General features: G+C 65.7%; 57 protein-coding genes and 2 pseudogenes (2 of these 59 only partly in view). 40 read left to right on the top strand and 19 right to left on the bottom strand.

Annotated elements, in window-relative coordinates:
• From HD883_RS17090 to HD883_RS17060, 7 genes are all read left to right on the top strand, one after another.
• On the top strand, positions 1-804 hold the final stretch of the coding sequence (locus HD883_RS17090; RefSeq protein WP_179583344.1) for a potassium transporter Kup. The gene continues 1,077 nt to the left of window position 1, outside the view; the window shows 804 of its 1,881 coding nt (coding positions 1,078-1,881); its start codon lies off the left edge, out of view; its stop codon occupies positions 802-804.
• 191 nt (positions 805-995) lie between these two features.
• Positions 996-1,436, top strand: coding sequence for an LEA type 2 family protein (locus HD883_RS17085; protein WP_179588501.1), 441 nt, complete (start codon positions 996-998; stop codon positions 1,434-1,436).
• 88 nt (positions 1,437-1,524) lie between these two features.
• Positions 1,525-2,382, top strand: a complete 858-nt coding sequence (locus tag HD883_RS17080; RefSeq protein ID WP_179583346.1) for a tellurite resistance TerB family protein — start codon at positions 1,525-1,527, stop codon at positions 2,380-2,382.
• Positions 2,383-2,469: 87 nt separating this feature from the next.
• Positions 2,470-3,105 carry a CDP-alcohol phosphatidyltransferase family protein gene (locus HD883_RS17075; RefSeq protein WP_179583348.1) on the top strand — a complete coding sequence of 212 codons (636 nt, stop codon included), beginning with the start codon at positions 2,470-2,472 and terminating at the stop codon, positions 3,103-3,105.
• Between the two features lie 29 nt (positions 3,106-3,134).
• Positions 3,135-4,157, top strand: coding sequence for a hypothetical protein (locus HD883_RS17070; RefSeq protein ID WP_179583350.1), 1,023 nt, complete (start codon positions 3,135-3,137; stop codon positions 4,155-4,157).
• Positions 4,158-4,222: 65 nt separating this feature from the next.
• Positions 4,223-4,438, top strand: a complete 216-nt coding sequence (locus HD883_RS17065) for a VF530 family protein (protein WP_179583352.1) — start codon at positions 4,223-4,225, stop codon at positions 4,436-4,438.
• 50 nt (positions 4,439-4,488) lie between these two features.
• Entirely contained in the window at positions 4,489-6,048 is a 1,560-nt protein-coding gene (locus HD883_RS17060; protein WP_179583354.1) for a CoA transferase, read from the top strand.
• A gap of 92 nt (positions 6,049-6,140) precedes the next feature.
• Here HD883_RS17060 and HD883_RS17055 read toward each other — a convergent pair whose 3' ends face one another.
• A complete protein-coding gene (locus tag HD883_RS17055; RefSeq protein WP_179583356.1) occupies positions 6,141-6,890 on the bottom strand; it encodes an SDR family oxidoreductase in 750 nt (249 codons plus the stop codon).
• A 98-nt stretch (positions 6,891-6,988) separates the two neighbouring features.
• On the opposite strand from HD883_RS17055, the gene HD883_RS17050 reads away from it, so the two are divergent.
• The 6 genes from HD883_RS17050 to HD883_RS17025 all read left to right on the top strand — a co-directional run bounded on the left by HD883_RS17050 (position 6,989) and on the right by HD883_RS17025 (position 12,081).
• Positions 6,989-7,927 (top strand): AraC family transcriptional regulator, encoded by a 939-nt coding sequence (locus HD883_RS17050; RefSeq protein WP_179583358.1) that lies wholly within the window; start codon positions 6,989-6,991, stop codon positions 7,925-7,927.
• Between the two features lie 111 nt (positions 7,928-8,038).
• Positions 8,039-8,416, top strand: coding sequence for a COG4315 family predicted lipoprotein (locus tag HD883_RS17045; protein ID WP_179583359.1), 378 nt, complete (start codon positions 8,039-8,041; stop codon positions 8,414-8,416).
• A gap of 41 nt (positions 8,417-8,457) precedes the next feature.
• Positions 8,458-8,970, top strand: coding sequence for an RNA polymerase sigma factor (locus HD883_RS17040; protein ID WP_179583361.1), 513 nt, complete (start codon positions 8,458-8,460; stop codon positions 8,968-8,970).
• Between the two features lie 2 nt (positions 8,971-8,972).
• Complete coding sequence (locus tag HD883_RS17035; RefSeq protein WP_257022266.1) at positions 8,973-9,920, top strand: anti-sigma factor; 948 nt, start codon at positions 8,973-8,975, stop codon at positions 9,918-9,920.
• Positions 9,921-10,068: 148 nt separating this feature from the next.
• Entirely contained in the window at positions 10,069-11,172 is a 1,104-nt protein-coding gene (locus tag HD883_RS17030) for an NADH:flavin oxidoreductase/NADH oxidase (RefSeq protein ID WP_179583363.1), read from the top strand.
• 39 nt (positions 11,173-11,211) lie between these two features.
• On the top strand, positions 11,212-12,081 hold the full coding sequence (locus HD883_RS17025; RefSeq protein WP_179583365.1) for an oxygenase MpaB family protein: 870 nt from the start codon (positions 11,212-11,214) through the stop codon (positions 12,079-12,081).
• Here the strand turns inward: HD883_RS17025 and HD883_RS17020 are convergent.
• The 7 genes from HD883_RS17020 to HD883_RS16990 form a co-directional block, all read right to left on the bottom strand.
• Positions 12,078-12,986 carry a DUF2145 domain-containing protein gene (locus HD883_RS17020; RefSeq protein ID WP_179588502.1) on the bottom strand — a complete coding sequence of 303 codons (909 nt, stop codon included), beginning with the start codon at positions 12,984-12,986 and terminating at the stop codon, positions 12,078-12,080. The genes HD883_RS17025 and HD883_RS17020 overlap by 4 nt on opposite strands.
• Before the next feature lie 98 nt (positions 12,987-13,084).
• A complete protein-coding gene (locus tag HD883_RS17015) occupies positions 13,085-13,546 on the bottom strand; it encodes a hypothetical protein (protein WP_179583367.1) in 462 nt (153 codons plus the stop codon).
• Positions 13,547-13,686: 140 nt separating this feature from the next.
• Positions 13,687-14,625, bottom strand: coding sequence for a Bug family tripartite tricarboxylate transporter substrate binding protein (locus tag HD883_RS17010; protein ID WP_179583369.1), 939 nt, complete (start codon positions 14,623-14,625; stop codon positions 13,687-13,689).
• 148 nt (positions 14,626-14,773) lie between these two features.
• Positions 14,774-15,544 (bottom strand): SDR family NAD(P)-dependent oxidoreductase, encoded by a 771-nt coding sequence (locus HD883_RS17005; protein ID WP_373563393.1) that lies wholly within the window; start codon positions 15,542-15,544, stop codon positions 14,774-14,776.
• 13 nt (positions 15,545-15,557) lie between these two features.
• Entirely contained in the window at positions 15,558-16,277 is a 720-nt protein-coding gene (locus HD883_RS17000; RefSeq protein WP_179583374.1) for an SDR family NAD(P)-dependent oxidoreductase, read from the bottom strand.
• A gap of 7 nt (positions 16,278-16,284) precedes the next feature.
• On the bottom strand, positions 16,285-17,190 hold the full coding sequence (locus HD883_RS16995) for an isocitrate lyase/PEP mutase family protein (protein ID WP_179583376.1): 906 nt from the start codon (positions 17,188-17,190) through the stop codon (positions 16,285-16,287).
• 35 nt (positions 17,191-17,225) lie between these two features.
• A complete protein-coding gene (locus tag HD883_RS16990; RefSeq protein WP_179583378.1) occupies positions 17,226-17,942 on the bottom strand; it encodes a GntR family transcriptional regulator in 717 nt (238 codons plus the stop codon).
• Between the two features lie 268 nt (positions 17,943-18,210).
• Between HD883_RS16990 and acnA the strand changes: the two genes are divergently transcribed.
• The 6 genes from acnA to HD883_RS16960 all read left to right on the top strand — a co-directional run bounded on the left by acnA (position 18,211) and on the right by HD883_RS16960 (position 26,006).
• Positions 18,211-20,913 (top strand): aconitate hydratase AcnA, encoded by a 2,703-nt coding sequence (gene acnA, locus HD883_RS16985; protein WP_179583380.1) that lies wholly within the window; start codon positions 18,211-18,213, stop codon positions 20,911-20,913.
• Between the two features lie 35 nt (positions 20,914-20,948).
• Positions 20,949-22,277 carry a dihydroorotase gene (locus tag HD883_RS16980; RefSeq protein WP_179588503.1) on the top strand — a complete coding sequence of 443 codons (1,329 nt, stop codon included), beginning with the start codon at positions 20,949-20,951 and terminating at the stop codon, positions 22,275-22,277.
• Between the two features lie 35 nt (positions 22,278-22,312).
• Positions 22,313-23,044 carry an isochorismatase family protein gene (locus HD883_RS16975; protein ID WP_179583382.1) on the top strand — a complete coding sequence of 244 codons (732 nt, stop codon included), beginning with the start codon at positions 22,313-22,315 and terminating at the stop codon, positions 23,042-23,044.
• Positions 23,045-23,062: 18 nt separating this feature from the next.
• On the top strand, positions 23,063-24,073 hold the full coding sequence (locus tag HD883_RS16970; RefSeq protein WP_179583384.1) for a CobW family GTP-binding protein: 1,011 nt from the start codon (positions 23,063-23,065) through the stop codon (positions 24,071-24,073).
• A gap of 121 nt (positions 24,074-24,194) precedes the next feature.
• The gene (locus tag HD883_RS16965; RefSeq protein ID WP_179583386.1) at positions 24,195-25,166 is read left to right on the top strand and encodes a Bug family tripartite tricarboxylate transporter substrate binding protein; all 972 of its coding nucleotides are present in this window, start codon (positions 24,195-24,197) and stop codon (positions 25,164-25,166) included.
• A 12-nt stretch (positions 25,167-25,178) separates the two neighbouring features.
• Positions 25,179-26,006, top strand: a complete 828-nt coding sequence (locus tag HD883_RS16960; RefSeq protein ID WP_218863114.1) for an alpha/beta fold hydrolase — start codon at positions 25,179-25,181, stop codon at positions 26,004-26,006.
• Positions 26,007-26,087: 81 nt separating this feature from the next.
• Here HD883_RS16960 and HD883_RS16955 read toward each other — a convergent pair whose 3' ends face one another.
• Positions 26,088-27,032, bottom strand: coding sequence for a pirin family protein (locus HD883_RS16955; protein WP_218863115.1), 945 nt, complete (start codon positions 27,030-27,032; stop codon positions 26,088-26,090).
• 142 nt (positions 27,033-27,174) lie between these two features.
• On the opposite strand from HD883_RS16955, the gene HD883_RS16950 reads away from it, so the two are divergent.
• Complete coding sequence (locus HD883_RS16950; protein ID WP_179583388.1) at positions 27,175-28,074, top strand: LysR family transcriptional regulator; 900 nt, start codon at positions 27,175-27,177, stop codon at positions 28,072-28,074.
• On the opposite strand, the gene HD883_RS16945 is transcribed toward HD883_RS16950, so the two are convergent.
• Positions 28,031-28,438, bottom strand: a complete 408-nt coding sequence (locus HD883_RS16945) for a RidA family protein (RefSeq protein ID WP_179583389.1) — start codon at positions 28,436-28,438, stop codon at positions 28,031-28,033. The two genes, HD883_RS16950 and HD883_RS16945, sit on opposite strands and share 44 nt — an antisense overlap.
• 142 nt (positions 28,439-28,580) lie before the next feature.
• Here HD883_RS16945 and HD883_RS16940 point away from each other — a divergent pair, with 142 nt between their 5' ends.
• Positions 28,581-29,513: a LysR family transcriptional regulator gene (locus tag HD883_RS16940; RefSeq protein ID WP_179583391.1), complete on the top strand. Its 933-nt coding sequence runs from the start codon at positions 28,581-28,583 to the stop codon at positions 29,511-29,513.
• 63 nt (positions 29,514-29,576) lie between these two features.
• On the opposite strand, the pseudogene HD883_RS27730 reads toward HD883_RS16940, so the two are convergent.
• From HD883_RS27730 to mdtD, 4 genes and pseudogenes are all read right to left on the bottom strand, one after another.
• Positions 29,577-29,702, bottom strand: a pseudogene (locus tag HD883_RS27730) (short-chain dehydrogenase); the annotation flags it as partial.
• Between the two features lie 580 nt (positions 29,703-30,282).
• Complete coding sequence (locus tag HD883_RS16935; protein ID WP_179583393.1) at positions 30,283-30,564, bottom strand: helix-turn-helix domain-containing protein; 282 nt, start codon at positions 30,562-30,564, stop codon at positions 30,283-30,285.
• A pseudogene (locus tag HD883_RS16930) lies at positions 30,561-30,899 on the bottom strand (type II toxin-antitoxin system RelE/ParE family toxin). The gene HD883_RS16935 and the pseudogene HD883_RS16930 overlap by 4 nt, the downstream one beginning before the upstream one ends.
• Positions 30,900-31,018: 119 nt before the next feature.
• Positions 31,019-32,416, bottom strand: a complete 1,398-nt coding sequence (gene mdtD / locus HD883_RS16925; protein ID WP_179583395.1) for a multidrug transporter subunit MdtD — start codon at positions 32,414-32,416, stop codon at positions 31,019-31,021.
• A gap of 125 nt (positions 32,417-32,541) precedes the next feature.
• Between mdtD and HD883_RS16920 the strand changes: the two genes are divergently transcribed.
• The 9 genes from HD883_RS16920 to HD883_RS16880 all read left to right on the top strand — a co-directional run bounded on the left by HD883_RS16920 (position 32,542) and on the right by HD883_RS16880 (position 42,093).
• Positions 32,542-33,987: a M81 family metallopeptidase gene (locus tag HD883_RS16920; protein WP_179583397.1), complete on the top strand. Its 1,446-nt coding sequence runs from the start codon at positions 32,542-32,544 to the stop codon at positions 33,985-33,987.
• A 258-nt stretch (positions 33,988-34,245) separates the two neighbouring features.
• Positions 34,246-35,472 (top strand): LysR family transcriptional regulator, encoded by a 1,227-nt coding sequence (locus tag HD883_RS16915; protein WP_179583398.1) that lies wholly within the window; start codon positions 34,246-34,248, stop codon positions 35,470-35,472.
• A gap of 167 nt (positions 35,473-35,639) precedes the next feature.
• On the top strand, positions 35,640-36,839 hold the full coding sequence (locus HD883_RS16910; RefSeq protein ID WP_179583400.1) for an ABC transporter substrate-binding protein: 1,200 nt from the start codon (positions 35,640-35,642) through the stop codon (positions 36,837-36,839).
• Between the two features lie 9 nt (positions 36,840-36,848).
• Positions 36,849-37,721, top strand: a complete 873-nt coding sequence (locus HD883_RS16905) for a branched-chain amino acid ABC transporter permease (protein WP_179583402.1) — start codon at positions 36,849-36,851, stop codon at positions 37,719-37,721.
• A gap of 44 nt (positions 37,722-37,765) precedes the next feature.
• Positions 37,766-38,731, top strand: coding sequence for a branched-chain amino acid ABC transporter permease (locus tag HD883_RS16900; protein ID WP_179583404.1), 966 nt, complete (start codon positions 37,766-37,768; stop codon positions 38,729-38,731).
• Positions 38,728-39,480 (top strand): ABC transporter ATP-binding protein, encoded by a 753-nt coding sequence (locus HD883_RS16895; RefSeq protein ID WP_179583406.1) that lies wholly within the window; start codon positions 38,728-38,730, stop codon positions 39,478-39,480. Before HD883_RS16900 ends, HD883_RS16895 begins: the two co-directional genes overlap by 4 nt.
• Positions 39,477-40,190, top strand: coding sequence for an ABC transporter ATP-binding protein (locus HD883_RS16890; RefSeq protein WP_179583408.1), 714 nt, complete (start codon positions 39,477-39,479; stop codon positions 40,188-40,190). The genes HD883_RS16895 and HD883_RS16890 overlap by 4 nt, the downstream gene beginning before the upstream one ends.
• Positions 40,191-40,242: 52 nt before the next feature.
• On the top strand, positions 40,243-40,956 hold the full coding sequence (locus HD883_RS16885; protein ID WP_179583410.1) for an alpha/beta fold hydrolase: 714 nt from the start codon (positions 40,243-40,245) through the stop codon (positions 40,954-40,956).
• Positions 40,957-41,085: 129 nt separating this feature from the next.
• Positions 41,086-42,093 (top strand): 2-hydroxyacid dehydrogenase, encoded by a 1,008-nt coding sequence (locus tag HD883_RS16880; protein WP_179583411.1) that lies wholly within the window; start codon positions 41,086-41,088, stop codon positions 42,091-42,093.
• Positions 42,094-42,104: 11 nt separating this feature from the next.
• On the opposite strand, the gene HD883_RS16875 is transcribed toward HD883_RS16880, so the two are convergent.
• A complete protein-coding gene (locus HD883_RS16875) occupies positions 42,105-43,661 on the bottom strand; it encodes a tannase/feruloyl esterase family alpha/beta hydrolase (protein WP_179583413.1) in 1,557 nt (518 codons plus the stop codon).
• 166 nt (positions 43,662-43,827) lie between these two features.
• On the opposite strand from HD883_RS16875, the gene HD883_RS16870 reads away from it, so the two are divergent.
• Entirely contained in the window at positions 43,828-44,628 is an 801-nt protein-coding gene (locus tag HD883_RS16870; RefSeq protein WP_179583415.1) for an SDR family NAD(P)-dependent oxidoreductase, read from the top strand.
• A gap of 155 nt (positions 44,629-44,783) precedes the next feature.
• On the opposite strand, the gene fdhA is transcribed toward HD883_RS16870, so the two are convergent.
• From fdhA to HD883_RS16855, 3 genes are all read right to left on the bottom strand, one after another.
• The gene (gene fdhA, locus HD883_RS16865) at positions 44,784-45,977 is read right to left on the bottom strand and encodes a formaldehyde dehydrogenase, glutathione-independent (protein ID WP_179583417.1); all 1,194 of its coding nucleotides are present in this window, start codon (positions 45,975-45,977) and stop codon (positions 44,784-44,786) included.
• 91 nt (positions 45,978-46,068) lie between these two features.
• Entirely contained in the window at positions 46,069-47,163 is a 1,095-nt protein-coding gene (locus HD883_RS16860; RefSeq protein WP_179583425.1) for an aromatic ring-hydroxylating dioxygenase subunit alpha, read from the bottom strand.
• 22 nt (positions 47,164-47,185) lie between these two features.
• Positions 47,186-48,163, bottom strand: coding sequence for a PDR/VanB family oxidoreductase (locus tag HD883_RS16855; RefSeq protein ID WP_179583427.1), 978 nt, complete (start codon positions 48,161-48,163; stop codon positions 47,186-47,188).
• Between the two features lie 247 nt (positions 48,164-48,410).
• Between HD883_RS16855 and HD883_RS16850 the strand changes: the two genes are divergently transcribed.
• From HD883_RS16850 to HD883_RS16815, 8 genes are all read left to right on the top strand, one after another.
• Positions 48,411-49,139: a GntR family transcriptional regulator gene (locus tag HD883_RS16850; RefSeq protein WP_179583429.1), complete on the top strand. Its 729-nt coding sequence runs from the start codon at positions 48,411-48,413 to the stop codon at positions 49,137-49,139.
• 31 nt (positions 49,140-49,170) lie between these two features.
• A complete protein-coding gene (locus HD883_RS16845; protein WP_179583431.1) occupies positions 49,171-50,055 on the top strand; it encodes a gallate dioxygenase in 885 nt (294 codons plus the stop codon).
• A complete protein-coding gene (locus HD883_RS16840; RefSeq protein ID WP_179583439.1) occupies positions 50,052-50,444 on the top strand; it encodes a protocatechuate 3,4-dioxygenase in 393 nt (130 codons plus the stop codon). The genes HD883_RS16845 and HD883_RS16840 overlap by 4 nt, the downstream gene beginning before the upstream one ends.
• Positions 50,445-50,561: 117 nt before the next feature.
• Positions 50,562-51,227, top strand: a complete 666-nt coding sequence (locus HD883_RS16835; protein ID WP_179583441.1) for a response regulator — start codon at positions 50,562-50,564, stop codon at positions 51,225-51,227.
• Positions 51,208-52,638, top strand: a complete 1,431-nt coding sequence (locus HD883_RS16830) for a sensor histidine kinase (protein ID WP_179583443.1) — start codon at positions 51,208-51,210, stop codon at positions 52,636-52,638. Before HD883_RS16835 ends, HD883_RS16830 begins: the two co-directional genes overlap by 20 nt.
• 8 nt (positions 52,639-52,646) lie before the next feature.
• Positions 52,647-53,753, top strand: coding sequence for a tripartite tricarboxylate transporter substrate binding protein (locus HD883_RS16825; protein WP_179583445.1), 1,107 nt, complete (start codon positions 52,647-52,649; stop codon positions 53,751-53,753).
• A 141-nt stretch (positions 53,754-53,894) separates the two neighbouring features.
• Positions 53,895-54,905 (top strand): Bug family tripartite tricarboxylate transporter substrate binding protein, encoded by a 1,011-nt coding sequence (locus HD883_RS16820; RefSeq protein WP_179583447.1) that lies wholly within the window; start codon positions 53,895-53,897, stop codon positions 54,903-54,905.
• A 95-nt stretch (positions 54,906-55,000) separates the two neighbouring features.
• Positions 55,001-55,363 carry a hypothetical protein gene (locus tag HD883_RS16815; protein WP_179583449.1) on the top strand — a complete coding sequence of 121 codons (363 nt, stop codon included), beginning with the start codon at positions 55,001-55,003 and terminating at the stop codon, positions 55,361-55,363.
• 3 nt (positions 55,364-55,366) lie between these two features.
• Here the strand turns inward: HD883_RS16815 and HD883_RS16810 are convergent, their stop codons facing one another.
• The gene (locus HD883_RS16810; protein ID WP_179583451.1) at positions 55,367-56,074 is read right to left on the bottom strand and encodes a GntR family transcriptional regulator; all 708 of its coding nucleotides are present in this window, start codon (positions 56,072-56,074) and stop codon (positions 55,367-55,369) included.
• A gap of 60 nt (positions 56,075-56,134) precedes the next feature.
• Here HD883_RS16810 and HD883_RS16805 point away from each other — a divergent pair, with 60 nt between their 5' ends.
• Positions 56,135-56,161, top strand: the beginning of a protein-coding gene (locus tag HD883_RS16805) for a fumarylacetoacetate hydrolase family protein (RefSeq protein ID WP_179583453.1). 831 nt of this gene lie beyond the right edge of the window; 27 of the gene's 858 nt are visible here — the first part of the coding sequence; the start codon lies at positions 56,135-56,137; its stop codon lies off the right edge, out of view.

The raw sequence follows: 56,161 nt of genomic DNA, 5'->3' as shown, positions 1-56,161 counted from the left end.
TTCGGCAGTTCGTCGGCGCTGGCCTCGGCCTATGGCATTGCGGTGACGGTCACCATGCTGATGACGACCATCCTGACCTATTTCGTGGTGCGTCATGGCTGGGGCTATCCGCCTATCGTGGCCTTCGGGGCGACAGGGCTGTTCCTGATCATCGACGTGGTGCTGGTCACCTCGTGCAGCCTGAAACTGATGGACGGCGGGTGGTTCCCGCTGGTGCTGGGCGCGGCCATCTTCACCATGATGGCGACCTGGAAGCAGGGCCGCGAACTGCTGCTGGCGCGCATCCGCAAGGACGATCCGGAACTGATCCCCTTCGTGCAGATGCTGTGCCAGGACAGCTGCCTGCAGCGCGTGCCCCGCACGGCCGTCTATACCGTCGCCAATCCCGACACGGTGCCGCAGGCCCTGACCCACAACCTGAAGCACAACCGCGTGCTGCATGAACAGAACATCATCCTGACCGTGGTGTTCGACGAAGTGCCCTGGGTGGCCGAAGAGAACCGCGTCGACCTGGAAATGCTGGACCACGGCTTCTGGCGGGTGCGGGTGAATTACGGCTTCAAGGACGCACCCGATATCCCGTACGCCCTGGAGCTGTGCAAGGCCAAGGGACTGGAAATCAACCAGTTCGAGACCAGCTACTTCCTGAGCCGCGAAACCGTGGTGCCCACGTCCGGCAATGCGATGCCCGACTGGCAGGAACACTTGTTCGCCGCCATGTCGCGCAACGCGGGCAGCGTGATCGAGTTCTTCGGCCTGCCGAACAACTCGGTGATCGAGCTGGGGACGCGGGTGCAGATCTAGGCCGCGGGTTGCAGCGAGCCCGCCCGCGCAAGAAGACGTGACAACGCTTGCCGGGCTCGGTCCGCCGGTTGCACCATGATCGGCCACGCCGATTTGTGAGTGCCATCTTGCCGCTGCTTCCTTCTTCCTTCCGAACCGGGCTGGCCTTGCTGCTGGCCGCATCCACGCTTGCCCTGGCGGGCTGCGCGGGCATGCGGGGCGGTGATCCGGTCCGGCTGAACGTGGTGGGCATCGAGCCCATCGACGGCGAAGGACTGGAGATGCGCATGGCCGTGCGCCTGCGCGTGCAGAACCCCAACGACACGTCGATCGACTACGACGGCATCAGCGTCGAACTCGACCTGAACAATCGGCCATTTGCGACTGGCGTCAGTCCGGCCCGCGGCAGCATCCCGCGTTTTGGTGAAACCGTGTTGAACGTGCCCGTGTCGGTGTCGGCCTTTTCCGTGATGCGCCAGGCGTGGGGCATCGTGGGCGGAATGTCGGGGGGTTCCCTGGGGGGCTCGCCGGGCACGTCGGCCGGCGCCGCCATGGAACCGATCCCGTATGTGCTGCGCGGCAAGCTGGGCGGCAGCTTCGGCAGCACCCGTTTCCTGGACCGCGGCACCTTGAGCCTGCCGGAACTTCGGTAGCGCCCGGTCACCACTCGCCTGACAGCAAGCTGAACTTGTGCCGTCCGCCCCCGTCTGACTCCCTATCTTGTATGAACTGGAGGATGCCGTGAGCGCTCGTCAATTGCTGGACCAACTGTTGCAGTCAGGCCAAAGCCTGGTCAAGGAAGCCTCTGGCCATCTGCAGGGATCAAACGGCGGCCAGCCTGCCCGCGTGCAGGATAGTGGCGCCGGCGGCGCACTGGGCGGCCTGGGCAATTTGCTCGGCTCAGGTTCAAAATCGGGTGGCGGGCTGGGCTCGTTGCTGTCGGGTTTTGGCGGCGGCGCCCTGAGTGGCAGCGCGCTGACGATGCTGCTGAGTAACAAAAAGATGCGGAAGATGGGCGGGTCGGTCGCCATGATGGGTGGCATGGCGGCGCTGGGTGCGGTCGCCTACCGCGCGTATTCGGACTGGCAGCGCAATCAGCAGAGCGCGGCGGCGGGATCGACCGCCGCGGCGGGCGCGCCGATTCATGGCACGGCGACGATCGAACCGCAAGCCGCACCCGCCGGCCAGGCGGCTTCCCTGAGCCTGCCCGAGCCCCAAACGCTGGACCGGGTGACCGGTGCGCAGGCCGAAGAGCACAGCAATGCGGTCCTGGTCGCGATGATCGGCGCGTCCAAGGCGGACGGGCATATCGGCGCGGAGGAACGGCAGCTGCTCGAAGGCGAACTCAACAAGCTGTCCACCGACCCGGCGGACCGCGCCTGGCTGGAAGCGGAACTGGCCAAGCCCCTGGATCCGGCGGCAGTCGCCAGGTCCGCCACCACACCGGAAATCGCGGCCGAGATGTACCTGGCCAGCCTTCTGATCGTGGACGAGGAAAGCTATATGGAACGGGCCTATCTGGACGAACTGGCCCGCCAGATGAAGCTGGATCCGGGCCTGAAAGCCACGCTGGAAGCGCAGTTGCAGCAGGCGGCGTAAGCAGGGTCGGATGACAATCGTTACAGTGCAGGGGTCGTGTCAATGCGACACTCCCCCTCCGCCCCGACGTGCATCGCAAGGATTTTCATGAGTTCCGTCCCGCCCCGTCCTCGCAAGCATTTTTCGATGATCCGCGACTTCCGCCTGGCGGATTTCTTTACCCTGGGCAACGCGGCCTGCGGTGTGGCGGGCGTGCTGCTGGCCATGGCCTACGTGGGCCGCGCCGACATGCTGCACTTCTATGTGGCCGCGCTGATGGCGCCGTTCGCGTTCGCCTTCGATGTGGCCGATGGCCGCATTGCACGGTGGCAGCAGACCCATTCGGCATTCGGCCGCGAACTCGATTCGCTGGCCGACGTGATCTCGTTCGGCGTGGCCCCGGCTGCCTTGGGCTATGCCGCCGGCATGACGGGCGGCTGGGACGCGGCTGCGCTGATCTACTTCGTGTGCTGCGGCGTGGGACGCCTTGCCCGCTATAACGTCACCGCCGAAACGCTGTCCGAAGGCGCCGATAAGGTCCCGTATTTCGAAGGCACGCCGATCCCGACCAGCGTCGTGTTGACCGCGGTGCTGGCCTTCGCCGCGTGGCAAGGCCGCATCGGCGACCAGCTGTACTTGGGCGCGTGGACCATCGGTCCGTGGCAGTTCCATCCCCTGGCATTGCTGTTCGTGCTGTCGGGTTCGCTGATGATCAGCAAGACGCTCCGCATCCCGAAGTTGTGATTCGCAACCTGTTTGCGCTCCGGAATGTCGTGGCCGGAACCGTGGCCGGCACGCTGCTGCGCGGCCTCGGGCTGACCGCCGCGGCAGGTGTGGTGCTGGCTCTTGCGGCCTGTGGCCGGGGCCCGGAAGGCACCGCCGATGTGAAAGCGGACAGCACTGCCGCGGCGGGCACGCCTGCCAATGCATCCTCGTTGGCCGCATCGTCTGCCAGGAAACCCGCCAGCAAACCCGCGCCGGCCGAGCGCCAGACACCGTTGCAACTCACAACCATCGCTCCGCCTGTCGTAATGAAGGGCGAAGTCTTTCCGCTCGATTTCATACTGAACGCGCTGCCCGATGCGGGCACCTTCGTGCCGCCCACGGTGGACGGACTGGAGATCACCACGGGCCTTGGCGAGTTTGCCACGCAGACCGATGCCCAAGGCGACCACGCGTCGCTTCGCACGCATGCCCGCTTCATGAAGACCGGCGTGATCACCTTGCCCCGCGCGAAGATCGACGTGCAGGGCACGCCGGTCTATGCGGGCGAGATCAAGCTGGAAGTGATCGACAAGGTGACGGTGGCCCCCGGCGACATCCGCCTGGAATGGAAAGCGGACCGTACCCGCGTCAAGCCGGGCGATCCCGTCACGTTGCGGCTGATGCTGTATTCCCGCCACAGCGTGCGTCCGGTCAACAAGCCGGCGCCACGGGCGGAAGGCCAGTCCGACGCGCTGGCGGGCGGCGCGGATATCGACACCGCGTCAGGCGTACCGGGTCTGGCCAAGGCGCTGTCGGCGCACTTCGATATCGTTGACAGTGACATCGATCCGATGGCCGACAAGACCCTGACGCAGGTCGCCGGCAAGCGTTACTACGAGCGCACGATGCTGGTCCTGTCGCTCAAGGCCGCGCGCAAAGGCAAGGCGGTCGTCACGCCGGGCCAGATGCCGCTGATGGTGGTGACCGCGCAAAGCGGGTATTTCGCGGCACTGCGTGGCGATCCCCAGGCCATGGCGCGCTTTCCCACTGTCAACGTCAAGACCGCCGGGCTGACGCTGCGGGTCGAATGATCCGACCGCCTCGTTGTCAGGTGCGTGGTGCTAGCATGCCGGCTTGACGTTCTTCAGATCCGACCATGAGCTTGCAACCCAAGAATCCTTTGCATGGCGTGACCCTTGAAGCCATGCTGGTCGCGCTGCAGGCCCACCATGGTTGGGAGGGCCTTGCCGAGCGCGTCGACATTCGTTGCTTTCGCAACGATCCCAGCATCAAGTCCAGCCTGACCTTTCTGCGCCGCACGCCCTGGGCGCGCGAAAAGGTCGAAGGCCTGTATCTCGACCTGATGCGCTGAACTGCCCCGTTCAATCTGCGCCGTACGTTTCCGACAAGGACTGCCTCGCCATGTCTCGCCCGACTCTGCCCAACGCTGCCCCCTTCGACCACTTCCTGTCGCAGTTGTGGACGGGGGCAGGGGGAGACGCGGCATGGCTTGCCAAGGTCCAGGCCACTGGCGACCAACGGATGCCCTCGGCGTTTCACGCCACCGACTTTGCGGCGGCCGCGGTGGGGACGGCGGGCCTGGCGCTTGCGGAATGGCAGGCGGCGCGGTCAGGCAGGTCAATGGACGCCGCGTCGTCCGTCACGGTGGATCGTCGTCTTGCTTCCTTGTGGTTCACCGTGTCCGTCGATCCGATCGGCTGGGACTTGCCGCCGTCATGGGATGCCGTCGCGGGGGATTACCGCACGAACGATGGCTGGATCCGCCTGCACACCAACGCCGCGCATCATCGCGCGGCCGCCATGGCCGTGCTTGGCGTGACCGATACGGCAGGCGATCCCGCAGACCGCGCGAAGGTCGCGGCTGCTGTGGCGACGTGGTCGGCGGATGATCTGGAAACCGCCGTGGTCGAACGCGGCGGATGCGCCGCCACCCTGCGGTCGGTGGCGCAATGGGCCGCGCATCCCCAAGGTCAGGCCGTGGCAAAGGAGCCCTTGCTGCATTGGCATGAGCACGCGCGGCAAGACCTCATGCAGCAAGACGCTGCCCGATCCCATGCTGCGGAACCGGGCCACGCGCACGGTGGCGCCACCCGGTCCTTGCCTGAACACGATCCTGCCCGCCCGCTTGCAGGCGTCCGCGTCCTGGACCTGACCCGCGTGCTGGCTGGCCCGATCGCGACGCGCTTCCTGGCCGCCTATGGCGCCGAGGTCTTGCGGCTCGACCCGCCCTGGTGGAAGGAGCCAACGCACGAGCCCGACGTCACGCCCGGCAAACGCTGCGCGCGCCTGGACCTGTCCGATCCGGCAGGCCGTGAACGCTTCAAGGAACTGCTGTCCCAGGCCGATGTGCTGGTGCACGGCTACCGGTCCGATGCGCTGACCCACCTGGGCTTCGACGCCGCCACGCGCGCGCGCCTGTGCCCCGGGCTGATCGACGTGTCGCTCGATGCCTATGGATGGACCGGCCCGTGGCAGCACCGCCGCGGCTTTGACAGCCTGGTGCAAATGAGCAGCGGTATTGCCCACGCCGGCATGATCGCGGCCGGCGCCGAGAAGCCCGTGCCGCTGCCCATGCAGGCCCTGGACCACGGCACCGGCTACCTGATGGCCGCCGCTGTCTTGCGTGGCCTGACAACGCGGTTGCAGACCGGGCACGGCGCAGAGATCCACGCGTCGCTGGCACGCACCGCCAAGCTGCTGGTGGATGCGACGGTGGCAAATGACGTGTTGGATGGCGTATCGGACGGCGTATCGCATGCCGTATCGGGCGGGGTTGCGGCCCCGGCGGCCTCGGCCGCCTTTGCCGAACGCAGCACGGCCGACCTCAACCCCGCTCATATCGACACCGTATGGGGTCCATTGCAGCGCCTGCATGCACCCGTGGTGGTCGATGGTGCGCCCATGGCGTGGGATACCGCGCCGGTGCCTTTAGGTAGCTCGGACGCTGTCTGGCGCGAGTAAGCCAACAGGCGTGAGTAAGCAAACAGGCGCGCTGTCGCCTTCAGCGCGCCTGCTCAGTCGGCTTGCGCAACCCGCATCTTCCGCCGCGTTTTTCAGCCCACCTCCGCCGCCCACTGCACCGCGTCAGCCCCTGCCGGAATCCGCAGCGGGGCGGCCGGATCCGTCGCGGCCAGCCATACCGCCTCGGCCACATCGCGGGCCTGCGTGCCGGGGCCCGTGGAAGCCATCATGCGTGCAATCGTCTGCTTCATGAAGTCGCCATATACCGGATCGTCCGTGCCCTTCAGATATTCGTAAGCGGTCTCACGAAATCGCGTCTCGCCCGACGATCCCGGCAACACCAGGTGCACCCGGACGCCGAACTGCGCGACTTCACTTGCCAGCGATTCGGTCACTGCGTTGACCGCTGCCTTCGCAGCCCGATACATGCTGACCAGGGGCAGGGGCTTGAGCGTCACGCTCGACGTCACGTTCACGATCACCCCCGACCCGCGTTGCCGCATCTGTGGCAGCACCGCCTGCGTGACCGCGATCGTCCCGAAGGTGTTGGTCTCGAACAGCTGGCGCGCAGTTTCCATCGAAGTCAGCTCGAACGGCGCCGGTGCGCCGAAGCCCGCATTGTTGACAAGTACATCTATCGGCCCGGCCGCAGCAACTGCGCGCTGCACGCTTGCCGGATCGGTTACATCAAGCGGGATCACGTGCAACGCGTCAGACGCGGGCAGCAGGTCGTGGCGCGGCGTGCGCATCGTCGCGATGACGCGCCAGTCGCGATCCAGGAAAAGACGGGCGGTTTCCAGGCCAAAGCCCGAGGAGCAGCCGGTAATCAGAACGGTCTTCATGTGTTTGCCTTCGTCATGGTGGTGTGACATCACGATAGGCTGCCCGAGCCGTACTCGCTACAATCAAAAGTCCGTTAAACATTTGCAGGAGTCCGGCCATGGTGGATCCGCTGGCCGAGGTCGTCACCTTGCTGCAGCCCGCGGCGCGGTTCTCCAAGCATGTGCTCGGCGCGGGCGCCTGGCGGATTCGGCGCTCGGACGCCGGCCAGCCGTTCTACTGCGTCGTGCTCGAAGGCGGATGCTGGCTTGCGCTGGACACGCTTGCACCCATCGAACTGCAGGCCGGCGATTTCGTGCTGGTGCCGGCGGCATTCGGCATCACCCTGTCGAGTCGCGTGCCACCGACCGATCGCGGCGATACCCTGCCGGTCGCTGTCGGCAACGGGCAATTTCGTATCGGTGAACAGGCCGGCCCACCGGACCTGCGCATGCTTGCGGGCCATTGCAGCTTCGGTTCGCCCGACGCGGCATTGCTGGTCGCGCTCTTGCCGCACTGCGTGCACGTTCGCGGCGAAGCCCGCCTGGCCACCCTGGTGCAACTGGTGGGCGATGAAACGCGTGCGCAACGGCCCGCGCGCGACGTCGTGCTGTCGCGTCTGCTCGAAGTGCTGCTGATCGAAGCGCTGCGGTCGGCAGCCGGCACGGCCGCGTCGCCGGGCCTGGTGCGCGGGTTGGCGGACGTACGCCTGTCCGCCGCACTCCGCGCCATGCATGCCCAGCCCGCGCGGGAATGGACGGTGGCGGAGCTTGCGAACGAGGCCGCGCTGTCGCGGTCCGCTTTTTTCGACCGTTTCAACAAGACGGTCGGCGTCGCCCCCATGGCATACCTGCTTGCCTGGCGCATGGCGCTCGCCAAGGACCTGCTGCGCCGCAAGCCGGCTGGCGGCATCGCCGAGGTCGCGGAGCGCGTGGGCTATAGTTCCGCGAGCACGTTCAGCGTGGCGTTTGCCCGCCATGCCGGACAACCCCCCAGCCATTACGCGCGTGAGCAGTATGCTGACGAAGATCAGGGATCCGACGCCGCCTTGCTGCCCTGATGTTTTTTTTCGAGTGAAGGGAATAAGCGGGCATCGGCATCCGTCCATGCCCCGTACTCCCCGGTTTTCAAGCGCACTTCCACGCACGAACCACTTCATAAAGAGACCATCATGCGTATCCGTCTGCTCCCCGCCCTGACGCTGGCCATCGCGTCGTCGTTTGTCTCGCTTGCCCATGCCCAGGTGCCTGTCAAAATGGCCGATGGCGTCCTCGTGACGTCGGCCGGCATGACGCTCTACACGTTCGACAAGGACGTTGCCAACAGTGGCAAGAGCACGTGCAACGGCCCGTGCGCCACCTTGTGGCCGCCGGCAATGGCTGCTGCCAATGCCAAGCCGGAAGGCGACATGACCATCATCACGCGTGACGATGGCGCCAAGCAGTGGGCCGTCAAGGGCATGCCGCTCTACACCTATGCCAACGACAAGAAGGCCGGTGACAAGACGGGCGACAACTTCAAGGAAGTCTGGCACGTCGTCAAGAAGTAAGCGCCGCAAGCCCAGGGTCGCGGCTCCGGTTGCGCCTTCCCATGCGTGCTCAAGACGAGGCGAACCTTGTCGCGTGCATCCCCAGCCTGCGCCGCTATGCGCGCGGGCTGACGGCTGACCGCGACCGGGCCGACGACCTCGTCCAGGACACGCTCGAACGCGCCTGGACCCGCTTTCCGCTCTGGCAGAAACGCGGCGAACTGCGCGCCTGGATCTTCGGCATCATGCATAACCAGTTCATCGACCAGTTACGCGCGCAGCGCAGCCGGCCCGATGAAGTGGCCCGGGATGACCTGCCCGAACAGGCCGCGCGCGCAACGCAAAGCGATGGCCTGGAAGTGCGCGACCTGGACCGCCTGTTGCAGCGTCTGCCGCCCGACCAGCGCGAAGTGCTGCTGCTGGTGGGGGTCGAGGCGCTCAGTTACCAGGAAGTCGCGCAGGTACTCGGCGTGCCGATCGGCACGGTCATGTCGCGGTTGTCCCGCGCGCGAGAGCGCCTGGGGGCCGCTTTGGAAGACCGCGATGCGCCAAGCCGGCTGCACCGGATCAAATAACGATGAAGCACGTTCCTCCTCCTTCTTCTTCTGAACACGTGGCGCCCGCAGCTGGCGTCACGTCGGGTCACGCATCGGGTGCGTCTGTCGCGCCGATCACCGAAGCCGATCTGCACGCATGGGTCGACGGTCAGCTGCCGCCTGCGCGGCGCGCCGAGGTCGATGCGTGGCTGGCCGACCAGCCCGACGCGCGCGCACGGGTCGAAGGCTGGCAGCGGCAGAACGCCTTGCTGTGCGACCTGCTCAATCCGGTCCTGAATGAGCCGCTGCCCTTGCGGCTGCCGCTGCGGCGCAATGCGTCGACCTTTGCGTGGCGCGGCCTGGCTGCGGGGGTCGCCATTGCAGTGGCCAGCGCCAGCATGGCCTGGTTCGCGCGCGGATGGTTGGACGCCGCGCCGGCCGCGGATCGTGTGGCTGCTGCGGCCCCGGCGCCCTTGGCCGGCTTCGCCCACCGGGCCGCGATTGCGCATGCGGTGTATAGCCCCGATGCACGCCGCCCGGTTGAAATCGGCGGCGACCAGGAACAGGCGCTGGTCACCTGGCTGACCAAACGGATGGGAGCCGAGGTCAAGGCGCCCGCATTGAGCACGCTCGGTTATTCGCTGGTCGGCGGGCGCCTGTTGCCCGGGGGCAGCGGACCGGTCGCGCAGTTCATGTATTCATCTGAAGCCGGGCAGCGGCTGACCTTGTATGTGACGCCAGAAGGTGCGGGCGAGACCTCGTCCTTCCGTTTCGGGCGCGAAGGCAACGTCAACCAGTTCTACTGGGTCGATGCCCATTTCGGGTACGCGCTGTCGGGCGCGGCGGACCGCGCGGAATTGATGCGGGTGTCGCAAGAGGTGTATCGGCAGCTGGATCGCGGAGGTGCTGCCCATGGTGCTGCTGCTCAAGGGGCTGCCACCAGTCCTGCGGGCCAGCAGCAGGCCAGTCCTTCATCGCAGGCCCGCTAGCCCGTAGCACTCGGTCGCATTCCGATGCAGCCCGTCTTGCGGGAAATCCCTGTCTTTGACGTATGCTTTTTGGCATGAGGGCCGCCGCATCAGCGCCAGCCCGACGTCCCCGCCGGTGCCCGCTGCCGGCCGCCCACAGGAACCCCGCATGAGCCAACTCTTCTCGCCCCACGACCTGGGCCGACTGCCCCTGAAGAACCGCATCATCGTCTCCCCCATGTGCCAATACTCGTCCGTTGATGGCCTGGCCAACGACTGGCACATGATCCACCTGGGCCATCTCGCCCTGTCGGGCGCGGCCGCCATGTTCACCGAAGCCGCGGCCGTCGAGCCCGAAGGCCGCATCACCCCGGGCGACCTCGGCCTGTACGACGACGCCACGCAAGCCGCGCTGGGCCGTGTCATCGAGGCGTTGCGCCGCCAGACCGACATGCGTCTGGGCGTGCAACTGAACCATGCCGGCCGCAAGGCATCGACGGCCGCGCCGTGGGACGGCGGCAAACGCATCGGCGCCGATCAGGGCGGCTGGCTGCCCAGCGCGCCGTCTGCCGAATCATTCACGCATGGCGACCCGGTGCCGGCCGAACTCGACGACGTGGGCATGTTGCGCATCAAGGAAGCCTTCGCGGCTTCGGCCCGGCGCGCGCACGCGCTTGGCCTCGACATGGTCGAAGTCCACGCAGCGCACGGCTACCTGCTGCATCAATTCCTGTCGCCCCTGTCCAACCATCGCACGGACCACTACGGCGGGTCGCTGGCCAACCGCCTGCGCTATCCGCTGGAAGTCTTTGCTGCCGTGCGTGAGGCTTTCCCGCAAGACAAGGCCGTCGGCGTACGCGTGTCGGCCACCGACTGGGTCGATGGCGGGTGGGACCTGACGCAGACACTGGTCTTTGCCGAACAGCTGCGCAAGCTGGGCTGCGACTTCATCGACGTATCCAGCGGCGGGCTGACACCCCATCAGCAGATCGTTGCCGGTCCCAACTATCAGGTGCCCTTCGCGGCCCGGATCAAGGAAACAACGGGTCTGCCCACCATCGCCGTGGGCCTGATCACCGAGCCCGAGCAGGCCGAAGCCATCATCGCCACCGGCCAGGCCGACGCCGTCGCGCTGGCCCGCGCCATGCTCTACGATCCGCGCTGGCCGTGGCACGCCGCCGCCAAGCTCGGCGCGCAGGTCGATGCGCCCAAGCAATATCACCGCTCGCAGCCGCGCCAATACAAGCATCTGTTCAAGGATCTGCCGGAGTGACCACCGCGTTGCGCACGTACTGGAGCGACCTGCACTGATATGGAGTTCGTGCGCCAGCGTATCGAAGCGGCAGTGCTGGGCATCACCATGCCCGGCCAGACCATCGACTACCTCCACCCGCCCGGGGACCCCGGCCTGTTCGGCCCGCACTCCATGGCCTGGCAGGTGCATGGCGACTTCACCGCCATGCTCGCCGGGGGCGTCTCCGCATTGATGTTGCAGATGCTCCATCCGGCCGCGCTGGCTGGCGTCTGGGATCATTCGAACTTTCGGGTGGACATGCTGGGCCGCCTGCGCCGCACCGCCCGCTTCGTCGCCGCCACCACGTATGCCAGCCGGCAGGACGCCGAGCACCTGATCGACCACGTCCGCCGCATTCACGCGTCGGTTAGCGGCACGACGCCCGCCGGCAAGCCTTACGCCGCGTCCGACCCGCATCTGCTGACGTGGGTCCATGTGGCCGAGGTGTCCTCGTTTCTGGAGTCGTTCCTGGTGTACCGGCAGCCGGACTTTCCGCTAGCCGCACAGAACCAGTATCTGGACGAGATCGCCTTGGTGGCAGAACGGCTTGGTGCGCAGAACGTGCCCCGCACGGTCGTGGACATGCGCAACTATCTGGAAGGCATGAAGGGCGAATTGGTCAATGACGCGCGCACGCAGGAAACCTTGCGGCGGGTGTTGACCGCGCCCGCACCGGGGCCTTTAGCGGTGCCGTTTGTCAGGCTGATGATGCGAGCGGGGATCGATCTGCTGCCGGGGTTCGCGCAAGAAATGCTCGGTGTGCGGCAGTTGGGGCCGGTGCGTCAGGCAGCGCTACGGCAGTCGGTCCGGTTGGCGGCAAAGCCCTTGCGATGGGCAGTGCGCAATGGGACAGTGCATCGGGCGAAGCGACGGGTGGGCGTGGACTAGAGGGCGCCGTCACCCCCACCCGCCACGCACCCCTCTGCCATCGGCGTCCACCCCGCATGCGTCACCACCTTCCCGCCGCGGTGGCACAGCTCCACCCGCTTCGCATCCGGATACCGCTCTCGCACAAACCCCTCGATGCTCGCCGGCAGGCTGATCTTCAAATGCAGCGCCTGCCGGTCTTCCATCGGGTGATCGTCCAGATGCAGAAGCGGCACGAAACCGGATGCAAACATCAACCAGTGCGATCCAACGTTGACGGGCTCGGGCGCATATCCCGCCGCAAGCAACCAGTCTTGCGTACGCTCGCGCAATCCTTGCCCCCACGCCAGTCCACCCCACGTCGCGCCCAGCATCTCGATCACCCATTGATTGCAGTTCTGATATCGCGTGCTGTACGCGTAGGCGTTGGCGCTGTACTGCGCGGCCAGTAGCTGCAAGGCCAAGGGTGTGTTGCGGGACGCGTCGCGCAGGGTGTCGGCGGCGCCTTTGGGCAGGCTGACGATGGAGATGTAGCCGACCGCCGGGTCATCGGTGCCCATCACAAAGCCGGCGATGCCCTGGTCAAAAATCCGCGGGAAGCCTTCGTTGCACGCGTAGTACAGCTGGCGCGCGGACCACACGCCGGTGTCGCTGCGCCAGGCGATGGCGGAGTGGGAATAGCGGATGCCGAAGCCTGACAGGTCGAGGCCGGACCGGCTGATCAGGACGGCGTCGTCGCCGGTGGCGGCCAGGGCTTCGCGGACCACGGCGGAAAAACGCAGCAGCTTGTCTTGTTCGGACGCGGTCAATTCATGACCGCGGTCGCAGAAGGCCGATGCGCCGAACAGGGCGTCGGTGGGGCCGGCCACTGCCAGACCGCTCCACCCGCTGCCCGCGAGCAACAACACAGTCAGCAGCGACGACAGCCTGCACTGCAAAGCACGCGTCAAAAGATGCAGCAATGACGTCACAGGCTGCGAAGCACGCAGCACCGCGGCGCGCGCCGCGATACGACGCGCCACGTTCACAGAATGACGACGGGGCGCGGGGCCAGTTCGTCGAACCAGTCGTCGGCCAGCACCAGGTAGAACGCTTCCTGGGTGTCGCCGCGCGCAAATTCGTAGCCATACACGCGCTTGTGCGCGCTGACCACGTCGCCCTGGCCAAGGTTCTGTCTGGCGAACGTGTCGGCGGGCAGCTCCAGCGTCAGGCGCTTGGTGGGCTCGTCGGCCTGCATCGTGATGCGGACGTAGTCGGGGCGGGCAGGGGCCTGCGCGACGTCGACAATGCGGTAGTCACCTTCGGCGGATTTCTTCTTGTCGTCGGACGAACTGTCGCTCGACCCTTCGGACGAATCGGAGATGCTGCCGCTCGACGCCGACCCGGCGCTCGATGCGGAGGACGCGAAGCTTTCGGCGTGAGCATGGAAGGTGGCCGCAAGGCCGACCGTCAGCGCGGCAAGGCGCAGGGCAAAAAGCAATGTCATGGGGAGTGTCTACGGTGAGGGCATCGATGGGCAACGAAAGGATGAGTCCGTTGCGGCCCTTGGCATTATGCCCGGCGAAATGCGGGCAATGCGAGGCCGGCGTTGCGCCGGCCCCAAAAGCGACACCCTTTCAGTGCAGGTCAGTCGACCTTGGCGCCCGAGATGCGGACGGCTTCTGCCCACTTTTCCATTTCCTTGCCCACAAAGGCGCGGAAGGCTTCCGGTGTGCCGGGCGTGAATTCGCTGCCCGCGGCAATCATTTTGGTCTTGGCGGTCGGGTCGGACATGACGGCATTCATGTCGGCCGAGATCTTCCGGACGATGTCATCCGGCGTGCCCTTGGGCGCAAAGAATCCCGACCAGGGTGGGGCCGAAAAGCCTGGAAAGCCTTGCTCCGCCACGGTCGGATAGTCGGGCGCGGACGAAAAGCGCTCGCCGGTCGTCAAGGCAATCATCTTCAGCTTGCCGGCTTTGACGTACGCCTGGACCGCCGGCAATCCCGTGATGCCGATCTGGATCTGTCCGCCGAGCAGGTCGGAAAGCATCGGCGTGCTGCCCCGGTAGGGTACATGCGTGACGTCGAACGCGCCCTTGTTCTTCAGCATTTCCATGCCCAGGTGCGAAGCGGTGCCGTTGCCGTCCGACCCATACGAATACGCGGCCGAATTGGTTTTCAGCAACGCGATCAGCTGTTGCAGGTTGTCGGCCTTGACGTTCGGATTCACGACGATCGCGTTCGGATACAGCGTGGCCAGCGTGATCGGCTCAAAGTCTTTCAGCGGGTGGTACCGCATGTTCTGGTAGACGGACGAATTGATGCTGTGCGACCCGGTCACGCCGAGCACCAGGGTGTAGCCGTCGGCCGTGGCGCGCGCCACGTATTCGGATCCCACGTTGCCGCCGGCGCCCGGACGATTTTCCACGACGACCGTCTGGCCCCACTTCTTGGTCAGGCCTTCCGCGACCAGGCGCGCGGTAATGTCGGTGGCGCCGCCTGCCGGGAACGGAACCACGATCGTGACCGCGCGGGTCGGGAAGGTGGCTGCCGTCTGCGCAAGCGCGGGTAACTGAATGGTCATACCGATGGCGGCGGCCGCAGCGGGAACCAGTAAAGCCTGGACGAAACTGCGTCGGGCCGGGCTGGTAGCGCCCGCCTGATTGGATGCTGCGTGCTTGTTCATGAGCTCCGATCCCTTCGTGGTTGTGATGCGTGATAGGTAAGGCGAATCAGACCGCGGTGTAGCCGCCGTCCACCAACAAATCGGTTCCGGTAATGAACGCGGCGCCATCGCCGACCATGAACAGGGCGGCGTCCGCGACGTCGTCCACGGTGCCCAGGCGCTGCACGGGATAGCGGCCGGCCAGCGCGTCATTCGCTTCCTGCGTGCCGCCGTAACGGGTCGCCACCCGGCTGGTCATGACGGCGCCCGGCGACAGGCTGACCGCGCGGATGCCGTCCATTGCGTGATCGACCGCAATCGATCGTGTCAGCGCAAGCATGCCGGCCTTGCTGACGCCATAGGCGCCGCGGCCCCGGGACGTGACGTGTCCCAGTTGCGATGCGATGTTCAGCACGACCCCGCCGCCGGCCTGCGTCATGTGGGGAATGGCCCACTTGGCCATCAGCCACGCGCCGGTCAGATTGACGGCCAGCGTGGTGTCCCAGTCGTCCAGGGACAGGTCGGCGATCGTGGCGGTCGGCGTGACGGTGGCGGCGTTGTTCACGACGATATGCAAGGCGCCCCAGCGGGCGATCACCTGGGCGACTGCCGCCTCGGTCGCGCGCGCATCGGCCACATCACAGGCCATCGACAGCACGCCGGCATGGGCTTCGGCGCCCCCCGTTTCCGGATAGCGCGCATGCAGCGCATCCAGGTCGCGATCCAGCGCGGCCACCTTGCAGCCCGCAGCCACAAAGCGCTGCACGATGGCCGCGCCAATGTCTCCGGCCGCGCCAGTGACGATTGCAATACGTCCGTTCAAAGAGTTGTCGGCCACGCGATGTCCCGCTTCAGAAAGGCGCTGTGTCGAGCGACGCGCCGCCGCACACATACAAGGTTTGGCCGGTGATCGCACCCGCTTCGGGGCCGATCAGGAACGCGATCGTGGCGGCCACTTCGTCGGCCCGGATGAGGCGGCCCAGCGGCACCGTCACGCGCGCGGGCGCGCCGCGCAGCGGATCGTTCAGCATGGGCGTATCCACAGCGCCAGGGGCGACCACATTGACGGTGACGCCGCGCCCGATCAGCTCCGCGGCCCAACTGCGGGCCAGCCCGATCTGGGCGGCCTTGCTGGCCGCATACGCGGCACGTCCGGGCCGGCCCAGGACCGCACGGCTCGACACCAGGACGACCCGGCCAGACTGATCGGGAAGGGTGGCGGCAAGGGTCTTCATCAATGCGGCCGGCGCATCGACATGAATGCGCCAGAGCAGCGCGGCGTCAGTGGCGTCCGTGTCGGCAATGCCGCCGGTGCGCACGATGCCCGCGCCGTGCACGACGGCGGTGTAGCGATCCGTTGCCAGCCGTTCCGCCAGCAAGGCCAGCGCCTCGGCATCCGCCAGATCGCAGGTGTGTCCGGTGTAGCCGGGGCTGAAATCGTCCGGGCCTGTTGCCGTCCTGTCCACGCCCGTCACCCGCCAGCCCTGCGCCAGCAGACGCCGCGTCAGCGCATGTCCGATGCCGGAAGCGGCGCCGGTGATCAGGCAGTGGGGCGTGTGGGTCAGGGACATGGTGGCGTCAGGCGTCCAGGGTTTCGTCCAGCGTGGTCAGGCGCTTTTCCATCTCGCGCATCTGCGCATAGCCCATCAGGGCCATGATGTCTTCGATGCCCACCAGCAGATCGGGGCGGTCGGCGGGTTCACCGGTTTCCATGACCTGCTTCATGATGTTCAAGGCCTGGCCCATGCCATGAATGGCGGCGGCCGGCAGCATGCGCGGCAGGCTGATGCGGCGCACGCCCAGGGCCTTGAGCCGTGGCAGCGGAATCAGCGGTGTCGTCGGCCGCGCACGAATGCCGAATCCCATGTTGATAGTGACCGGGATGCCCGCGGCATCGACGATGCGGGCAATGTCGTCCTCGGTCCGCACGGCGTCCGGGAACAGCATGTCGGCGCCTGCCGCGGCGTAGGCCCGCGCACGCTTGATCGCGCCTTCGATCCCTTCGGTCGCAATGGCATCGGTGCGCGCAACGACCACGAAGGCATCGTCGCGGCGCGCTTCGCACGCGGCTTCGATCTTCTTGACCATCTCGGCCAGGCTGATCACGTCCTTGCCAGGCATGTGGCCGCAACGCTTGGGGCTGACCTGGTCTTCGATATTCACGCCGGCCACGCCCGCTTCTTCGAACATGCGCACGGTATGGAAGACATTGACCGGATTGCCGTAGCCCGTGTCGGCATCGGCCGTCAGCGGGATCGACACCGAGCGCGCCAGGTGACGGCAGTGATTCACGTTTTCGCTCAGGCCCATCACGCCGATGTCGGCGATGCCCAACAGCGCATTCGATACCGCGGCGCCGCTGGTGCATGCGGTCTTGAAGCCCGCGGCTTCGACCAGGCGGATGCTGTAGCCGTCATAGACGCCCGGCGACACGATGAATTCGTCGCTGTTCAGCAAGGCTCTCAGCTTGTGGGTATTGGTCATTCCTCGACTCCAAAGAAATTCGACACGCCAACGTGTCAGGCGCGTTGTGCGGCAGGCGCCCCGGCGGGGGCGTCGATCAGATGCTTGAAAAGGTGTTGCGCGGCGCGTTCGATGTGCGAGCGCATCAGCGATTCGGCCAGGTCCGCGTCGCGGGTCTGCATCGCGCGCAGGATCTGCCAATGTTCGTTGTAGGCGTCGTGCTTGCGTTCCAGCACGGTGCCCGAGTGGCGGCGATACACGCGCAGCAGGTGATACAGATCGCCGCACAGCGCATGGATGATCCGCTGGTTGCCGCAGGCCTTCACGACACGTTCATGAAAGTCGAACACGCGTGGCGCCTTGATGCCCGATTGTTTGGCCTGCCGTTCGCGCTCGCGCTCTTCCTGCAGTTCCGTCAGCAGTTGCGCGATGTCCGCATCGCTCATGCGCCGGGTGGCAAGGCTGCATGCCATGCCTTCGAGCGCCATGCGCATCTGGAACAGCTCAAGCGCGGTCTCGGCCGACAAGGACACGACTCGTGCCTTGACGTAGGGCTCGCGGGTGAGCAGTTGAATGCCCTGCAGGCGGCGCACGGCCTCCCGCACCGGCCCGCGGCTGACGCCGAATTTCTGGGCAAGCGCGACTTCGTTCACCACGCTGCCGGGGGCAAGTTCACCGTCGTAGATGGCGTCGAGGACGTAGCCGAACACCATGTCGGCCAGGGGTTCCTGGCGTTCATCGGCAACGGCGGACAGGGGAGGGTGCGTAGTCATAGTGTCAGCATATTGGCGGCGCGAATGCAAAGTGTCAACTCTTTTGCTGGCGCCGCGTGGGTTGAAGGGTGTTCGTAATTCGTCTGGTTAACGCAGGCGAGCCTCGTCACGACGAGACGTGATGCGATTTGATCGGACTTGTTCGAAGAGGACGTCGTGACTGAATAGGGATGGTAAGGAAGGACCGCGTTCAGTGCGCCAAGTCAATGTGTTGACACTTCATCTCATCAACATTACAGTGGACCGACTTCCTTCCAGCGTACCCGCCATGACGCACGTGTTCTCCTACGACTCGCACCCGGTGCACTATGCCGACATCGCCTCCGCCGCGCGGACCGGCGGCCGGCACGTCACGGAGCTGCCCTACGTCATCCGTGTCCTGCTGGAAAACCTGACGCGTCACCGCAGCTGGGGCGGGCCCGTGTCCGAGTCCGAGGTTCAGGCCGTTCTCGACTGGCAGCACCGCAGTGGAGCGGACCTGCCTCTGCATGTGACGCGCGTCATCCTGCCGGATTCCAGCGGCTTGCCGGTCCTGCAAGACCTGGCCGCGCTGCGCGATGCCGTCGCGCTTCAAGGGGGCGACGTCGCCGCGGTCAACACGCGCATTCCGGTGGATGTGATCGTCGACCACTCGCTGCAGGTCGATCATTGGGGCGATGCGTCCGCACTCGGGCGCAACCTGGCCCGCGAATTCGAACGCAACGATGAACGCTATCGTTTCCTGAAGTGGGCGCAGCAGGCCTTTGACGGGCTGCGCGTCTTCCCGCCCGGCACGGGCATCATCCACCAGGTCAATCTGGAACACATTGCACCGGTGGTGGTGCGCGCAGAGCGCCCCGACGGCGCGTGGGCCTATCCCGATTTCGTGATCGGTGGGGATTCGCACACACCGATGGTGAACGCGCTGGGCGTGCTCGGATGGGGCGTGGGCGGGATCGACGCCGAGGCCGCCCTGCTCGGGCATGCGTACACCTTTCCCGTGCCGGTGGTCGTGGGGGTGCGGCTGTCCGGAAGGATCGTTGCGCCGGCGACCACCACCGACGCGGCCCTCTTGATCACGCAGGCGCTCCGCGAAGCCGGCGTGGCGGGCTGCATGGTCGAATTTTTCGGGCCCGCGGTCGAACAGCTGGGCGTTGCCGAACGCGCGACTATCGCCAACATGTCGCCCGAGTATGGCGCCACGTGCGGCTTCTTTCCGGTCGACGCCAATACGCTCGCCTACCTGCGCACGACCGATCGCGACGCCGCGCATGTCGACTTCGTCGAGGCCTACTGCCGGGCGAACCATCTGTTCCGGGCGCCAGGCGCTGCCGCGCCCACGTACAGCCGGTTGGTCGACATCGACCTGAGCCAGGCGGTGCCCAGCATGGCCGGCCCGCGCCGGCCGCAGGACCGTCTGCCCATCGCCGACATTCCCGCCGACTTCCGCTCACGGCTGGCGGCCCCGATGTCCGACGGCGGATTCGGCGTCAAGCCGGATGCCGCAACGCCGGCCGCGCCTCAGGATGCCCCCGGGCTGCGGCACGGATCCATCGTTCTTGCCGCCATCACGTCGTGCACCAACACATCGAATCCCGCGGTCATGCTGGCGGCAGGACTGGTCGCCCGCAAGGCAGTGGCGCTGGGCCTGACGGTGCCGCCTTGGGTCAAGACGTCGCTTGCGCCGGGATCACGCGCGGTCACGCAATACCTGATCGACGCGGGCCTGCTTTCGTCTCTCGAAGCGCTGGGCTTCTTCCTGATCGGTTACGGGTGCACCACCTGTGGCGGCAAGTCCGGCCCGCTCGCGCCCGAGGTCGTCGCCGCGATCACCGAAGGCGAACTCGTCGCTGCCGCCGTCCTGTCGGGCAATCGCAACTTCGAAGGCCGGATCCACAAGATGATCCGCGCGAACTACATCGGCGCGCCGCCGTTGGTGGTGGCGTATGCGCTCGCAGGCCGGATCGATATCGACTTCGAACACGAAGCGCTGGGCACGTCGGCCGATGGCTCGCCGGTATTCCTGCGCGACGTGTGGCCCACGCCGGAAGACGTTGCGGCCCTGCTGCCACTGGCGCACGACCGCAACCTGCTGGCCCGGACGTACGACCCTGCCAACGCCAACGCCAACGCGGCCATGTGGGATGACCTGCCCGCGCCGACGGGCCTGCGCTTTCCGTGGGATCCGGCGTCGCACTATCTGGTCGAGCCGCCCTTCTTCAAAGGACCGCTGGACGATGACGCATTGACGCGGCTGGAGCAGGACCTTGCCCGCACGCATGTGCTCGCGGCGTTTGGCGACTCGCTCACCACCGACCACATTTCGCCTGGCGGCGAGATCCCGACCGATACGCCTGCGGGGCGCTATCTGCTGGATGCCGGCATCGCGCAGCGCGACTTCAACAGCTATGTGGGCCGTCGCTGCAACTTTGAAGTGATGACCCGCGCGACCTTCGCCAACATCCGCGTCAAGAATCTGTTGATGCCCGAAACCGAAGGCGGCGTGACCCGCCATTTTCCCGACGACGTTCCCATGTCGGTCTTCGACGCGGCGCAGGCCTATGCCCGCGCGGGCCAGTCGGTCATCATTCTTGGCGGCAAGGAATACGGCACGGGCAGCAGCCGCGATTGGGCCGCCAAGGGGTCGGCCCTGCTGGGCGTGAAGGCAGTTATCGCGGAATCGTTCGAACGCATCCATCGCGCCAATCTGGTCGGCATGGGCGTGCTGCCGCTGGCGTTCCTGCCGGGCGAAGGCTGGCGCCAGCTCGGGCTCGATGGCACCGAGGTCTTTGCTTTCCACCATGTCGCCCAAGCCTTGCTCGATGGGTCCCCCATCGACGTGCAGGCGCAGGGCGCGCGGGGACTCACCCGCTTCCAGGTGCTGCCGCAGGTGCTGACGGCGGCCGAACGCAAGCTGATGGCCGAAGGCGGCATTCCCAAAAGCGTATTGCGTACGTTTTTGCCTACCTCCATTTCCGAAGGATCACTGTGATCACACTCGACCTCGTCCTGACCAATGCGCAGCTGATGTTGCCGCAGGGGGGACTCACCCGCGGCACGCTAGGCGTCAAGGACGGACGCATTGCCGTCATTGCCGGTCCCGACGCACAGCTTGCCGGCACCGAGACGCTGGACTGCGGCGGCCTCTGGGTGCTGCCGGGCGTCATCGATCCGCACGTGCACTTCGGCTTCGGATCGCCCGAAACGGACTTTGAAACCGAATCGCGCAACGCCGCGCTGGGCGGCACGACCACCGTGCTGTCCTTCCATCGTTCACGCGATATTCGCGAGTCCTTCGAAGCCGCGCGCGACCGGGCGGAAAGCCAGAGCTGCATCGACTTCGGCTTTCACTTCGGCATCACCAGCAATCTGCATGTCGAGACGCTGGACGACATCTCGCACCGCTTCGGGGTGTCTTCCTACAAGCTGTACATGATGTACAAGGGCGCGGCTGGACTGTCGAAAGGCTTCACGGACATCGATGATGGCCTGCTGTATTCGGCCCTGCAGGAAACGGCAAAGATCCCGGGCGCGGTCCTGGGCGTGCATTGCGAAAACGTCGAAGTGATCCCGGTGCTGCGCGACCCGCTGCGGGCGGCCGGCCGTGACGACCTCAAGGCCTGGAACGAACAGAGCCCGGATTTCCTTGAAGCCGAGAACGTGCACCGCGTCTGCTATTTCGCGTCCAAGACCCGGACCCCCGTCAACATCGTGCACCTCAGTTCGCGCGAGGCGCTGGACGAGGTGCGGCGCCACCGCCTGCGCCGCGACGGCCCGCCCATCTACGTGGAAAGCTGCCCGCATTATCTTTTCCTGAACGACGAAACGCCGGCCGGTCCCTATGCCAAGGTCAATCCGCCGGTGCGCGGGCAGGACGATGTCGAAGCGATGTGGGAAGGCGTGCTCGATGGCGCCATCACCACGCTGGGGTCCGATCATGTGCCAAGAAAACGCGAAACCAAGGACAAGGACATCTGGGCGGCAAGCAACGGCTTTCCGGGTACGGGCATGATCCTGCCGATCATGCTGCACGAGGGCTACCACCGCCGCGGCGTGCCGCTCGACAAGATCGTGGCGCTGACCAGCAGCAATGCCGCGCGCATCTACAACCTGCCGGCCAAGGGCAGCATCGAGATCGGCAAGGACGCCGATCTGGTGATCGTCGATCCGGATCTGGAACGGACGGTGGACCCGGCCACGCTGGAATCCTTTGCCGACTACTCGCCCTACGAGGGCATGACGCTGAAGGGCTGGCCGGTTCGCACGTTGGTGCGGGGCCGCACCGTTGCGCTGGACAGCCGCATCGTCGACGCGGCCCGCACCGAACCGGGCGGGCGCTTCCTGCGCCGCCTTTGAACTCCACCATTACTCTTACTTGAACGGGCAGCCTCATGACCGAACGTAAACGAATCTGGGACGATTTCCTCACGCCCCGCGACAAGCAGGTGCTGGAAGTGGCGGGCTATGGCAAACGCGGCGGCTTTGGCAAGCGGCCGGCGCTGTTCATCATCGACGTCCAGTACAACTTTTGCGGCGATACCCCGCAGGACATCCTTGAAGGCCTGAAGCAGTACCGCACCCACTGCGGGACCGAGGCCTGGGATGCCGTTGCGCACATGGTGCCTCTGCTTGAGCTGGCCCGCGAAAAGAACATTCCGGTCTTCTACACCGAAAGCGGACGGCGGGCCGATCTGCTGGACAGCGGCGTGCAAGTCGGCAAGAACCATCGCGGCGGCGAAAAGACCGTGGTGGCCAACACCCACGCCACCAGCACGGTCGAACCGCTTGCCCCTCGTCCGCAAGACATCCGGATCAGCAAGCAAAAGCCGTCGTGCTTCTTTGGCACCATCTTCATGAGCCATCTGAATTTCCTGGATGTCGATACGCTGATCCTGGTCGGCTGCACGTCGTCGGGCTGCCTGCGTGCAACCGCTGTCGATGCGTACTCGTACAACTTCAAGGTCATCATTCCTGAAGAGGCCGCGTTCGATCGCTTCCAGGCCAGCCATGCGGTCAACCTGTTCGACCTGAACTGCAAATACGCCGACGTGATCCCCACGCAAGACGTGGCCGACTACCTGTCGGCGCTGCCTGCGCCGCAGCCTGCGGACGCGCCTGCCTGAACCCGGCCGCATCGTCGCATGGCGTCCAACTCGTCACCGCCTGATGAAGCGATTCCCGTCTACCTGCTGACGGGATTCCTTGGCAGCGGCAAGACCACGCTGCTGTCACGGCTCGTGCGCAGCGCGGCGTTTGCCGATACGGCCGTCATCATCAATGAATTCGGCCAGGTCGGGCTGGATCACGTCCTGGTCGGGCAGGCGCGGGACGATGACGTCGTGCTGATGGACTCCGGGTGCCTGTGCTGCGCGATGAGCACGTCCCTCCAGGACAGCCTGGAGACGCTGTATTACCGGCGGCTGCGCGGCGAGATCCCGCGATTCGCGCGCGTGGTCATCGAAACGTCGGGCCTTGCCGATCCGGCGCCCTTGATCACCACCCTGGGCGCCGACGTATCGGTGGCGCGGCATTACCGCTTTGCGGGTGCGGTCACCACGGTGGACGCGGTGCATGGCTTGCAGACCATCGATCGCTACCGCGAAGCGGCGACCCAGGTCGCCATTGCCGACAGATTGATCCTGACCAAGACGGACCTGTGCGATACCGTCAGCCTGCTGAACATCCAGCAAGCCCTGCCGGCCTACAACCCCACGGCCGCGTTGCGGCTGGCCACCCTGACGGCATCGCAGGGCGAAGCCGATTTCTTCGCGGACTGGACGACGCCTTCCTCGGTGGCGCCGGACAGCGCGGGCGTGCCGGCGTCCGCATCCGCCCTGCGCCTGGGCCATGTGCTCAGGTATGGCATCACCTCATTTACGTTCCATGTGGACACGCCCGTGTCCTGGACCCGCTACGCCAAGTGGGTCCGGCACCTGCAGCAGCACGGCGATGCCTTGTTGCGCCTCAAGGCCATTCTTGCCATGGACGACGGCGAGGTCTACGCCATCCATGCCGTGCGGCACCTGTTCAGCCCACCGCAGCGCCTGACCCAGCCGATCGCCGCGCCGCAGCTTGGTGCGATCGTGATCATTGCGCAAGACCTGTCGCGCGAAGAGGCCGAGGCGGCAATCGAGATCCTGTCGCCGTCCTGAGTGCGCATCAGGGCGGCACCCGGCACATATCAGCGTTGTCATCCGCCGCATGGTTCCGGCGGGTGTCGTCTTCTAGACTCGGGACACCACTAGAAGAACACCCTCTGCCGGAGACACAACCATGATCATCCAACGCCTGCTTGTTGCGGCGGGCTGCCTGTTGGCAGCCACCGCGGGCCACGCCCAGACCGCCGCCTATCCCACCAAGCCGATACGCCTCGTCAACCCGTACGGGGCGGGCGGCCCGGTCGATACCATCGCGCGGGAAGTGTCGGCCGCGCTGTCGGCCGAACTGGGGCAGCAGGTGATCGTGGACGTAAAGTCGGGCGGGGGCACCGTCATTGGCGCCAACGTCGTCGCCAAGTCGCCGGCCGATGGCTACACCCTGCTGCTGGGCACGCAGGCGCCGCTGATCGTGCAGCCGGCCATCAACTCGCAATTGCCTTACGACGCGGTCAAGGACTTCGTGCCCGTGGCCATGTTCGTGACGGTGCCGGGCATCATCAGCGTGCCGGCCGACAGTCCGCTCAAGTCATTGAAGGACCTGGTCGATGAAGGCAAGCGCCAGCCGGGCGCGATCAACTATGCGTCGGCAGGCAACGGCACGGGCTCGCATCTGGGCGGCGAACTGTTCAATCAATTGACGGGCGCCAAGCTGGCGCATGTGCCGTATCGCGGCGCGGCGCCGGGCACCATTGCGCTGCTGGGCCATGAAGTGCAGGTGGGCTTCGTCAACATCACGCCGCAACTGGCGCACCTGGAAGCCGGCCGCCTGCGTGCGCTGGCCGTGACCGGATCCGCGCGATCCACGGCCTTGCCCAATGTCCCGACGGCGGCAGAAGCGGGCGTGCCGGGACTCGTCGCCGAATCCTGGTACGGGCTGTTTGCCCCAGCCGGGACACCGCCCGCCGCACTGGCAAAGCTGGCCAGCGCCATGGAAAAAGTCATGGCGCAACCTGCGCTGAAGGCCAAGCTGGGCGAGCAGGGCGCCGAGATCACCTATATGGGCACCGACGCTTTCACGACCTACCTGAGCGACGACCGCAAGCGGCTGTTGCCGCTGATCAAGGCCATCGGCCTGAAGCAGGGGTAAGGGATGACTGCCATGAATGCGAGGACCCGACTTGTTGTCGAACGCAACGAAATGCATGACGGCGTCAACCATCCGGTGCGCATCGACGTCGTGGCGCAGGGCCAGGGTCCGCGGGTCGTGATCCTGCCGTCGCTGGGCCGCGCGAGTGATGAGTTCGACGAGATCGCGGCTTCGCTGGTCGAGGCGGGCTATCGCGTGCTGCGGCCGGCACCCCGGGGTATCGGCGGCAGTGATGGGCCCCGCGAGGGCGTGTCGCTGCATGACCTGGCGGCCGATGTGCTGGCGGTGATCGCGTCCGATGGCGCCGGCCCGGCGGTCATTGCCGGGCATGCGTTTGGCAACTGGATCGCACGGGTGGCGGCGGGTGACCGGCCGGATCTGGTCCGCGCCGTCATGATCCTTGCGGCCGGGCCGCGCAAGGTCGCGCCCCTGGCGATCCAGGGTCTGGAGCAGTGCCTGGACCTGAGCCTGCCCGACAGTCAACGCCTGCCCTGGTTGCAGGCCACCTTCTTTGCGAAGGACAACGATGCGTCGGTCTGGCTCGATGGCTGGTACCCCGACGCGGCGCGGCTGCAACGCGCGGCCAAGGCGGTCACACCCATCGAAGGCTGGTGGGCGGCGGGGGGCGTTCCCTTGCTGGATGTGTGGGCGGCAGAAGACGCGTTTGCGCCGGAAGGCACCGGGTGGCGGCTGGCCGATGACCTGGGCGATCAGGTCACCAGCGTGCGCATCGCCAATGCCGGCCACGCCCTGATTCCGGAACAGCCCGAGAAGGTCGCGCGGGCGATGGTGGACTTTCTCAATCAGTTGCCGCACACGACGTCCGGGCCGGCCGCCTGAATCCGATGCCTGGATCAAGTCCCTGGATCCGCAGCTTGATGCGGCTGCCTTATCTGGCAGCCGCCCAGCCATCGCTGCGGTTTACCGCAGCACCGGCACCGTCCCCGAGGCCGTGCGCCGGTCGCCCAGCGCCTTGAGCGTGCGGCCGAGTTCCTTGATGCGGTTCTCGCCGATCTCCAGTGCCTTGGCCGAGGTGTGCACCGAGTAATTGCCCAGGTGCAGCGGGTGCGGATGGGGCACCGCCGAACCCAGCACGAACACTGCAGGCGTGTCGCCGCTTGCCTGCAAGTGCAGCGTTGCGCCGCTGTTGTCGAACACCACCATGTCACCTGCTACGGCGCTCGGCTGGGTCGCCCCGGTGCTCAGCTTGCCTTGCGACACCGCCAGCCAGCCGACCGTGTGCCCGGCCGGCGGCTGGTAGGTAAAGGTCTCGCCCGCGGCCAAGGTCACCAGCAGATAGTTGATGCCATCGGGCGCCGGCACCGGACTGCGCACGCCGTTGTACTCGCCCACGATCACACGCGCCGGCCCGTCTTGCGGCATGTCCGCCGCTTCGATGTAGCGGCTTTCGGACGGACCGTTTTCCAGTGCATCGGGCAGCGCCAGCCACAGCTGGAAACCTTCGATCAGCGGGACGTCATCGGTCGTCATTTCCTTGCCGTGCCAGACCCCGCCGCCCGCGCGCATCCATTCCACGCCGCCGTAGCCGATGGTGCCTTTGCCGGCGTCCGGGTCGTCAAACCGCATGCGGCCTTCGGTGATCACGGTCACGGTCGCCACGCCCGAGTGCGGATGAATCGGCATGCCGCCGCGGGCTTCCATCGCGCGTTGCGTGGCCTGATCGGCCCGGAACAGGTCCAGGAAAACAAAGGGCTTGAGCACTTCGCCCAGGTCAGACGGGCTCATCAACCGGGTAATGAAACCGCCGCCGTGGCCGCGCGTGCGGTGGACGATCGCGCGCGGCGCCTGGACAGGCGAATGGGTGGGCGCGGCCGGGGGGGTGGCATGGGTGGCAGTCGGGATCATGGCAAAGGTTCCTTGATAAAGGTCGTGCGGCAGCGGTCGTGAGTGACGTGCTGGCTGCACTGTTCCACCTATGCTAGAGGCTCGCATTCCGCTACGCTAGCCTCACAAAAGCGACTTCAGTGTTGCTGAACAAGGAACGCTCGTGGACCTGGATGACGTAAAGACCTTTGTGGAAGTCGCCGATGCCGGCGGGGTTGCACCCGGTGCACGCCGCCTGGGCGTCTCCAAATCCGTGGTCAGCCGGCGCATCTCCCGTCTGGAAGACGCCCTGGGTACCCAGCTGCTGTCGCGCACCGCACGGGGTTCGACGCTGACGGAAGCAGGCGCTACCTTTCGCGACCATGCCACCCGCGTCGTGACCGAACTGGCCGTCGCGCAAGATGCCCTGTCGCCCGAGGGCGAGCTGCGCGGCCAGTTGCGCATTGCCGCGCCGCTGTCGTTCGGCATCGTCGCCTTGGCGCCGGTGCTGGCCGAGCTGGCCCGGCAGCATCCCTTGCTGCATGTGGATACCGTCTACAGCGATCGTTTTGTGGACCTGGTCGCCGAAGGGGTCGACTGTGCGATCCGGCTCGGGCAGATGCAGGACTCGAGCCTGATCGCACGCCGCATCTTCAGCTTCCGCGCGCAGATCGTTGCCAGTCCCAACTATCTGGCGGCGCGCGGCACTCCGCAGCACATCGACGACCTGGCCGACCATGAAGTCGCCATGCGCAAAGGCGAAACCTGGCCGCTGATGGACGGCGACACGCCCGTGCCCGTGCGGCCACGCGGCCGCTTCACCGCCGATTGCGGCGACGCCGTGCTGGCCGCGGTGCTGGCAGGCGTCGGCCTGGCGGCGCTACCCGACTTCCTGACCCACGCGCACATTGAAGCCGGCCGGCTCGTCCCCGTCATGACGCGCTACACCACCCGCGAACTGGGCATGTATGTGCTGCGCCCGCAAAGCGCCTACCCGTCCCGAAAAGTCAGGGTACTGATCGATTTGCTGGCGGGCCACTTCAGCGAGCAATGTCCGCCTCCGGCACCCTCGCAATCACCTTGATTTCGAAGTCAAAGCCATACAGCCAGGTCACACCGACGCAGGTGATGTTGGGGAAGGGCGCCTCGCCCCAATAGGTCGGCACGACTTCCCAGATGGTCTCGAACTTTTCAGCGGGATCGACAATGAACACTGTCACGTCGACCACATCGTCAAACGTGCAGTCAGCCGCCTTCAGTACCGCGTTCAGGTTCTCGAACGCCAGGGCAACCTGCTTGCGCAGATCGGGCTCGGGCGATCCATCATCGCGGCTGCCGACCTGGCCGGATACGAATAACAAGCCATCAGACCGCACGGCGGGTGAATAACGATTGCGCTCATACAAGGCATGCCGGCCCGGGGGAAAAACGACGTCGCGTGTTGTCATGAGGGTGCTCCAACCAGGGGGTCACGGGAGATCCGTATCGACCATGGCCCCACTGTATCGGCGCTGCTGCGGGCGATAAACACGCAAGGCAATGAAGCACTGTTTGTAGAATCCAAACAATCCATCCACAGCGGGAGACCCCATGGACCGTTTCGACGCGATGCAGGCCTTTGCCCGAGTCGTGGAAACCGGCAGCTTCACCAAAGCCGCCGAGACCCTGCACATGAGCAAGACCACCGTCACGCAACTGGTCCAGCAACTGGAAGCGCGGCTGCGCGTGCGCCTGCTCAATCGCACCACGCGCCAGGTCAACGTCACGGCCGACGGCGCGGCCTACTACGAACGGGTGCTGCAACTGCTTGCCGACATGGACGACGCCGAAACCAGCCTGTCCGTCGCGGCGGCATCCCCCCGCGGCCGCCTGCGTGTCGACGTCCCCAGCCCCTTTGCGCACATGATCCTGATCCCGGCCCTGCCCGACTTCTACGCGCGCTACCCCGACATCCAGTTGGACATGGGCGTCAGCGACCGGATCGTGGACTTGATCAACGAAAACGTGGACTGCGTGGTGCGCGGCGGCGCACTGAAAGACCAGTCCCTGATCGCACGTCACGTGGGTGACCTGCGCCTGCGCGTCTTTGCCGCGCCGTCCTACCTCGAACGCTGGGGTACACCCGAGCACCCCAAGGCGCTGGAAGACAGCTCGCACCGCATCGTCGGCTTCCTGTGGTCACGCACCGGCAAGCCCCTGCCGTACGCAATGCACCGCGGCGACGAACGCGTGACGGTGCACGGCCGGCATGCGTTGGCGGTGGATGATGGCAACGCCTATCTGACCGCCGGCCTGGCGGGGCTCGGGGTGATGTGGTTGCCCGATTACATGTCGGCGGCGCACGAGGCCACCGGCGCACTGGTGCCGCTGTTCGAGAATTGGCGGCTGGATTCGATGCCCATGTTCATCGCCTATCCGCCCAATCGCCATGTGAGCGCGAAGCTGCGGGTGTTTATTGATTGGATTGTCGAGTTGATGGCGGTGCATGCGCCGCTGGACGTGCAACGGAAAGCGTGGACATGAATGTCTTGCAGTGGGGCGGCGTTGACGTCGCCCATGCCTGGCTCTAGCGCAGCCTGCTCGTCGTCATGTCAGGTTCAGCCCGCCATCCGACAGCAAAATTTCGCCCGTCACATAGTGGGATTCAATGAGCATGGACACCGCTTGGGCAATTTCGGCTGGAATCGCCGCCCGCCGCACTGGCGCACGCTTTGGGGGAGTGTACCCAGAGTGGGTGATGCCGCAGGTGGCGTGGGAAATTGCAGGCATACGCCATCCATGAAAAACCCGGCGCTCAGGCCGGGTCGGGGGGATGCATGTCGTTGCCAGAGGCGGAACGCCCTTTGTGGTGTCCTGACTGCGGGGCGGGCGATCAACCTTTGCGTACCGTGTGGCCTGGAACAGGGTAGGTCGCGTTGTTGAAGTAATAGCCTTGCGCCTTCGATTGCAGCAGTTGTTGCCTGACACGGCGCTGGTCATCATGGAAACGCACCTTGAAGTCCCCGACCCGAGCGGTGCGCTTACGCACGTCACCCGCCGCGCCACCTACGTTTTCGGCCGCAATGCAGAGGGCCAGTGGCGATGCACGGTCGACAACTCCTACGGTACTGATTTACTGGGTGAACGGTAGCCACGGGGCATACGTGGCGCTGTTTGCCCTCTTCCGGAGTGCAGTTCTGTCCGTACGTGCTGCAGACAGCCTGACCGCTGACCGATACCGGAGTTGCGCTGAAGTGATTTTGGCTCGTGACCGTCGGGCGTGACGCATTACGCCCGACTGCAGATCCGAGTGTCAGACGAGATCGAGAACACGCAGCTCAACGTGGAGGCCTGCCGCAGCGGCCATGTTCACCAGCGCGTCCAGACCGAACAGATTGACCTTGCCGCGCTTCAAGTCTGAGACCCGAGGCTGAGTCACACCAAACATCACAGCGGCGTCGGCTTGCGTCATCGCCGTACGGTCCAGATGCTCTTTCAATTGACGCATCAGTTGCGCACGCAGCTTCATGTTTGCCGCTTCTTGCGGGGTCTCTTCAAGAGCGTCCCACACACTATCGAACCGACGAATATTCATTTTCTTCGCTCCTTCAACAATGCGCGATAACGTGTCGCTGCAAGGTCGACGTCTGCCTTTCGAGTTTGCTGAGTTTTCTTTTGAAAGCAATGCAGTACGTAAACGGCGTCAGAAAACTTTGCCACGTACAAGACCCTGAATATTCCGGTTCCGTCGTCTATCCGAATCTCTTTGACGCCTGGCCCCACTGCGGTCATCGGTTTTCAATCGTCCGGCTCAAGTCCGTGCTGAACTTGGTCAAGCTGAAATCCGGCATCTTGGCGAGCTTCAGCTGAAAACGCCCGCAGATCAACTAGGGAACTGCCTAGAAATTCGATCGGTTTGGGATTACCCATGCCTGAAATATACAAAAAATTGTATGTCTACGCAACCACGGTGCAGCGCGTCCCACTGGTATGCGGCAACTTCATCAGCTTGTTCAGTGGCGGTCAATCCGCAGTGCGTTCAATTTGTCCTACCGCGCCCCCGCGCTGCGCGCATCCGGCGCGGGCTTGGTTGTCGTGGCGGGATCCAGCTTGCGGAAGATCCATGCCGACACCAGCGTGATCGCGCCGACCACCAGGAACGTCAGCGCAAAGCCCGCGCCGGTGCCGGTCGGCTGGCCTGAAAACAGCGCGACCAGGCCGCCGCCCAGCGTCACACCCAGGCCCACGGCCAGCATCTGCACCATCGAAAACAGGCTATTGCCCGCGCCGGCATCGTGCGGCTTCAGGCCCTTGAGCGTGACGCTGTTCATGGCCGCGAACTGCATGGAATTGGCGGCGCCGAAAATGGCGAGCTGCAGCACTTCCAGCGCGAGTGGCCAGCCGGGCGAAATGGCGGCGAAGGACATGATGGCCACGCCGGTCACCAGCGTGTTCACGAGCAGGAAGGTTTCATATCCGTAGCGGCGCACCAGGGGGCCGATGCAGGGCTTGGCAATGACACCGGCGATCGCGGCGGGCAGCATCATCAGGCCGGATTGCAAGGGCGAGTAACCCAGCTGCAATTGCATCAGCAGGGGCAACAGGAATGGCACCGCGGCGCAACCGATCCGGCACACCAGGTTGCCGATCAGGCCGACCGAAAAGTTGGGTTCCCGGAACAGGCCCAAACGGAAAAGGGGATGCGGCCGGCGCTTGGCATGGGCCACATACAGCAGCGCCGACGCAGCGCTGATGCCGATGCCGACCGTCCACCACAGCGCGCGCTGCGCATCAGGCGGCGCGTCCATGGCGAGCGAGAACGCGACCATGCACACGGACAGCAACACACACCCGACGATGTCGAAGGGCAGGGGGTCGGGCAGGGCATCGGACTTGAGATAGCGCCGCACGGCCAGCAGGCCGACGATGCCGATCGGCACGTTGATCAGGAAGATCCAGTGCCACGACACGGCCTGCACCAGGAAGCCGCCGAGGGTGGGACCGAATAGCGGGCCGACCTGGCCGGCAATGGAAATGAAGGACAGGGCGGTGATGTATTGCTCGCTTGATACGCTGCGCAGCACGGCCAGCCGGCCGATCGGCAATAGCATCGACCCGCCGATGCCCTGGATGACCCGGGCCGCGATCAGCTGGTTCAGGGACCCGGCGGCCGCACAGAACACCGAGCCCAGCACGAAGATCAGAATGGCGTAGAAGTAGACCTGGCGGGTGCCGAAGCGGTCGGCCAGCCAGCCTGACGCCGGGATCAGCATGGCCATGGTCAGGCTGTAGGCCACGATCACCGGTTGCATCGACAAGGGGGACACACCCAGGTTCTGCGCCATGGCGGGCAGCGCCGTGTTGACGATGGTGGTGTCCAGGGTCTGCATGAAGAAGGCAGACGCAACGATCCACAGCAAGGCTTTCTGTGGCGAAGAAGAAGTCATGGGGTCTCGGGGCGGAAGACGGCTGGCGGGGAGGGGCATGCCGGCGCGCAAAGGCGACATTGTATGTCCGGCCGTACAAGTTGGCCGGATCTGCGACAATCCGCCGAACTCTCCCGGCGCCTTCCATGAAACTTTTTGTCGCCGCGCTTGGCGCGGAAACCAATACGTTCTCGCCTTTGCCTACGGGCGCGGCGTCGTATCGCGGGGATCTGTATTTCGCGGCGGGTACGCATCCCGACGAGGTCACGTTCTTTGGCGGCCCGCTGATTGCCGCGCGCCAGCGAGGCAAGGCGGAGGGCTGGCAGGTGATCGAAGGCATGGTCGCTTCGGCTGCGCCGGGCGGCACCACTACCCGTGACGCGTACGAAGGCTTGCGCGATGAACTGCTGGCGGATCTGGATGCGGCCTTGCCCGTGGACATGGTGCTGCTGGGCCTGCACGGTGCCATGGTGGCCGATGGCTATGAAGATTGCGAAGGCGATCTGCTGCGGCGCGTGCGCGAGCGGGTCGGCCCCGGGGTGATCGTCGGCGCGACGCTGGATCCGCATGCGCACTTGAGCGACGCGATGGTGGCGCAGGCGGATCTGCTGATCGCATTCAAGGAATATCCGCACACTGACATTCTTGAGCGGGCTGAAGAATTGGTGGACCGGTGCATCGACCTGTATGAAGGGCGGTTGCATGCGTGCCCGGCCGTGGTCGATTGCGCCATGATCGTGCCGATGCACACGACGCGCGAACCGGCGCAGGGCTATATGGCGCGCGTTCGGGCGCGCGAAGGGCAGGACGGCGTCATCTCGATCTCGGTCATACAGGGCTTTGCAACCGGCGACGTGCCCGACATGGGTACCAAGGTGCTGGTCTATCACGATGGTGACGCCGCAGCGGCGGCGCACCTCGCGCGCCAACTGGCCGACGAATTGATTGCGCTGCGCAGCGACTTGCAGGTGGCCTTCCGCAGCGTTGACGATGCCATTGATGAAGCCCTGGCTGCGCCGCCCGGGCTGGTGGTCATGGCCGACCGCCCCGACAATCCCGGCAGCGGGGCGCCCGGTGATGGGACCTTCATTTTGCAAAGGCTGGTGGCGCGCGGCGTGCGCGACGTGGCGCTGGGCCCCTTGTGGGATCCGGGCGCGGTGCGCATCGCGTTTGAAGCCGGGGTGGGCGCGCGCCTGCCTCTGCGCATCGGCGGCAAGACAGGCCCCTTGTCGGGCGACCCGGTGGACCTGCACTGCCATGTGGAAGCCTTGCGCCCCGCCTACACGATGACGGGCCTGACCGGCAGCCCGGTGCCCTTGGGCGATGCGGCCCTGGTGCACGCGGATGGCATCCGCATCGTGCTGGTGTCGGCGCGCGATCAGGCCATGCATACGGACCTGTTCACGGGCATGGGCTGCGCGCTGGCGTCGCAGCGCATCGTGATCGTCAAATCCGCGCAGCATTTTCATGCGGCCTTCGCTCCTTTGGCCTGCCGCGTGATCTATGTGGGCGGGCCGGGTGTCGCCACACCGGACTGGAATACGCTGACCTACACGCGGATCCGGCGGCCGCGTTGGCCATTGCTTCCGTAATGAGGCCGCGCAGGGCAAGGCGGGCAACCATTGCCGCAACCACTGCCGCAACCATGGCGTCGGGGGTATCCACTGCTGCCGTCCCGCACGACTGCCTCTCTATAATCGGCCCCCACGCCCTCCGCCGCTTCCTGACATGACCCGACGCCAACTACCCGGCCGGCTGCTAAGACATCGAACTGCGCGAGACAGGCGCACGCGGCGGCACGACGCTGCAGTGGTCCGAGGCCTGCCGCTGATGCGTTCAGGCCCACCTTCATGCGCACGCTGACGCCGCACTTGAAGAAGCTGCGCGCGGTGCGTGCCGTGGCCGAGCACGGCAGCACGGCGCGTGCGGCCGCGTCGCTGTTCCTGTCGCAACCTGCGGTGGCGCGTGCAGTGCGGGACGTGGAAGCGTTGCTCGACATGACGCTGTTCGATCGCAGCGCACGGGGCATGGAACTGACCGAACTGGGCCAGGTGCTGGATGCCCGCCTGAAGCGCGCCTTTGCCCAGCTGCGCGCCGCCGACCGCGGCGTGACGCAACTGGCGGCGGGCCATCGGCTGGCGCATCACCGCAGCGAATCGCAGCTGGAAACGCAGGCGGGCTACCGACACCTCAGCATACTGATGGCCCTGGATGCGGCCGGCAGTGAAAGCCGCTGCGCCGAAGCGCTCGGCATCAGCCAGCCGGCCGTCACCCAAGCCATTGCGCAGCTGGAACATCTGGCTGGCGTGCGGCTGTTCCATCGGTCCGCGCGGGGCATGCGCCTGACCGAACCCGGCGATGCGCTGCTGCGCCATGCGCGCCTGCTGTGGTTCGAACTGGATAGCGCCAGCGCCGACCTGGCGTCGCGCGTCGGTCAATTGCAAGGCCGCGTGGTGATCGGGACCTTGCCGTTTTCCACCGGCCTGTTCGTGCCGCGTGCGGTGGAACGGCTGCTGGCCAATCACCCGGCGGTCAATGTCACGATCGTCGACGGCACGTACGAAACGCTGCTGCACCGGCTGCGTCATGCCGAGCTGGACATGGTGATCGGCGCACTGCGCCAGCCGCCGCCCGCCGACGACCTGCACCAGGAACCCTTGTTTGACGACGAGCTGGCGGTGGTGGTGCGGCAGGGACATCCCTTGCAGGGCAGAATGCTGCGCGGGCTGGCTGACCTGGTCCACGCCTCGTGGATCCTGCCCATGCCCAATACCCCGGCGCAGTCCGCGTTCGAACGCGCCTTCCATAGCGACGGCCTCTCGCCGCCCACCAGCGGGCTGCAGGTCAACAGTCCGGCGCTGACGCAGGCCCTGCTGATGGAAAGCGATCGTGTCGTGCTGATGTCGCCGCGGCAGATCAGCCGCGAGGTCAAGGCGGGTCTGCTGGCGCTGCTGCCCGTGACCGTGCGCATGACGACGCGCGCCATCGGGCTCACCACGCGCACCGATTACTTGCCGTCCCCGGGCGTTGCCTTCTTGCTCGATGCCCTGCGCGATACCGCTGCCGACCTAGGGTAATCCCCCTCCGCCGCGCGGCGGGGAAAACGAGGGGTATAAGCAAAACGCATTGCTCGCCTCTGCTTTGGCATTGGCTGACGCCGCGGCGTGCTGGCATGCTGACGGCGGATGGTGACACCCTCGTGCACCCCCGCCAACGATGCCAGAGAGCGTCACAGGAGACGACCATGACCCCCTTTCCTTACGCCATTCCGCGCGCCCTCGGGCGTTGCCTGCTTGCCGGCGCGACGCTGTTCGCCGCAAGCGCCGCCCATGCCGATGACATCAAGATCGGCCTCATGTCGCAGTTCTCGGGTGTCTATTCCTGGTGGGGCCAGGAGTACCAGCGCGGGGTCGACATGTATCTTGCCCAGAATGGCAACAAGGTCGGCAATCACACCCTGACCGTGCTGCCGCGCGACGAAGCCGGCACCAGCCCGCAGCGCACGCGCCAGCTGGCGCAGGAACTGACGGTGCGGGATCGCGCGCAATACCTGATCGGCGGCGTGTTCACGCCCACGGTCCTGGGCACCGTTGACATCGTCAACCAGACCAAGACGCCGTATGTGGTGCTGAACTCCGGTACGTCCAGCGTGACCGACAAGTCGCCGTACTTCGTGCGCCTGGGCTTCACGCAGTGGGCTGTCAGCGTGCCGCTCGTGACCTGGGCCGTGCAGCAGGGCGCCAAGAAAGCGGTCATCGTGGCCGCCGACTATGCGCCGGGCTATGACGCGCTGGAAGCCTTCGGGTCCACCTTCAAGAAGCAGGGCGGCGAGGTCGCGGCCGAGATCAAAGTGCCGCTGGGCACCACCGATTTCTCGACCTATCTGCAGCGTGTGCGTGACGCGGGCGTGCAGTATGTGTTCATGTTCATGCCGGTCGGTCCGATGTCGGCCGGCTTCATCAAGGCATTCAAGGATCGCGGCCTCGACAAGGCGGGCGTCACGCTGCTGGCCACCAATGAATCGCAGGAATCCGACCTGCCGGTGGTGGGCGATGCCGCTCTGGGCCTGGTGACCGCGCTGCACTACACGCCGTACCTGGACAACCCGGTCAACAAGTCGTTCGTGGCCGCCTACAAGCAGAAGTTCGGCGCCGATGCGTTGCCCAGCATTGCGTCGGTCGCGGCCTATGACGGCATGCGGCTGATCGCGCAGATGGTCAAGGCGACCGACGGCAAGAAGGACGGCGACAAGGCCATGGCCGCCGCCAAGACCGCGAAATGGGACAGCCCGCGCGGCCCCATCTCGATCGATCCGGACACGCGTGAAGTCGTGCAGAACATCTACATGCGCAAGGTCGAGAAGGTCGACGGCAAGTTGGGCAATGTGGCGTTCAGCACCTTCCCGGCCGTCAAGGATCCCTGGCACGAACTCAACCGCAAGTAAGGCGATTCCATGCCGAATGCTCTTGCCACGCTGATCTCGCTGCTGATCGACAGCCTGGCCTACGGGATGACGCTGTTCCTCATCTCGGTCGGACTGACGATCACGCTCGGGGTCATGCGGGTGGTCAACCTTGCCCACTCGACCTTCGCGATGATCGGCGGCTACCTGGCGCTGTACCTGATGCAGGCGCAGGGCGTGAACTTCTACGCCGCCGTGCCGCTCGCGGTGGTCGGGACCGTGCTGGTGGGCGCGCTGCTGGAACGCACGCTGTACCGGTGGGTGTATCGCAGCAATGACCTGGGCCAGCTGCTCATGACGATCGGGATGGCTTTCATCGCCACCGCGATCATCAAGAACCTGGCCGGTCCGCAGATCCAGAGCCTGACCCTGCCGGCGTCCCTGGCCGGCAACTGGCAGCTCGGCCCGATCGACGTGTCCATCTATCGCGTGTTTCTGATGGCGGTCAGCGGCATCGTCGCCGCGCTGTTGTGGTTCAGCCTGGAACACACCACCTTCGGCGCCAGCCTGCGGGCATCGGTCGACAATCCGCGCATGGCACGCTGCGTCGGCATCAACGTGCCAGTGGTGTTCGCCAGCACGTTCGCGATCGGTTGCGGCCTGGCCGCGCTGGGCGGCGCCCTGGGCGCGCAACTGTTGCCGCTGGAACCGTACTACGGCCTGAAGTACCTGGTCCTGGTGCTGATCGTGGTGGCGGTGGGCGGCCTCGGCAGCCTGCGCGGATCGTTCTATGCCGCCTTGCTGCTCGGGGTGCTGGATACGCTGGGGCGCTATTACCTGCCAGCCATTGGCGGCTTCGTGATCTACATCAGCGTGCTGGTCATTCTGCTTTTGCGGCCTCGTGGCCTGGTGGCGCCGGCATGAGCGCGCTCAAGTCCGCAGTCCCCTCAATCCGACAGGAGGGCGCCATGCCTGACGTCACCGCCCGGTCGTTCCGGCGGCAACGGTTCACGTGGGTCGATCTCGGCCTGCTGGCCGCTGCGGCCGCGACCTGGTTCCTTGGCGATCTGTACCTGGTCCTTGCGACCACGGTATTGATCATGATCATTTTTGCACTGTCGCTGGATTTGTCCCTGGGCTATGGCGGTATCGAATCGCTGGGACATGCCGCCTTCTTTGGCGTGGGTGCGTATGCCGCCGGGCTGTTCGCCCTGCATGTCAGCCCCGAACCCCTGACCGGGCTGCTGGTGGCCGCGGCGGTCGCGGCGCTGGTGGGACTGGTGTCGGGCATGGCGATCCTGCGCACGCAGGGGCTGACGCAGATCATGCTGACGCTGACGGTCGCCACCGTGTTGCTGGAACTGGCCAACGTGGCCAAGACCGTGACTGCAGGCGACGATGGCCTGACCGGCTATTCGGTGTCGTCGGTGCTCGGGCTGTTCGAGTTCGATGTGTATGGCAAGGTCGGCTTCCTGTACGCGGGCGTGGTGCTGGTGCTGGTCTACGCGCTGCTCATGTGGATCGTGAACTCGCCCTTCGGCCTGACCGTGCAGGGCATTCGCGAGAATCCCGTGCGCATGCGCATGCTGGGCGTGCCGGTGCGGGCGCGGCTGCTGGCGGTGTATGCGCTGTCTGCCGCCATCGCCGGGGTGGCGGGCGCCTTGTCGGCGCAGATCAATCGCATCGTCGGGCTCGACACCTTGTCGTTTACGCTCTCGGCCAATGTGCTGGTCATGCTGGCGCTGGGCGGTACCGGACGGCTGTATGGCGCGTTCTTTGGCGCGATCATCTTCGTGCTGTTGTCCGACCGCGCGGCCGCGATCGATCCGACCAACTGGCTGGCCGCACTGGGCGTGCTGTTGATCCTGGTGGTGCGGTATGCGCCCCGCGGCTTGAGCGGCTGGACCGAACGCTTCCAGAGGACGAAGGCATGACCCCGGCGCTGCAACTGCAAGGCATCAACAAACGCTACGGCGCGCTGCATGTTACCCGCGACGTCAACCTGGAACTGCAGCCCGGCGCGCGTCATGCGCTGATCGGCCCCAACGGTGCGGGCAAGAGCACGCTGGTGCACTTGATCACCGGGCTGGTTCCGCCCAGCAGCGGCAAGATGTGGCTGGGCGGCGAGCTGCTGACCGGCCGCACGCCCGAGCGCCGCGTCAAGCTGGGTCTGGGCCGCACCTTCCAGATCAATTCCCTGTTCGGCAAGCTGACCGTGGGCGAAAACGTGGGTCTGGCGCTGGCCGCGGCGCATGGCGTGGACGGCAGCATGGGGCGGCCGTTGCAGCATCGGCCGGAACTGATGGACGAGGCCGCGCAACTGTTGAGCTCGCTTGGCCTGATCGACTTGGTCGGTCGCACCGTCAACGACCTGGCCTACGGGCAACGCCGGCTGGTCGAGATTGCACTGGCGCTGGCCTTGCGGCCCAAGGTGCTGTTGCTGGACGAACCGGTGGCAGGCGTGCCGTCCACCGAAGGCAAACGTCTGTTCGAACTGCTGGAACGCCTGCCGCCCGATGTGGCCACGCTGGTCATCGAACATGACATGGAGCTGGTCTTCCGTTTTGCCAAGCAGATCACCGTGCTGGTGGAAGGCGCGGTGCTGCTGGAAGGGCCGGTCGACGAAGTGCGCAGCAGCAAGCTGGTGCGCGATGTGTACCTGGGCGGAGGACGTCATCCATGAACGATCTGTTGACTGTCGATGACGTGTTTGCCGGCTATGGCGACATCGCCATCCTGGAAGGCGTGTCGTTCCGCGTCGGCCAGGGCGAGGCTGTCGCGCTGCTGGGTCGCAATGGCGTGGGAAAATCCACGTTGATCAGTACACTGATGGGCTTGACCGACGTGCGCAGCGGTACCGTGCGCTATCGCGGCGAAGACATCGGCAAGTGGCCCAGCCATGTGCGGGCGCGGCGCGGTCTGGGCCTGGTGTCGCAGGAACGGGAAATATTTCCGTCGCTCAGCGTGGAAGAAAACCTGGTGGTCGCGACCCGAGCGGGATCATGGACGCTGGAACGCATCTATGACCTGTTCCCGCGTCTGTACGAACGCCGCCGCAACATGGGCAACCAGTTGTCGGGCGGGGAACAGCAGATGCTGGCGATCGGCCGTGCGCTGATCGGCAACCCGGCGGTGCTGCTGCTGGATGAGCCTTTCGAAGGCCTGGCGCCGATCATTGTCGATGGGCTGGTCGATGCCTTTCGCCGCCTGCATCAGGAAGGCGAACTGGGCATTGTGCTGGTCGAGCAGCATGCGGCGCTGGCGCTGGAACTGACCGAGCGCGCGACCGTGCTGGATCGTGGCCGCGTCAGCTGGTCTGGCGACAGCCGTGATCTGCTGGCGCATCCGGAACAACTGTCGGCGCTGATCGGGCTGGCCGAAGCCGCTGCCTGACCCCGCTGTCTGAACCCCATTCATTTCGCATACTTTTTAGGAGCCGGCGATCGTGAGCGCCCAACCTCTACTTCTGTTGCCGGGGCTGCTGTGTGATGCCGCCGTCTGGGAACCGCAGATCGCCGAACTGGGTGATCAGGCGGACTGCATCGTTGCCGATTACGGCAGCGCGTCATCCATTACCGAGATGGCGCAGATCGCGTTGTCGCTGGCACCAGCCGGACCGCTGGCCGTGGCCGGCCACAGCATGGGCGGGCGGGTGGCGCTGGAAGTCATCCGGCTTGCGCCCGAACGGGTGACGCGACTGGCATTGATGGACACGGGCTATCAGGCGCTGGTGCCCGGCTTTGTGGGCGAGGGCGAAAAGAAAGGGCGATATGCCCTGCTGGAAACAGCGCGCAAGGACGGCATGCGGGCGCTTGGCCTGAAGTGGGCGCCCGGCATGGTGCATCCATCGCGTGTGGACGGGCCGGTGTTTGAAGCGGTGCTGCAGATGATCGAGCGCAAAACGCCCGATATCTTTGCCGCGCAGATCAACGCCCTGATCCACCGGCCCGATGCCAGTGGACAACTGGCGGGCATCCAGGTGCCGACGTTGGTGCTCTGCGGACGTGACGACAGCTGGAGCCCGCTGTCCCGCCATGAAGACATGCATGCGGTGCTGCCCCGCTCAACATTGAGCGTGATCGAAAATTCCGGTCACATGAGCACGATGGAAGAACCGGGGCAGGTCACGGCAGCCATGAAGGCGTGGTTGAACGCATAGTCGTGATGGCACTGGCGGGCCTTCATGGTGGCCCTGGCATGATCGACGGCCAGACGGTGCCTGTTGTATGGTGTCGGCCAGGCAGCCGTGGACCGTCTCCACCGCCGTCCTGCCGAACCCGAGGTCGCCATGAAAGTTGCCGTCTTCAGCGCCCGTTCCTATGACCGCCGGTTTCTTGATGAAGCCAATGGCGCGTCGCCCACGTCACCCCCGACCGAGCTTGTCTACTTCGACGTCGCACTCGACGCCGACACCGCCGCGCTGGCGCACGGTTGCCAGGCCGTCTGCGTCTTTGTGAATGATCGCCTTGATGCGCCGGCGCTGCATGCCCTGGCCGGGCTTGGCGTCGGCGCCGTATTGTTGCGATGTGCCGGCTTCAACAATGTGGACCTGACGGTCGCGCTCGACCTCGGCCTGTTCGTGGCCCGGGTCCCGTCCTACTCGCCCGAAGCGGTGGCGGAACATACGCTGGCGCTGGTCATGACGCTCAACCGCCAGACCCATCGGGCCTACAACCGGGTGCGTGACGGCAACTTCATGCTGGAAGGCCTGCTTGGCAGCACCCTGCACGGCAAGACGGTGGGCATCGTCGGCACCGGCAAGATCGGTCTGGCAACGGCGCGGATCTTTCATGGCATGGGTTGCACGGTGCTTGGCTGCGACCCTTACCCATCGCCGCTGTTCGAACCGCTCGGACACATGGCGCCACTGGAAGAGCTGCTGGCCCGGTCCGACATCGTGACGCTGCATTGCCCGCTGACCGAAGCGTCAAAGCACATGATCGATGCTGCTGCGCTGTCACGCATGAAGGCGGGTGCGATGCTGGTCAACACGTCGCGTGGCGCTTTGGTGGATACCACCGCCGTGATCAAGGCGCTCAAATCCCGGCAGTTGGGTCACCTTGCCATCGACGTGTACGAGCAGGAGGGCGCGCTGTTCTTCCAGGACCGCTCGGGAGAGATCATCGACGATGATGTCTTCCAGCGCCTGATGACCTTCCCCAATGTATTGGTGACCGGACATCAGGGCTTTTTCACGGTGGAAGCGCTACGGGAAATCTCGACGGCGACACTCGTCAATCTGCGCCACTTCATCGAGAGCACGCCCTGCCCGAACCGGGTGAACGCGGCGTCTTAGGAATACGCGCGTTAGCCCGCCACGCACGTGTAGTTGGACGCCACATTCCCCCCTGCTGGCGTCGTCCCGACATAGCGCGGGAACATCGGGTAGCGGCACATCGGCTTGGACGCCGTCACCGCATACGGCGGCAGGGCATCGCGGTTGGTCAGCGTCATGCTGTCCGCCGGCTTCACGCCCCGTTCCACCCACGCTTCCAGCGGCGCCAGCAAGTCCACGCGGCCGGGAATGCCGTAGGTGGGCGCGTTGGCCGACCCGGCTGGCACGCCGCCCGATGTATGCGGCAAGCCCGTCGCCACATAGGCCGCAAAGAACTGCTCCGTCTTGTCCTTGCCCATCCTGGCGCCCACCGCGTTCCAGTAATCCAGGCCGGTCTGCGGGCTCTGGCCTTTGTCGCCCAGGTCTTCACGCAGAATGATCTTGCCGCCACGATTGAAGAACGCCGTCAGATCCGGATTGGTCGCATCGATCATCGCGGACACGGCCTGCACCCGCGCCTGGAAGGCGGCCGGGTTGTAGTTCAGTGCATTGAACGACGGGTTCCTGGCAATGAAGTAGCGCACGTAATAGCTGCCGAACAGATAGCTGCGGCCGATGCCTGCGATCGCATCCGGATCGCCTGCGGTTGGCGGCACGGTACCCGTGACCCAGTTCGAAAAGTTGCCCGGGACCAGTTCCGACCCGTACACATAGCCGGCATACGACGTGATGCCATTGGCCAGCGCGAACGGGAAGGTGTAGCCCGTATAGGCCCACTTCACGGCTGCCAGCTGGCCGTCGGAGAAGCACGCCGGACCTTCGTCCGCGCCCGACGGGCAGCGCTTGGCCGCGAGGGCGGCGTCGGCCAGCGGCTTGCACGTCAGGTAGTTGCTGACCACGTTGTCGGCAATGCCGTCCTGCGCATCGCAGGCCGCGGCGATCGTGTCATGGATCAACTGATTCTTGTTGCCCAGCCAGCTGCCGGGGGCGCTCTGCACGCCGCCGAAACTGTTCTGGAAAGTCCACAGCGCGGTTGCGTTGATGACGGGGTCGATGGTGATGATGCCGTCGAAGTCGTTGGGATAACGCTGCGCCATCATCAGGCCTTCCCGCCCGCCTTGCGAGCCGCCCAGGTAGTAGCTTTTGAGCGGACGGTTCGCGTAGTAGGTGCTGCCAAGCTGCACCGCCACGTCGTGCGTTTTCTTGTAGGACGCATAGGCGAAGTTGGCCAGTGCCTCGTCATTCAACGCGAATGCGGCTGGATGGACGGTCGTGGTGTTCTGGTGGCCCGAGTCGGTGCCGGCAGTCAGGTAGCCCTGCGTCAGTGGGAAGGGCGTTTCCGGCCCCGCATTGCGGCTCTGCTGCACGCCGGTGTTCAACACGCCGTTGTAGCCGCCACCGCCGAACTGCAGCTTCTTGCCATTCCAGCTGGTCGGCAGGTTCACCTGGGACTTGATCAGCGGCGCAGTCGGGTCGACGGGCTTGATGTCGACCAGGACTTCGCAATAGTCTGGCGTGGCCTGATCGATGGCCGTGCCCGCGGCGTTGGGCCGATCGGGCAGGGCGGTGCGATACGCGGCCGACGTCACGACCGCGCCGGTGGTCGGCTCGCCAATGGCCGATGCCGCAATCGTTTTGCCGTTGAGTGCGGTGCATGCCAGGGAGCGATACGTTTTGCTTATTCGTCGAAGTTTCCGGCTGACTGCCAGCGCGGCACCGGCACACACAACACCACACACAACACCAGGAGACACCATGACAAGAAGACTCGAAGGCAAGGTTGCCATCATCACCGGCGCGGGTTGCGTCGGGCCGGGCTGGGGTAATGGCCGCGCGGCGGCAGTGCGGTTCGCGCAGGAAGGCGCCCGTGTGTTTGCCGTCGACCGTGACATGGACGCCATGCAGGAAACCCTGGCCCGCATTGCCGAATTCGGCGGCGAGGTCACGCCATGGACCTGCGACGTCATGTCGGCGGACGAGGTGGCCGCCATGGTCCAGCAGTGCCAGGCCACGTACGGCCGCATCGACATCCTGGTCAACAACGTGGGCGGATCGGCCAAGGGCGGTCCGGTGGAATTGAGCGAGGCCGACTGGGACCGCCAGATCGACTTCAACCTGAAGAGCGTTTTCCTGACCTGCAAGCACGTGCTGCCCATCATGGAAGCGCAAGGCGGCGGATCGATCGTGAACATGTCGTCCGCGTCGGGCACGCGCTGGACGGGCTCGGCGCAGATCGGCTATGCGAGCGCCAAGGCCGGCATCATCCAGTTTTCAAAGGTCGTGGCGGTGCAGTACGGAAAGAAGAACATTCGCGTGAACACGGTGGTGCCGGGGCAGATGCATACGCCCATGGTGGAAGTGCGCCTGGCCGGCCAGCGTGCAGAGGGTGATGTCGACGCGCTGCTGCAGCAACGCCAGGCGCGCATTCCGCTGGGCTGGATGGGAGACGGCCGCGACACGGCCAACGCCGCGCTGTTCCTGGCGTCAGACGAAGCCCGCTTCATTACCGCCACCGAGATCGTGGTGGACGGCGGCATGAGCGCACGCTGCGACTGAAGGGACCAGGCCGGCAGCCTCGGCTGGACCTTGACCGGGCAGGTGTGTTCGATGCCGGGGGCAGGCCCTCGGCAGGTGATCGTTGACGTCGTCAACTGCTTTGACGAGCGGGCGGGCGCCCTCAAACAACCCGCGCCGCCCGCTGCTTACACCTGTTAAGCCAGCATGCCGTGCGGGTCGATCACAATCTTCTTGGGCGCACCCGAATCGAATTCGGCATAGCCCTTGGGCGCCTCATCCAATGAGATCACTTCGACGCCCACCGTCTCGGCAATCTTGATGCGGTCCCACAGAATCGCCTGCATCAGCGCACGGTTGTATTTCATGACCGGCGTCTGGCCCGTGAAAAACGAATGGGACTTGGCCCAGCCCAGCCCGAAGCGCACGCTGAGCGCGCCCTTGCGCGCGGCGCTGTCGGCAGCGCCCGGATCATCCGTTACATACAGGCCCGGGATGCCGATGCGGCCGGCGGCGCGCGTGACTTCCATCAACGAATTCAGCACGGTGGCCGGCGCTTCTTCCTGCGCGCCCGCGTGCCCGTGTCCGCGCGCTTCGAAGCCGACAGCATCGACCGCGCTGTCGACTTCCGGCTCGCCCAGGATCTGCGTGATCTGGTCGGCCAGGGACACGTCCAGCGACAGGTCGACCGTCTCGTAGCCCAGGCGCTTGGGGTGTTCCAGCCGCACCGGGTTGACGTCGCCAATGATGACCACCGCGGCGCCGAGCAATCGTGCCGACGCCGCGGCGGCCAGTCCGACCGGTCCGGCGCCGGCCACATACACCGTGCTGCCCGGGCCGACACCGGCCGTGACCGCGCCGTGATAGCCGGTGGGCAGGATGTCCGACAGGCAGGTCAGGTCGCGGATCTTGGACATGGCCTGGTCCTTGTCCGGAAAGCGCAGCAGGTTGAAGTCGGCATACGGGACCATCACGAATTCGGCCTGGCCACCGACCCAGCCGCCCATGTCCACATAGCCATAGGCGCCGCCCGCGCGTGACGGGTTCACCGTCAGGCACACGCCGGTGTGCTGTTCCTTGCACGTGCGGCAGCGGCCGCACGCCACGTTGAAGGGGACCGAGACCAGATCGCCGATCTTGAGCATCTCGACATCCTTGCCGGCCTCGATCACTTCGCCCGTGATTTCGTGCCCGAGGATCAGTCCCTCTTCGGCGGTGGTGCGGCCCCGCACCATGTGCTGGTCGGACCCGCAGATGTTGGTCGATACGACCTTCAGGATCACGCCGTGATCGATGCGCCGGCCGCGCGGATCTTCGAGTTTGGGGTAGGGAATGTTCTGGACTTCGACCTTGCCCTGCCCGATATAGGCAACGCCGCGATTGGATGTCATGGGTACGTCTCCTCGGTGGTGGTCCGGTGGCAGTGATCGGCCAGGCAGGTCGTGTCTGCCCGAAGCACGTAACCGGTCAAGGCGGTCGGGGTCAGGCCGGGTGGCCTGCTTCCTCGGCCGCGCGTCGGTGCAGGATCCTGCGCATGAGCAGGCCCGGCTTGTCGGGGGCAAAGTTCAGGTCGAACTGCGGTTCGTCTTCGGACGTGACGACTTCCAGGATGGCTTCCAGCGCATCCACGTCTTCCAGATAGGCCTGCTCGGACGCGGCCTTGAGGAAACCATCGGCGTCGGTGTCGTGCAGTTTGAAGTCGCGCGAGTTGAACCACCAGTAATGGATCGCGCCGTCGCTTTCGGGCGTGATCAGGTGGGTGATGTTGAAGCGGTACTGCGAGGGCCGGCCGTGATCGGGCTCCGGATCGACGATGCGCGCGAACGCAACGTGCATGGCGGGCGACGCAAACTGCGAGTCCGAATACCGGTCGACGCGCTTGTGCATGATCTCGGCCGGCACGCCGTAGATGCCTGGCGGGGGCGAGTTGCGCAGCGCGCGATGGATGATGACGCGGTCGTCTTCTTCACGCACGTCTAGCTTGGACCGCGCGTATTCCGGCGTGCCGACCGTGCCCGGATGCAGGAAGGGAAAGTGCGTCTGATCCAGCAGGTTCTCGTGCATGGACACGTAGTCGGATTTCATGTGGAAGTCGCCCGTCACGCTGGCCCATGCGGGATCGTTCAGCCAATGCGTGTCGGGGATCAGGGCCGGATCGGCCAGGTCGGGGTTGCCCATCCAGATCCACACCAGCGGCCCGCGTTCGGCACAGGGGTAGGTGCGCACGCTGGCGTGCGTGGGTGTCGTGGGCATGGACGGCATGTTGACGCACTGGCCCGACGAGTCGAACTGCATGCCGTGGTAGCCGCACACCAGGATGTCGCCGTCAAGCTTGCCCTTGGCCAGCGGAAACGATCGATGCGGACACCGGTTGCGAACCGCAACGGGTTCGCCGGCCAGCGTGCGGTACAGCGCCACGTCCACGCCCAGCAGTTTGCGGCGCATCAGGTCCCGGCTGATCTCGCTGCCGCGGCCGGCCACGTACCAGCAATTGCGCACGGCGGGCGTCGCATGATTGGCAAAGCCGCCCGGCTCGAATGCGGGTTCGGCGCGGCGCAGGGGAATGACGGCGGACATGGCAACTCCTTCAAGAATGGCTTTACGCGTCCAGCACCAGCAGGTCGCCCTGCAAGCGCGACACGCAGATACACAGGCTTTTGCCGGCCGCGCGTTCGTCGGCCGACAGATAACGGTCGCGGTGGCGCAGCGGACCGTCGGCCGCCAGCACGGGCACCGGACAGAGCCCGCATTCGCCACGCCGGCAGTCGTACAAGGGGTGGAGCCCGGCAGCGGTCAGTGTGTCCAGGATGGTCGCGCCGGCGGGCACCCGCAACGTGCGTCCCGATGCGCGCAACTCCACGTCGAATCCCACGTCGTCAGCGGACGGCGCGGCGGCAAACGTTTCGCTGCGCACCCGGGCGGGATCCCAGCCCAGCGATGCGGCGGCGTCTTTCACGGCCTGGATCAGCGATGCGGGGCCGCACACATACGCGGTCGCGCCGGCGGGTTGCGCGGCCAGATAGGCGATCAGATCCAGGCGGCCTTGCGTGCCGGTGTCATGCAGCCGCCCATGCGTGCCGGCCAGCGTCTCGACCTCCTGCCGATACGCCATGCGTTCCGCGGATCGCGCGGTGTAGACCATGTCGAAGCTGCACCCTCGCCGCGCCACGCTGCGCAGCATCGACAGGATCGGCGTGATGCCGATGCCGCCAGCGATCAGCACACTGTGGCCATCGCGGCGGTCAATACGGAAGTGATGGAGGGGGTGGGAGCACGTCAGCGTCATGCCCGGAACGAAGCGGCGATGAATATCGGCGGAACCGCGCGCGCGGTCTTCCCGCTGCACGGCAATCCGCCAGGTGCCTGGGGGATCGTCGCGCAGGGCGTCGCCGCCGATCAGGGAATAGTGCCGCAGCATGGGTTCGCCATCGGGCATCGTCCAATGCAGTTCGATGTGGGCGCCGGCCTCGTAGGCGGGCAGCGGACCGCCATCGGGCGCACGCAGCAGGTATTCATTGACCTGGGGTGTCAGGGGCCGCACCGCGGCAACAAGGACGTCGAACAAACGTGGCCGCACCGGGTGTCTCCTGAGGGCGGGTGCCCGGTCGCTGCATGGCGCCGGGTCATGATGGATGCATTGCACGGGATCCTTGCGTGGGATCCCCGATGCCGTCGATCCGTGAAAAATCCGGAACGATCAAGCTGGTGACAGCCTATTCGGGATCCCAAGCCGCGTCAACGGGGAGTGTTTACCCGAATGCATGCCGGTATTACGGGCATCGTCTTATGGGTACAATCATTTCGGGATCCCAAACGGCCAAATCATGCTTCGACCGACGTCCACTACCTTGCAGCTTCGGGAAATGATCCTGAATGGCGAACTCGCGCCCGACGAACGCCTGCGCGAGGCCGAACTCGCCCTGCGCCTGGGCACCTCGCGCATGCCGATCCGCCAGGCCCTGCCCGTGCTTGCACAAGAAGGCCTGCTGGTCCGCTCGGGGCAGCGGGGCTATGCCGTGCGCGCCTTCACGCCTGACGAGTCACTGGATGCGCTGCGCCTGCGGGCGTCGCTCGAAGGCATGGCGGCACGCACCCTGGCCGAGCGGGGCGCGTCGCCCGACATCCTGGATGGCCTGCGTGCCTGCCTGGCCGAAGGCGACGCGCTGTTTACCGAACGCGTCATCACGGTCGACGAAGAACTGCGCTACGGTGAAATGAACGCGCGCTTCCATGCCCTGGTGCTGGCCGGCGCGCGGATCCCGTTGCTCGAAGAGCTGGCCGCGCGCTGCAACCTGGTGCCCTTCGCGGCGCCGCGCGCCATTGCCTTTGCGCATCTGGACAAGCGCACGGTGTTCGACCTGCTGTTCTATGCCCACCGGCAGCATCATTCGATCGTCGAAGCGATTGCGGCAGGCAAGGGTGATCGCGCGGAATTCCTGTTTCGCGATCACGCGGTCACCCAAGAAAACAGCATGCACATGGAGCGGACCGGGGCAGCCCCGGTCCGCGCAGAAGAATTCCCCGAGACCGCACGCGCGGCATCGGGCCACTGATCGTCCGCACGGCGGCACGAGGAGACCTGGAATGGCAAGAATCATTGGCGCAATCGGCACCTCGCACGTGCCCACCATTGGCGTCGCGTACGACAAGGGCAAGCAGACCGACCCCGATTGGGCTCCCCTGTTCGAAGGCTACAAACCGGTCGCGGCCTGGCTGGCCGAGAAGCAGGCCGATGTGCTGGTCTTCTTCTACAACGACCACTGCACCACGTTCTTCTTTGACGTGTACCCGACCTTTGCGTTGGGCGTGGCCGACCGCTTTCCGGTTGCCGACGAAGGCGCGGGCCTGCGCAACCTGCCGGCGATCAAGGGCCATGTCGACTTCCAGGCGCACATTGCCGAGTCGCTGGTGAACGACGAGTTCGACCTGACCGTGTTCCAGGACAAGCCGCTGGACCATGGCTGTGCATCGCCCTTGCCGCTGCTGTGGCCGCATGATCCGGACTGGCCCGGCGCCGTGGTGCCCATCGCCATCAACGTGCTGCAGTACCCGTTGCCGACGGCGCGCCGCTGCTATCGCCTGGGCCAGGCCGTGCGCCGCGCGATCGAGTCCTATCCCGAAGACCTGAAGGTCGTGGTGGTGGGAACCGGTGGCCTGTCGCACCAGATCCATGGCGAGCGCACCGGCTTCAACAATACCGAATGGGATATGGAATTCCTTCGCCTGCTGGAAGAAGACCCGGAACAACTGACCAAGATGACCCACGCCGACTACGTGCGGCTGGGCGGCGCCGAAAGTGTCGAGCAGATCATGTGGCTGGCCATGCGCGGCGCCATCGAAGGCCCGATCCGCAAGCTGCACCAGAACTACTATCTGGCGACCACGACTGCCATGACGGTGGTGCTGTACGAGTCGGCGGGCAGCGCCGACATTGCCGAAACCCGCGCGGCTTCCGAGGTGGTGTCATGAACGCGCCTGCATTCACGCAACCCGTGTTCACCAACCCGCAACTGGCGGGTCTGGAAGACCTGGCCGGCACCTATGTGTTCGACATCCGGACCAGCCACCGCGTGCTCAAGCTGAACCGGTTCTTCTGGAACATGATCGGCGCCGATGCACGCAAGGCCTTCGTTGACGATCCGGAAGCGAGCATGACCGCGGCCGGACTGACGGACGATGAAAAGGCGATGATTCGCGCGCAGGACTGGATCGGCCTGGTCCGGCACGGCGCCAACTTTTTTGTGCTCGAAAAGTTTGCCCGGGTCGTCAGCATGCCGAACCTGAAGGTCTACGCCGCCATGCGCGGCGAAAGCTTTGAAGACTTCATGAATACCCGCAACGTCCCGACGATGCGCTAGGGATCGGTGCGGGCAGCTCGAGGCGTTCAGACAGCTTCGGGGCCGCGATTCGGAGTCCGGGATATTCAGGACTAGAATCGCGGCTCCGACAGCTCTAGCGCGTTCGCCGCGCCCGCCATGCGCATCCTTCTAGCCGAAGACGAACGAGAACTGGGCCAGTGGCTGTGCAAGGCGCTGGAGGAACTGAGCTGGCGCGTCGACTGGGTCGACGATGGTCGGCTGGTCGAAACCTCGCTCGACACCCAGACCTACGACGTCCTGGTCCTTGACCTGGGCCTGCCTGGCATGGCGGGGCACACCGTGCTGCAACGCCTGCGCGCCCGCGACCTGCGGATGCCGGTGCTGATCCTGACCGCGCGCGACTCCCTTGCCGAAAGAGTGAGCACGCTCAATGAAGGCGCGGACGACTTCCTGGCCAAGCCCTTTGCGCTGGCCGAACTCGAAGCCCGCCTGACCGCGCTGGTGCGCCGCGCCCGCGGGGTGAGCCATCCGCGCTTTGCCTGCGGCCCGCTGGCCTTTGATACCGTCACCCGCCAATTCACCCTGCAGCAGCAACAGCTGGCCCTGCCCCCGCGCGAATACGGCGTGCTGCGCGCGCTGATCTTGCGCAGCGGCGAACCCGTGTCCAAGCAGGACCTGGTGGACCGGGTATTCGGTGACGATGAACACGTCGCCCCGGAACTGGTCGAGGTCGTCGTGCACCGGGTACGCAAGCGGCTGGAAAACAGCGGCGTGCGCATTGTCACACTGCGAGGACTGGGCTATGTCCTGGAGCCGGTTTAGGCGCCTGAGCCTGACGGCGCAATTGTTGTCCTTGCTGCTGCCCGCCATGTTGCTGGTGGTGGGCGCGGAACTGGTGGCGACGCGGGTGGATGCGCTGGCGTCGGCCGATGCAGCCTATGACCGGTCGCTGTCAGGCGCGCTGCGGTCGCTTGATGCCAATGTGTCGACCGCGTCGGGTGGCTTGTCGATCGAGCTGCCGTATCGCTTGTTCGAGTTCTTCCAGCTGACCGCCAACGGCACCGTCTACTTCCGGGTCGCCACGGCCGACGGCGTGATCGAGATCGGCAGTCCCGATCTGCCCCTGCCGCCCGAGCCGCTGCGCGACAACGTGCCCGTGTTCTACGACGCCGAATACTTTGGCGAGTCCTTGCGTCTGGGCGCCTACACGCGTGAACTGGCGCAGCCGCTGAGCGGCAGCCCGGCGCAGCGCCTGATCATCCAGGTGGCCGAAAACACCGTGTCGCGCCAGCAGTTCTCGCGCAATTTCGTGGTGCGCGCGGCCACCCGGGATGGGCTGGTGCTGCTGGCCATCATGGTGGCCCTGGCGCTGATCGTGGCGGTAGCGCTGCGACCGCTGGCACGCCTGGCGCAGCAGGTCCGGGCGCGGTCACCGGCGGACATGGCGCCGCTCGATAGCGAAGGCCTGCCCGCCGACGTGGTGCCACTGGTTGGCGCCATCAACCATCAGCTGCAACGCACGCAAAGCGTGATGGCGCAGCAGCGCATCTTCCTGGATGACGCGTCCCACCAATTGCGCACGTCGTTGGCGACCCTGCGCACGCAGATCGACTATGCCCTGTTGACCAAGGACAAGCTGGATACCGACGCCACCCTGCATGCGCTGGCGCGCCAGGTCAGCCATGCCACCCGCAGCACGAATCAGTTGCTCGCCCTGGCGCGCAGCGACACGGCGGCGTTGCGGCCCGGCGAGTTCGACGCGGGCGAACTGCTGCGCGAAGTGGCGCTGGCCTTGCTGCCGCGCGCGCGGGAACGGCGCATCGACCTCGGTGTCGATGTCGTGGAGAATCTCAACCTGTTTGGCGATCGCGGCATGCTGCGCGAGGCGCTTGCCAATCTGGCCGACAATGCGATCCGGCACGCGCCCGAAGAAGGGGTGGTCACCCTGCATGGGGAAGTGGCCGACGGCGAGCAAAGATTGAGCGTGCTCGATAATGGACCGGGCATGGATCCGGAGCTGATGGCGAGGGTGGGAGAACGATTCCTTCGCGCCGCGTCGGGGTCCGGGGCCGGAAGTTCCGGCGCGGGGTTGGGTCTGGCGATCGCGCGATCGATTGCCGAGCGGCATCATGGCGGCCTGACGCTGGCCGAGGCGGGCGACGCCCCCGCGCCAGGGCCGGGGCTCGTGGTCAGCATTCGCTGGCCCGCGCCGCAGAGGAAGGAAGAGACATGACAACAAGAATGAGCAGACGCTATCGGGTCGCCAGGACGGCCGGGGTCGGCAGGCTGGGCACGGCTGTCAACCTGGCGAGCGCGGTTCGGAGCGCAAAGCGGATTGCCGTCGTATCGGCATCGGCGGCTGCGCTGGCCTTTGCAGCGGCCACGACCGCGCAGGCCCAGGCCCTGCCCGCCGCACCCCCCGTCGCGCAGCCTGAATGTATTGCCCCGGCCAAATCCGGCGGCGGCTTTGACGTGACCTGCCGTCTGGTCCGCACGATGTTCGACGACGCACGGCTGGTGACATCGCCTGTCCGTATCACGCATCTGCTGGGCGGCATCGGCGCGGTGGCGTTTCACAGTATCGTCGCCACCCGGCCCGCCGACCCCAGCGCATTGGTGGCCTTTTCGGCAGGGTCGCTGCTCAATCTGGCGCAAGGCAAGTTCGGCCCGTACACCGAGAAAGACGTGCGCTGGGTCGCCTCGCTGGGCATGGACTATGGCGTGGTGGTGGTGCGCAAGGACGCACCCTACCAAAGCCTGAAGGATCTTGTCAGTGCACTGAAGGCCAACCCCAACGGGGTGGTGTTCGGCGCGGGCGGCACCCTGGGAAGCCAGGACTGGCTCAAGTCCGCCAAGGTGTCACGCGCGGCTGGCGTGGACTTCAAGCTCATGCGCTTCGTGGCCTTCGAAGGCGGCGGCGAAGCGTTGACGGCGCTGACCGGCGGGCATGTGCAGGTCGTCGCCGGTGACGCCTCCGAAGCCGCGCAATTGCTGGCGGCAGGCGCGCCGATTCGCGTCCTGGCCGTGCTGTCGTCCGAACGCCTGCCCGGCGCGTTGGCCACCGTGCCCACCGCCATGGAGCAGGGTTACGACATCCGCTGGCCCATCGTGCGCGGCGTGTATGTGGGCGGTAAGGTCACCGATGCCGACTATCGCGCCTGGGTCGAATCCTTCCGCCAGTTGATGGCGCGCCCTGCCTACCCCAAGCAGCGCGCGGCGGCCGGGCTGTTCCCGCAGACCCTGGTGGGCGATGCCCTGACCGACTACGTGCGCAGCACCATGGCCGACTACCGCCAGCTGGCGGGCGAATATGCCTTGCGGGTGCCGCGTGCCGCGCCCTTGCCGTAAGGCCGCCAAGGCTTTGCCATCAAGGCGCCCGCGTCGACTAGGCGTTTTCCACAGGTACGGCGGCGCCAAAATGAAAGGCATTTGAAAGCCTGGGGCTGCCAGCATGGCGTATCCATAACGATAAGTCCGACCGGAGACGCCATGACTTCTTCCCTTACCACCCGCCGTGCCTTGTTGAAAGCCGGGCTTGCCTTGCCCGCCGCGGGCATGGGCGTTGGCAGCCTGCTGTCGACCCGCGCCTTCGCCGCCGACGCCGCCTGGCCTACCCGCGCCATCCGTTTCGTCGTGCCTTTCGCCCCGGGCGGCAGTTCGGAAATCGTGGCGCGCGCCACGTCGATCGAACTGACCAAGTTCGTCGGCCAGAACGTGTATGTCGACAACAAGCCGGGCGCCGGTGGCAACCTCGCGATGGCCGACGTGGCCCGCGCGGAAGACCAGCACACCCTGGTGCTCGGACACATCGGCACGCTGGCCGTGAATCCGTACATCTACGCCAAGCTGCCCTACGACCCGATCAAGGACTTCAAGCCGATCTCGTTGCTGGCCAAAGTGCCCAGCCTGTACGTCGTGAACGCGGATCTGCCGGTCAAGAACCTGAAGGAGTTCGTCGCGCTGATGAAAGCCAAGCCGGGCAAGCTGAACTACGGTTCGGCCGGTAACGGCAGCGCCGGCCACCTGGCCATGGAATACCTGAAGATGGTGTCCGAGACCTTCATCGTGCACGTGCCGTATCGCGGTACGGGCCCGCAGCTGACTGACCTGATGGCAGGCCGCCTTGACGCCGCCGCCGTGGGCGCGCCGGCTGTCATGCAGTACATCAAATCGGGCAAGCTGCGTTGCATCGCGACCGGCACGTCGACCCGCATTCCGCAATTGCCGGATGTGCCGACCGTGGCCGAGCAGGGCTTCCCGGGCTTTGAAATGACGCAGTGGTATGGCCTGATGGCGCCCGCCAATCTGGCCCCGGCCGCGACCGACAAACTGGCTGCCGCGGCCGCCAAAGCCATCAAGTCGCCGGAATCGCTTGAACGCCTGAGCGGCGACGCCGCCATTGCCGTGGGCAGCACCCCTGCCGAATTCGCTGCCTTCATCGCCGTGGAACAGAAGCGGTGGCAGACCGTGATCGCACGCGCAGGCATCAAACCCGATTGATCGTCGGCATGCTGACGATCACGCAGGTTGCAACGCGTGCGGTCCGATCCGCACCGCGCGCCCGGGCCCGGGTTGCCCGGACTGTGGTTGCCCGGATGACGGCCTTGTCACTGGCTGTGCTGTGCTCGCTGGCGGTTGCCCATGGCGACTGGCCGGCGCAGCACGGCGGCATCATGAACGAGGGGGGTGAAACCTCGTTTGAACTGATCCAGAAGGGCAAGGCCACCACGGTCTGCCTGTCGGATCACGGCAAGCCCATTGCCACCCGCGGCGCCACCGGCACCTTGCAGGTCACGCGCGCCGGCAAGGAAACCCGTCACGACATCAAAGCCGTTGCGAATGGCAACTGTCTGGCGGCCAGCGGCGCGGTGATGGCTTTGCGTGCGGGTGACACCGCCCTGGCCCGTGTCGAGCAGGCCGATGGCAGCGTGGTGATCGGGCGATTCGCCGTCAGGTAAGCCCTAAGACACCGCCTGTTCAAAAATGCTCGCCGTCTTGCGATAGTGCCCGGCGAGCATTTCCTTTGCGTCCTGCAGACGCCCTTCCAGAATCGCCTCGTAGATCGCTCGATGTTCATCGAGCTCGTTGCGTTGCTTGTACGCCTTCTTCGCGGCCAGCTGCCGGAAGCGATACGCGCGGTCGTACAGCTGATCGCAAAAATTCATCAGCAGTTCCGACTGGCAGCCACTGAGCATGGCGCGGTGGAATTCGCGATGCTGCCTTTCCCACTCGGGATTTTCTTCGTACGAATCGGGTTCGACCGACCGTAGCGTGCGCGACAGGCGATGGAAGGCCAGCACCAGCTGTTCTTCCCATTCCGGCGTGCGCCGCGCAAAGGCCTGCGTGATCGCCAGCGATTCCAGTTCGACCCGTGTGTTGACCAGGTCATCCAGTTCCGCCTGGGTAGCTTGCGCGACCATGAAGCCGCGCTGGTCGTTGTGCACGACCCATTCTTCGCTCGCCAGCCGGTTCAGTGCTTCGCGCAGCGGACTCGCGCCCACCTGATACCGGTCCCGCAGTTCATGCATCAACAGCTTGCGCCCGGGTTTCCAGTGCCCGGCCAGCACGTCGGTACGCAGGCGTTCATAGGTCTGGCGCGCCAGAGTGGGCGAGGCCGCCGCGTCGACGGGCGACGGTCGGGTAATTCCTAGTTCGAGTTTTGTCGACATTTTAAAGCTCACGTACTTAATATCGCTAAAACAATCACAGCGACAGGAGACGTCGAAATTATGACCAAGTTTGCACGGGTTACGCCA

It is taken from the genome of Pigmentiphaga litoralis, assembly GCF_013408655.1.
GTDB lineage: Bacteria > Pseudomonadota > Gammaproteobacteria > Burkholderiales > Burkholderiaceae_B > Pigmentiphaga > Pigmentiphaga litoralis_A.
Note: the sequence above shows the minus strand (reverse complement) of the source record. Positions and strands in the feature narration are given on the sequence as shown.

Excerpts from the sequence above, each read along its gene's own strand:
- HD883_RS17030 (WP_179583363.1), top strand. The coding sequence starts at position 10,069 with ATGAGCCAACTCTTCTCGCCCCACGACCTGGGCCGACTGCCCCTGAAG.
- HD883_RS16820 (WP_179583447.1), top strand. The coding sequence starts at position 53,895 with ATGACTTCTTCCCTTACCACCCGCCGTGCCTTGTTGAAAGCCGGGCTT.
- HD883_RS16815 (WP_179583449.1), top strand. The coding sequence starts at position 55,001 with ATGACGGCCTTGTCACTGGCTGTGCTGTGCTCGCTGGCGGTTGCCCAT.
- HD883_RS17065 (WP_179583352.1), top strand. The coding sequence starts at position 4,223 with ATGAGCTTGCAACCCAAGAATCCTTTGCATGGCGTGACCCTTGAAGCC.
- HD883_RS16825 (WP_179583445.1), top strand. The coding sequence starts at position 52,647 with ATGAGCAGACGCTATCGGGTCGCCAGGACGGCCGGGGTCGGCAGGCTG.
- HD883_RS16810 (WP_179583451.1), bottom strand. The coding sequence starts at position 56,074 with ATGTCGACAAAACTCGAACTAGGAATTACCCGACCGTCGCCCGTCGAC.
- HD883_RS17015 (WP_179583367.1), bottom strand. The coding sequence starts at position 13,546 with ATGACATTGCTTTTTGCCCTGCGCCTTGCCGCGCTGACGGTCGGCCTT.
- HD883_RS17025 (WP_179583365.1), top strand. The coding sequence starts at position 11,212 with ATGGAGTTCGTGCGCCAGCGTATCGAAGCGGCAGTGCTGGGCATCACC.
- HD883_RS16895 (WP_179583406.1), top strand. The coding sequence starts at position 38,728 with ATGACCCCGGCGCTGCAACTGCAAGGCATCAACAAACGCTACGGCGCG.
- HD883_RS16910 (WP_179583400.1), top strand. The coding sequence starts at position 35,640 with ATGACCCCCTTTCCTTACGCCATTCCGCGCGCCCTCGGGCGTTGCCTG.
- HD883_RS16870 (WP_179583415.1), top strand. The coding sequence starts at position 43,828 with ATGACAAGAAGACTCGAAGGCAAGGTTGCCATCATCACCGGCGCGGGT.
- HD883_RS16850 (WP_179583429.1), top strand. The coding sequence starts at position 48,411 with ATGCTTCGACCGACGTCCACTACCTTGCAGCTTCGGGAAATGATCCTG.
- HD883_RS16945 (WP_179583389.1), bottom strand. The coding sequence starts at position 28,438 with ATGACAACACGCGACGTCGTTTTTCCCCCGGGCCGGCATGCCTTGTAT.
- HD883_RS16880 (WP_179583411.1), top strand. The coding sequence starts at position 41,086 with ATGAAAGTTGCCGTCTTCAGCGCCCGTTCCTATGACCGCCGGTTTCTT.
- HD883_RS16935 (WP_179583393.1), bottom strand. The coding sequence starts at position 30,564 with ATGAATATTCGTCGGTTCGATAGTGTGTGGGACGCTCTTGAAGAGACC.
- HD883_RS17035 (WP_257022266.1), top strand. The coding sequence starts at position 8,973 with ATGAAGCACGTTCCTCCTCCTTCTTCTTCTGAACACGTGGCGCCCGCA.
- HD883_RS16840 (WP_179583439.1), top strand. The coding sequence starts at position 50,052 with ATGAACGCGCCTGCATTCACGCAACCCGTGTTCACCAACCCGCAACTG.
- HD883_RS16990 (WP_179583378.1), bottom strand. The coding sequence starts at position 17,942 with ATGACTACGCACCCTCCCCTGTCCGCCGTTGCCGATGAACGCCAGGAA.
- HD883_RS16960 (WP_218863114.1), top strand. The coding sequence starts at position 25,179 with ATGAATGCGAGGACCCGACTTGTTGTCGAACGCAACGAAATGCATGAC.
- HD883_RS16965 (WP_179583386.1), top strand. The coding sequence starts at position 24,195 with ATGATCATCCAACGCCTGCTTGTTGCGGCGGGCTGCCTGTTGGCAGCC.
- HD883_RS16890 (WP_179583408.1), top strand. The coding sequence starts at position 39,477 with ATGAACGATCTGTTGACTGTCGATGACGTGTTTGCCGGCTATGGCGAC.
- HD883_RS17040 (WP_179583361.1), top strand. The coding sequence starts at position 8,458 with ATGCGTGCTCAAGACGAGGCGAACCTTGTCGCGTGCATCCCCAGCCTG.
- mdtD (WP_179583395.1), bottom strand. The coding sequence starts at position 32,416 with ATGACTTCTTCTTCGCCACAGAAAGCCTTGCTGTGGATCGTTGCGTCT.
- HD883_RS16905 (WP_179583402.1), top strand. The coding sequence starts at position 36,849 with ATGCCGAATGCTCTTGCCACGCTGATCTCGCTGCTGATCGACAGCCTG.
- fdhA (WP_179583417.1), bottom strand. The coding sequence starts at position 45,977 with ATGACATCCAATCGCGGCGTTGCCTATATCGGGCAGGGCAAGGTCGAA.
- HD883_RS17045 (WP_179583359.1), top strand. The coding sequence starts at position 8,039 with ATGCGTATCCGTCTGCTCCCCGCCCTGACGCTGGCCATCGCGTCGTCG.
- acnA (WP_179583380.1), top strand. The coding sequence starts at position 18,211 with ATGACGCACGTGTTCTCCTACGACTCGCACCCGGTGCACTATGCCGAC.
- HD883_RS16845 (WP_179583431.1), top strand. The coding sequence starts at position 49,171 with ATGGCAAGAATCATTGGCGCAATCGGCACCTCGCACGTGCCCACCATT.
- HD883_RS17060 (WP_179583354.1), top strand. The coding sequence starts at position 4,489 with ATGTCTCGCCCGACTCTGCCCAACGCTGCCCCCTTCGACCACTTCCTG.
- HD883_RS17050 (WP_179583358.1), top strand. The coding sequence starts at position 6,989 with ATGGTGGATCCGCTGGCCGAGGTCGTCACCTTGCTGCAGCCCGCGGCG.
- HD883_RS16860 (WP_179583425.1), bottom strand. The coding sequence starts at position 47,163 with ATGTCCGCCGTCATTCCCCTGCGCCGCGCCGAACCCGCATTCGAGCCG.
- HD883_RS17010 (WP_179583369.1), bottom strand. The coding sequence starts at position 14,625 with ATGACCATTCAGTTACCCGCGCTTGCGCAGACGGCAGCCACCTTCCCG.
- HD883_RS17085 (WP_179588501.1), top strand. The coding sequence starts at position 996 with ATGCGGGGCGGTGATCCGGTCCGGCTGAACGTGGTGGGCATCGAGCCC.
- HD883_RS16915 (WP_179583398.1), top strand. The coding sequence starts at position 34,246 with ATGCGCACGCTGACGCCGCACTTGAAGAAGCTGCGCGCGGTGCGTGCC.
- HD883_RS17075 (WP_179583348.1), top strand. The coding sequence starts at position 2,470 with ATGAGTTCCGTCCCGCCCCGTCCTCGCAAGCATTTTTCGATGATCCGC.
- HD883_RS16980 (WP_179588503.1), top strand. The coding sequence starts at position 20,949 with ATGTTGCCGCAGGGGGGACTCACCCGCGGCACGCTAGGCGTCAAGGAC.
- HD883_RS16900 (WP_179583404.1), top strand. The coding sequence starts at position 37,766 with ATGCCTGACGTCACCGCCCGGTCGTTCCGGCGGCAACGGTTCACGTGG.
- HD883_RS16975 (WP_179583382.1), top strand. The coding sequence starts at position 22,313 with ATGACCGAACGTAAACGAATCTGGGACGATTTCCTCACGCCCCGCGAC.
- HD883_RS17000 (WP_179583374.1), bottom strand. The coding sequence starts at position 16,277 with ATGTCCCTGACCCACACGCCCCACTGCCTGATCACCGGCGCCGCTTCC.
- HD883_RS16940 (WP_179583391.1), top strand. The coding sequence starts at position 28,581 with ATGGACCGTTTCGACGCGATGCAGGCCTTTGCCCGAGTCGTGGAAACC.
- HD883_RS16970 (WP_179583384.1), top strand. The coding sequence starts at position 23,063 with ATGGCGTCCAACTCGTCACCGCCTGATGAAGCGATTCCCGTCTACCTG.
- HD883_RS17055 (WP_179583356.1), bottom strand. The coding sequence starts at position 6,890 with ATGAAGACCGTTCTGATTACCGGCTGCTCCTCGGGCTTTGGCCTGGAA.
- HD883_RS16830 (WP_179583443.1), top strand. The coding sequence starts at position 51,208 with ATGTCCTGGAGCCGGTTTAGGCGCCTGAGCCTGACGGCGCAATTGTTG.
- HD883_RS16995 (WP_179583376.1), bottom strand. The coding sequence starts at position 17,190 with ATGACCAATACCCACAAGCTGAGAGCCTTGCTGAACAGCGACGAATTC.
- HD883_RS16920 (WP_179583397.1), top strand. The coding sequence starts at position 32,542 with ATGAAACTTTTTGTCGCCGCGCTTGGCGCGGAAACCAATACGTTCTCG.
- HD883_RS16835 (WP_179583441.1), top strand. The coding sequence starts at position 50,562 with ATGCGCATCCTTCTAGCCGAAGACGAACGAGAACTGGGCCAGTGGCTG.
- HD883_RS16955 (WP_218863115.1), bottom strand. The coding sequence starts at position 27,032 with ATGATCCCGACTGCCACCCATGCCACCCCCCCGGCCGCGCCCACCCAT.